Genomic DNA, 57,671 nt, shown 5'->3' with positions numbered 1-57,671 from the left:
TTTTTGATTTATCAAGATTTTTAAGAACAAAACCCTGAAAAACATTCAAATTCCCACCCTGAAATTTAGCTTCAATTTTACTCCCATCCAGATAAACTTCGTCTTCACCTCCTAATTGAGCATAACCGAAATGAACACAAAAAAGAAACAGGATCAGGAAATAGAAGTTCTTCATTGATTAAGGAATATTCAGATATTTATGTGTCTGTAAAGATATGCGCCATTTTGGATTATTCATAACATAATCGATAATTAATGGGGTCATTTCTTCTTTTTTACTCCATTCCGGCTGTAAGAAGAGTATGGCTTTATCATTTGTTCTGGCGGCCTGCTCTTCGGCGAATATAAAATCGTGTTTATTGTGAATGATTACTTTCAGCTCATGAGCAATATCATACGCTTCCTGAACCGGTAATTTTGTTTTCTTAGGCGACAAACAGAACCAGTCCCAATGACCACTTACGGGATAAGCCCCAGAGGTTTCAATATGCACACGCAAATTTTCGGCCTTTAATTTAGCCGTTAAAGGTGCCATGTCCCAAGTTAAGGGTTCACCACCGGTTACTACCACCGTTTCGGCATACTGTTTTGCATTGGCTACTATTACATCCGTGCTTGTTGGCGGATGCAGCTCGGCATTCCAGCTTTCTTTTACGTCGCACCAGTGACAGCCCACATCGCAACCGCCAATTCTAATGAAATAGGCTGCTGTCCCTGTGTGGTAGCCTTCTCCCTGAATGGTATAAAACTCCTCCATTAAAGGCAACATATCGCCTTTTTCCACCGCTATTTGTATTTCTTTCTGTAACATTGTTTTGAAAATAGTCTGCAAAGATAGTCAGTTTCCGTGACTTTTAAGCCTTTAGTCTCCAAAGACGCAAAAAAGCAGCTCCAGTAGCCCCGATAGGAGCGGCATCCTTTTTGGATATTGCGGTTTCCGAAATATCCAAAAAGATACAGCGGACAGCGGGAACAGGATATCCAAAAATGCCCGGACCATTGCTTCACCAATTCGCTAGCGCTCGAATCTCTTTAAAATAAAAACCGACAACTTGCGCTGCCGGTTTTCTAGTTTTCTGTTTATGCCTTTAAAGCCTTCAGGGTTTTCACGGCATACTCGTTAGCCGGATCGACAACCAAAAGCTTTTGAAGATTTTCAACTGCTTTGGTTTTGTCACCTGAGTTGGCGTAATGAGCACCCACAAAAGTTAAGGCCTCTACCAATCCTTTTTTGTTTGCCGGTTTTGCTTTTTCTGCATCGCCTTTTTCATCCAGGATTTTTACATATTTTTCATAGCTCGCCAAAGCCACTAATTTAGATTCCGGCGTATTGATTTGCTCGTTTACTCTCGCTTTGTATAAATGTGCATCCTGAGTCGTTGGTGATACTTCAATTACTCTTGAGAAAGCACCGTCCGCTTTAGTCAGCTGCTCCTTTGGTGATGTTTTATCATTGTAATCAAAGTACAAAGCATATCCCAAATAGAAATTGTCATACAGATAATTTTTTGATTTCGGATTTTTAATCGCTACTTCAAAAAGTTTTGCTGCATTTTTATACAATTTATCTTTAAACATTTTCAAACCGATTGGATTCAGCTCGCTGGCAATTACCGGATCTTTTTCAACCGCTTTGTTTAATTCTGCCACACCTTCTTCGAAAATTTTCTCGTCGTAGGTTCCATCTGCTTTCTTAGCTTCGGCCATTTTTGTTAGACCTAAATATAAGTAATCGCGTGCGATGATTCTTTTCGGTTCTACTTTACTGAAGAACGTTGATAAAGCTTTTGAACTTTCTGCAAAATTTCCGTTCTCATACGCTGCATAGCCTAAATATCTATAGATACGGGCATTTACATTGTTCAGTTTTTTCATTTCGTTGGCTTCTGTTTCCAAGGCTTTATAGTCTTTAGCAAGGATCAGGAAGTCGGCATGACGCATACGGGACTCTACCGAGTAATCGGTTAGGCTCATGTATTTTTCATAATGCTGCAAGGCAATTTTTACGTTCTCGTTAAATTTAGCCTGATCGGTAGATCCCCACAAATAGTACGTTTCCGCTAACTCTCTGTAGGCCGGGCCAAAATTTTTATCGATTGCCAAAATTTCGTTTAATAGTTTAATCGCACCATTAAAGTTTTTTGCACTCTTATTGATTGACGCGTACTTAACTTTCGCAATCAAAAGCGATTTGTCATAATCGTATGCTGTTTCATAAGCACGGAACGCTTCTCCTGCATTGTTATCACCTATGTGCGCATCACCTAAAATCAGATAAGCCTGTGGGTTTTTCTCATCAATCAAAAGGGCTTTGTTAACTGTTTCGATGGCTTTTTTATAGTTTGGATGTTCTGATTTAGCATACGCCTTAGCGATTAGCAACAATTCATCCGTATCTTTCTTCTTGATGCCTGAAGCTGCCTTATCAAAGTTTGCCGCAGCACCTGAAGCATTTTTATTGTCTAATTCCAATTGCCCTAAACCAATATAGTTTAAAACGCCTTTGTCTTTAGCCGCTAATCCTTTTTGAAAAAACATAGCCGCAGAATCCGTTTCTTTTTCAGCAAGGTAAACATCCCCTAAGTAAAAAAAGTTTTTACCATTCTCCGGGTTTGATTTCACCAATCCTTTTAATATTTTTTTCGCTTTGTCATATTGCTCAGCATTAATTGCCTTTTTGGCCTGCTCAAGATCCTGTGCAAATACTGCAGAGGATAATCCCATTAACAATAGACTTAAAACTTTTACATTCTTCATTTTTTAAAATCTTTTATATGGTTACTTTTTTTCGAGTTCGTTACGTATGGCTATTTCTCTTGATGGAAAGCGCTTTGGCACCAATCCGGACTTGAGAATAATCCTTTGTCCTTTATCTCCTGCAATATAGGATGCAAATCCCATGCCTAAACCGGCAGTTCCCTGAAAATTTAACAAAAATAATTTTCGTGTAACCGGGTAACTTCCATCAGCAATATTAGTTTGATTTGGTTTAACAAATCGCTCTTTTTCATTAAGTTTAACATTTTCAACGGATAAAACCGAAAGCTTTTCAATATAAGGCTCAAGGTTCTTACTGGGCTGTAACAACCAGTTCACCCCAATAATCCCAATGGCTCCGTCATTCTCTGCAACATACTTCACCACTTCTTCATTCGTTTTCAAAGAGAAAACGCTTTTAGCGGATAGTTCTGTCACTCCAGCAACTGCTTTTAAAGATCTGACACTGCTCGAATTCGGATTATCAAACACCAGCGATTTTACTTTATCGTTTGGCTGTCCTTTCATTACTGAAATCACGTCATCCATTCGTATAATCGAATCTGCTCTGTTTTTGCCTGCTATGAAAGCAATTGCATCCACTGCAAATTCTGTTCGCCTTGGATTAACCTGACGCTTTACATAAAAGTTAACTTCTGATGAATCCAAATCCCTTGCCATAATGGCAATTCTGGCTTTATTCTCATTAACCAATCTAAGAATTTCAGATTCCGGTTTGCTGATCAACTTTATTTTGGCGCGTTTGTATTCATTTTCAAAGACCAATCCTAGATCTTCCACTATTGGAAAAACAGTTTCATCAACTAAAATGGTTGTGAAACCTGCAACTGATGTTTCTTTTATGTTTTCCGGTTTTTCCTCGCCTTTTTCCTTACACTGTACTAAAAAAAACAAGCCTAAAAACGAAAACACTATAACCGCTATTCTATATCTCATTCTGTTTGACTAGAGTTACTGATTCTTTTCGGCATTCAACAATCGTGAAAAACGAAAAGCCGCATAAATCACTAAAAGCACACCTAAAATTATTCTTCTGGAATATGGAATTTCTACCGGCATGCTCTTCCACACGAACAAAGTTACTGCTAAAAACACATACAATCCTAAAAAGATCAGGCCTAAAACAAACAGAAATCGCTGTTGTGGCGATTTCTGCTTAAAATTATTAAAAAGTTGCATTAGTTTGATACCTGAATTGTAATTGGTAATGTAAACTGTGAACGCACCGGGTTACCGTTTTGAATCGCTGCCTTCCATTTTGGCATACTTTTCAAAACACGGATAGCCTCTTTTCCGGCTGCTGCATATCCACCATCTCTAAGCACTTTTACATCTGTGAAACTTCCGTCTTTTTCAACAACGAAACCTAACATCACACGAATTTGGCTTACTCCTTCATCAACTTCAGGAGCTACAAATGAGCTGGCAAATTTTTTGTAGAAACCTTGCATACCTCCCGGAGGACCTGCTGCCACTTCTACTGCAACATAAACCTTATTGTCTTCTTCTACAACCTGATTTCCTTTATCACCGTCTCCGGCAGGCTGGTCGATAACGATTGCACCCGCATCTTTATCCCCTTTTTTGTTTTCCTGACCCGGATCAGCATCTTTCAAATCTTCCACTGTTGGAGGATCTTCGTCACGCACCTTTTCTTTCTCAACCACTTTTGGTGGTGGAAATTTCACCTGATCATTTACCGATTTCGGAGCTTCAGGTGGTGGTGGTGGTGGTAAATCTTCTTTTGGTGGAGGTGGTAATAATGCTGTCTCAACAATCTTATCCTTAGATTCCTCTTGATTTGCTGCCAATTGCTCACTAATGATATTTTTGACAACCGGACCTCCAATAGCTGCTGCAAACAGGATTGCTCCAATTAACATTGCTCTACTAGTAGTCCTAGGATTCTCAGAACGCAACTGATAAGCACCATAAGCCTTGTTACGACCTTCAAAGATCATATCAATCCACTCTTGGTTAAATATGTTTAATTTTGACATAACTTTAGTTTTTTACTGTTTTAAAAGAAGTTTATTCAGTGTATAGTCCTTCTTTCTTTAACATTGCGTTTTCTTCCGGAGTAATATCCACAATCGCATAAGTCGGAACTTGTGTGATAGCCATCTCGTCTAATACATCCACTAAGTTTCTGTATGTAGACTTTTTACTTGCCTTAATAAGTACAATCAATCCTTTTTTAGGATCCCCGTATTTTGCAACCACGGACTGCACTTTGCTTTGCAACTCTTTACGAACTCCATTTTTACCATAACCTACCTTAGTTGGACCTTCAATTGGATCCCCTGGTAAACCATAGTACCACACCAATTGATCCTTTTCACCTAAAAGCAACGTCAATGTTCGGTCATCCGCAACATCTAGCTCTATCGGTTGAGGCTGATCTTTGGTTTTATCCGGCATTGCCAAGTTCATGGACTGTGGCTTTGACAATGACGTGGTTAACATGAAGAAAGTAATCAAAAGGAATGCCAAATCCACCATCGCGGTCAAATCGACACTCGCATCTTGTTTTTTACTCCTTACATGGCCTTTCTTTTTGCCACCGCCACCGCCGGTATTTAATTCTGCCATTTTACAGTATTTTTTTAATTAGAAATCATCACTTCTTAAACCGGTTACCAAGAAAAACTTGTTCACCTTCTGATCCTGAAGAATATCAATCACTTTTTTAATAGTCGGATATTCCTCTTTAGCATCTCCTTTGATTGCAACTTTCAGCTCAGTACCATGAACGTCTCTGGCAGCATAACGAGCCGCTAAAACCCATTCGCGCAACTGGTTATCCAAAGAATCATATGGAATTCCCGGCTGTTTACCCTCTTTGTTACGCTCATCAGAACTCATCGCAATCAAGGCCTTAAGGTTACCCGCAGGAACACCAAATCCGTCAATCAAAGAAAAACGCTTGATTTCTTCCTCTGAAAACTGCAACTGATATCGATCAGCAATCTTACCAAGAGCATCTCTGCGAAGATCCTGACCGGTCATCCCGAAGAATACTTTACCATCTCCAATTGTAACTGTTGCCAAGTCTGTGTCCGGAAGTTTGGTTTCACGGGTAGACGCAGGCATATCAACAGGAAGTGGCTCCGGTACTTTAGCAGTAGACGTCATTACGAAGAACGACAACAACAAGAACGCTACGTCACACATAGCCGTCATGTCAATCTTCGTACTCTTTTTTGACATTTTTACTTTAGCCATTTTCTTTTGTTTTAAAATTGCTCACTAAACCATACAGGACAAGCCCATGGATTTAGCCACAACATATTAATGAATTAACTTTTTTCAGAAAAATGCATCAATTAAGCTGCACGTCCTTTCATTCTTCTGTAAGCCTGAGTAATAGCAAAACCAGCCTCGTCGATAGAATAAGTTAATTTATCAATTTTAGAAGTAAATACGTTGTACATGATAATAGACAATGTAGATGTACCAATACCTGTAGCCGTATTAATAAGTGCCTCAGAAATACCTGTTGCCAACGCAGCCTGGTCAGGAGCACCTGCAGCAGCTAATCCAGAGAACGCCTTAATCATACCTGATACCGTTCCTAATAATCCCATTAACGTACCAATTGATACCAATGTAGCAATGATTGTCATGTTTTTCTCTAACATCGGCATCTCTAAAGAAGTAGCCTCTTCAATTTCTTTCTGAATAGTTTCTGTAGCTTTTTCACTGTCAAAACCTTCTTTGCGTACTTCCTGATATTTAGTCAAACCAGCTCTAACTACATTAGCCACTGAACCTTCTTGTGTATCACACGCTGCGATAGCCTCTTCAATTTTACCTTGTCCGATTAAAACCTGAACGTCTTTAACGAATTTCTCAACATTACCTTTACCTGCTGCTTTAGAAATAACGAAGAATCTCTCAAAAGAGAAAACTACCGCCATTAAAAATAATCCCATCAACATCGGTACGATAAATCCACCTTTGTAAACCATTCCTAAATAGTTTCCTGGTAGTGGATGCCCTTCTGGATCTCCATTTTCAAAGTTTGATGGATGTCCCATTACGTATTTCCATACAAGAACCCCAATAACTAAACAAATTACAATTGTTAAACTTGCAAAAAAGTTTGAACCTTTAGAGCCAGCTCCATTCTCAACAGTTTCGTTAGATACGTTTGTCATTTTTTTAAAAATTTTAGTTTTTCGATTTTTATTTAACTTAATCCTACACTCGTTTTATTAGGTATAAGAGTCGCAAATTTATGTTTTTAGAATTAATAAAAAAACAAATTATGCTTTTTTTAAAGGCTTCTTTAAAATTATTTAACACCAAAAACACCTTTTGTTTTAATACAAAACCCTAATATTAACATAAGTTTAATTTTATAACGCCGTAATGTTAATTTTATTCTCGACAGGTTTTAGATTTTTTCACAATTAATTAAAAATTCACAATTTCACATAAAACTAATACTACTATATTTGTATATAAAACCATTCCTACAAGAAAAAAACAATCAAAATCATGGGCAATTCGACTTTTTCGGAACATATAAATAAAGGTTATGCCTGTAGCGGTGACCACATTATTTTAGGAGGTGGAATCTTAAACGGAGAAGCCATCCCGGACACTCAAATAAGAATACCTTTAAAAACCTTTAACCGTCATGGGCTGATTGCCGGAGCCACCGGAACCGGTAAAACCAAAACAATACAGGTACTGTCGGAACAATTATCGCAGCAGGGAATCCCTGTTTTAATGATGGATATTAAAGGTGATTTTTCCGGAATCGCTGCCAAAGGTGAAGAAAAAACCTTTATAACGGAGCGTCATGCCAAAATCAATATCCCTTATGAAATAAAGTCGTTTCCTGTTGAACTGATGACCTTATCCGAACAAAATGGCGTTCGTTTACGAGCAACTGTTTCCGAATTTGGCCCTGTTTTATTCTCAAGAATACTAGATTTAAACGACACCCAAGGCGGTGTTGTTGCGGTTATCTTCAAATATTGCGATGATAACAAAATTCCGCTTTTGGATTTAAGGGATTTCAAAAAAGTTTTACAGTATACTACTGACGAAGGTAAAGACGAATTTGAAGCTGCCTATGGCCGTATATCTACCGCTTCCGTTGGTTCAATTTTGCGCAAGATCATTGAATTAGAACAACAAGGCGCCGACTTATTCTTCGGAGAACTATCGTTCGACATTGCCGATTTGATGCGCATTGATGAAAACGGAAACGGCTATGTAAACATCATCCGCCTGACAGATATTCAGGACAAACCAAAATTATTCTCCACTTTTATGTTAAGCCTCCTGGCGGAAGTATATCAGCAGATGCCTGAAATTGGTGATAGCGGAAGGCCGGAATTAGTCATTTTCATTGATGAAGCGCACTTGATTTTTGACCAAGCCAGTAAAACCTTGCTGGACCAGATTGAAACAATTGTAAAACTGATTCGTTCCAAAGGTATCGGCATTTATTTCATTACGCAAAACCCAACCGATATTCCTTCCGGCGTTTTAGCACAATTAGGTTTAAAAATACAACATGCCTTACGAGCTTTTACTGCCAACGACCGAAAAGCCATCAAAATGACGGCAGAAAACTACCCCTTGTCTGACTTTTACAAAACCAAAGACGTAATCACTCAACTGGGAATCGGGGAAGCTTTTGTTACTGCTTTAAACGAAAAAGGTATTCCAACACCGCTGGTTGCCTGCATGATGCGCGCGCCGATGAGCCGCATGGATATTTTATCGGATGCCGAAATCAGTGCCATTAACAGTAATTCCAAATTGGTTAAAAAGTATAATCAGGCAATTGATAACGAAAGTGCTTATGAAATTCTTTCTCAAAAAATAGAAAAAGCCAATCAGGAAGCTGAGAAACAAGAAGAAATAAAAGCCGAAACAAAAAGACAAAAAGAAGAGCCAAGCACGGCAGAAGTAATTGGGAAATCGGTAACGAAAGTGGTGACCAGCGCTTCTTTTATTCGTGGCGTATTTGGTATTCTTTCAAAAATATTTAAAAAATAATGCGTGGATTGCTTACTATAGGCCTACTAATTTTATCCAATGTTTTTATGACATTGGCCTGGTACGGACATTTAAAATTTAAAGAACTGAAATGGTTCGAAAATGCCGGTTTGATTGCGGTTATCCTAATCAGTTGGGGATTGGCTTTGTTCGAATACTGCTTTCAGGTTCCCGCCAACAGAATAGGTTTTCAGGGCAATGGCGGACCGTTTTCACTTATGCAGTTAAAAGTGATTCAGGAAGTGATTACGCTGGTGATTTTTGTAATTTTCTCTATGCTGTTCTTTAAAAACGAAACGTTTCGCTGGAATCATGCGGTAGGTTTTTGCTTTTTGGTACTGGCGGTTTATTTTATCTTTAAGAAATGAAAAAATACTTTATTCAAAATTCGCCTTTTGTGGTTCCTACAACGGATGGCAAACGCATTGAAGAACACCACGGATTGGCAACAACCGCCAACAAAGAAATTTCAATTGCACACATGATCGCACCGCCCGGTTGGAGTGAACCGTTTCAAACTCCCGAATTCGACGAATACACCTATATTATTAAAGGAAAGAAACAGTTTAGTATTGATGGTGACATTGTTGTTTTGGATGCAGGCCAATCCATAAAAATTGAACGAAATATCAGGGTACAATATTCCAATCCTTTCGATGAACCTTGCGAATACATCGCGATTTGCACTCCTGCCTTTAGTATGGATTTAGTACACCGTGAAGACGAATAAAAAAAGAGGCTCAGGCCTCTTTTACTTTTTCAACAACTCTAAAATACGTTGTTCGACTACTTCGGTATCCCAGATTTGTTCAATGCTTTCCATTGACAAAATTTCTTCCATGATTCGATTCTGCTTATCACCTTCCGCCAACGCCTCCGAATAAGGCTGATGACTAAAAGTTACCCGACTGTACAGTGGAATCCATTTATCGGGATGTTTATCGGAAAACCATTTTTCTATCTTTTTTTGCAAATGAAACTTTGCATCGGCAGTTTTAGAACTCATTTCCATGAAATTGCGATACGAAAGCTCCGCAATAGCATCTGCATTAGGTTTGCGCTCTTTCTGATACTCCTTAAAAATCGTAAGCCAATCGTTCCCATATTGCTGCATTAACCCGTTTAAGATGGTAATATCTTCAAAACCGGCATTCATTCCATGACCGTAAAAAGGCACTATGGCATGTGCGGCATCACCTATCAAAGCCACTTTATCTTCATAAGTCCACGGATAGCATTTCATCGTTACCAGATAACTCGTCGGATTTTTAAAGAAATCTTCCACCAAATCCGGAATTACTTCTTTCGTATCCGGGAAATGCTTGGCAAAAAAGGCTACTAAAGTTTCTTTGTCTTTAAGGTTCTCAAAAGAATTCGCTCCTTCATGCGGCATGAAAAGGGTACAGGTAAAACTTCCATCCGGATTGGCTAACCCCATCAGCATAAACTCACCTCTGGGCCAAATATGCAAGGAGTTTTTATCTATCTTATGGGTGCCGTCTTCATTGGCCGGAATATGCAATTCTTTATAACCAACACGTATAAAATCCTGAGAATAATTAAACATACTCTGACGCTGCATTCTGTGACGAACTCTCGAAAAAGCACCATCCGCACCAAAAACAAGATCGTAATCCAGTTCATCCCATTCACCTCTTTCAGCTTCTCCTTCATGCAATGTTGCGGTAGCAAGGGTAACGTCCCAAACTTTTTTATTAAAGAAAAACTCCACACCGGCTGCTTCAGCCAAATCAACCATTTTCCGGTTTAAAACCCCGCGTGACAAAGAAAAAATTGCTTCACCGTCTTTACCATAATACTGATAATTTAATTCTTTATCCACCATATGTATGGCACGCTTGTCCACCGGTATCCCAATTTTTTTTATCTCTTCATCCAAACCTATATCCTCAAGGGTTTTCCAGCCTCGGTCTGACATTACCAGATTTATTGACCTTCCGGAAAAAGCAACATTTCTGATGTCAGGACTTCTGTCGTAAACGTGAACGGTATGACCTGCTTTTTTGAGATAAATTGCCAATAGTGATCCTACTAATCCGGAACCGACTACGGCTATTTTTTGGGGAGTCTGCATTGGGTTTTTCTTGAAATAGAGCGTAAATTTACTCAATATTTAATTACTGAAACTGATAAAAATCAGAAAAGTACTTTTTACATAAAAAGAAAATCCCCCATAAGAGGAGGATTTCATTTTATCGGTTGAATTTTATCTTTTTCCCTACGTTTAGCTTTTGCGACTTGGCCAAAACACCACACATATGAAACAACATTCGGGCTCCTACATTTCCGTCCCAATCATCGTCTCCGGGTGCTACTTCCACCAAATCAAATCCAATAATTTCTTTGTTGGTCTCTGCCAAACGACTTAACAGATAAGCTGCTTGTTCGAAGGAGAACCCACCCGGAACCGGCGTTCCTGTATTCGGACAATACCACGGATACATTCCGTCGATGTCAAAAGAAACACATACTTTTTCCGGTAACGAAGCAATAATCTGGTCGCATTGCGCTTCCCACGTTTTCCCTTCAAACGCTTCCTGTTTCAAATCCATGTCGGTATGTACCAGCACACGGTCTTTTAAAGCCACTTCTGCTTCCTGTTCACAGAAATCACGAATCCCAACCTGCACAATTTTTGAAATTTGAGGAATTTGCAACGCATTGTACATAATCGATGCGTGCGAATAGGTAAAGCCTTCATAAGCGATTCGTAAATCCATATGAGCATCTAAATGCAGAATTCCGAAATTATCATATTTTGTCGCCAACGCCTGATAATAGCCAAGCGGCGTACTGTGATCACCACCTAAAAGCGCTACTTTTTTACCTTGATTCATCCAATAAAGAATGCGCTCTTTCACTTCTTCATTCATGACGGCACAAGCCTTATTGATTTTATCCAAATCAGATTGTAAAGCCGGGAAAGCCGAAACATCTTCACCTGCTTCCAAAGCTTCAATAATCGGCTGCGCCAACCCTTTGAATTTATGTGAATTTTTCGCCCAATGTGCCGGCGCTTCATCCATATAAATCCCTAACTTCCATAGTTCCGGAAATTCCTGATGGTTCAAATCCACTTGAAAGGAGGCATCCATAATCGCTTCAGGGCCTTCTGAAGCACCTGCTCCGTAACTCACCGTTACTTCCCAAGGCACAGGGACTACAATGATTTCACTTTGTTCCGCTGAAAAAGGCAGCCCAAAAACAGTAGCATCCGCCAAACCCGGCTGCGAAGGATCGAACGTATCGATTATTTGTTGTTTTGTCATTTTATATAATCAATTAAAGCGCAAATTTACGCTTTATTTAGGATTCCTTTTTTCAATATCTGACCAAATTCATACATATCCTCAAACGAACAATAAAAAGGCACAGGAGCCAAACGGATTACGTTCGGTTCACGCCAATCAGTTATCACTCCGTTTTTCATCAGGTACTCGAACAAAGCTCTTCCCTGTCCGTGTAAAAATACTGATATCTGACACGCTCTTTCTTCTTGATTGGCCGGCGTAATGATTTCAAATTCGGTTCCATCTATTTCTTTATCGATCTCGTGTAAGATGAATTCCAGATAAGCGGTAATCTGATCACGTTTTTTGATTAATTTGTCCATTCCAACTTCGGCAAACATTTCAACAGAAGCCAGATACGGCGCAAGGGAAATAACCGGTAAATTACTTACCTGCCATCCTTCAGCACCGCGAACCGGGTCGAATTTCGGCTCCATTAAAAAGCGTCTTTCTTTATTGTGTCCCCACCAACCTGCAAATCGTGGCAACTCGGTATTATTATGATGGGCTTCATGCACGAAAATACCGGACACATTTCCAGGACCTGAATTCATATATTTATAACTACACCAGGCTGCGAAATCCACACCCCAATCATGCAAATGCAACTTAATATTACCCGCTGCATGCGCCAAATCGAAACCTACATAAGCGCCATATTTATGCCCTGCATCGGTAATCGCTTTCATGTCAAACACTTGACCGGTGTAATAATTCACGCCACCAATCAAAACTAAAGCCAATTCATCCCCTACTTCATCAATTTTAGCAAGAACGTCTTCTAAACGAATGTTATGTTCGCCCTCACGACGTTTCACCTCAACAATCGCATCTTTTGCATCAAAACCATGAAAATGAACCTGGCTCTGAAACATGTACTGATCACTCGGAAAAGCTTTCTCCTCACAAATGATTTTATATTTTTGAGGCGTCGGCTGGTAAAACGAAACCATTAGTAGATGTAAATTAACCGTCAACGTGTTCATCACCGTCACCTCACTTGGCTTAGCACCAACGATTCCACTTAAAGGACTAGCGAAACGCTCCTGATAATCCCACCACGGCTTATCAGCATAAAAATGGCCTTCCACAGCAAGATTTGCCCAATCGTTCATAATCTCATCTACATAAGCTTTGGTTCGTTTAGGCTGTAATCCGAGTGAATTTCCAGTGAAATAAATCACCTGTTTCCCGTTAACATGAGGAAAAATAAATTCTTCTCTGTATTTTCTCAGCTCATCACCTGCATCTAACTGTCTTGCAAATTCTCTCGTATTTTCGAACGTCATTTTTATAGTTTTTGGTGCCGCAAAAATAAGAAAATTTAAGAATTAACGTTTGTAATTATTATAACGTTATTCCTTACATTTATAACACATTAAACCTTATTCGTTATGAAAACCAACGCAAATGCAATCATCATCGGGTTAGCCGTAGTCTTTTCGGCACTTTTATTTTCCAATGCTTTTAAAAACCGAAACCAAAACAATGACACCATAAGTGTAACCGGATTGGGTAAAAAGGATTTTGTATCCGACTTAATTGTATGGAGCAGTTCGTTTTCCAAAAAAAACATGGTGCTGAAAGACGCCTATGCTGCCTTAGATAACGATCGGGCCATAATAAAAGACTATTTAACCGCAAAAGGCATACCCTCTAATGAAATTGTTTTCTCAGCCGTAAGCATCAACAAAGATTTTGAGACCATTTACGATGAAAACGGCAACCAGCGGCAACAGCTTTTTACCGGTTTCAACCTGACACAAAACGTGCATATCGAAAGTAAGGAAGTCGATAAAATTGAAGGCATTTCACGGGAAGTAACCGAATTAATTAACTCTGGTGTGGAATTGTATTCCAATCCGCCGCAATATTATTATACAAAACTGGCCGAACTAAAATTACAGATGATCGCCGAAGCAACCAAAGATGCCAAAGCCCGGGCTGAAAAAATTGCCGAAAATGCCGGGGCTGATTTAGGCAATCTCAAAAAATCGGAAATGGGTGTTTTTCAGATCATTGCTCAAAATTCCTCAGAAGATTATTCCTGGGGTGGCTCTTTCAATACGGCCTCCAAAAAGAAAGAAGCCAATATCACTATGAAATTAGTATATCAGGTAGATTAAGTATATTTGAAAACCAATTAAGAAAAATAGCTTATGAAATACACCTGTGAAATTGAGATCAACCAACCCATAAATAAAGTCATTGAATTATTTGACAATCCGGAAAACCTACCGCTATGGATGGAAGGTTTGGAAAGTTTCGAACATTTGAGCGGACAACCGGGTCATCCTGGCGCAAAATCAAAACTTAAGTTTAAAATGGGCAAACGTGAAATGGAAATGACCGAAACCATCACTACAAGAAACCTCCCGGACGATTTTAGTGGTTATTATGAAATGGACGGTGTGATCAACCACATCAAAAATTCATTTGTGACAGTTACCGAAAACAAAACACGGTACATTACGGAAAACGAATTTGTTTTCAAAAAAAATCTCGCAATGAAAATTTTTGCTTTTCTGATGCCGGGCATGTTCAAAAAACAAAGCATGAAATACCTGGAAAGTTTTAAGAAGTTTGCAGAAAGCCAAGCATAAAAAAAGCGTCCGTATAAGGGACGCTTTTATTTTATCTGAATGCAAGATTACAAAATCAGCATGGCATCGCCATAGGAATAAAATTTGTAGTTCTCTTTAATAGCTTCATCATATGCTTTACGCATCAAATCATGACCGCAGAATGCCGAAATCATCATTAACAAAGTAGATTTTGGCGTATGAAAATTAGTTACCATACAATCTGCCACACTGAAATCGTAAGGCGGGTAAATAAACTTGTTAGTCCAACCCGTATAAGGATTTAATGTTCTGGAAGAAGAAACCGAACTTTCCATTGCTCGCATTGTAGTCGTTCCAATGGCACAAACGCGTTTTTTATTTGCTTTGGCTTGGTTCACAACATCACAGGCTTCCTGATCAATTGTCATTTCTTCAGAATCCATTTTATGTTTGGACAAATCTTCTACTTCTACAGGGTTAAAAGTACCCAATCCTACGTGTAACGTTACTTCTGCAAAATTCACTCCTTTAATTTCCAAACGCTTCATCAAATGTTTTGAAAAGTGTAATCCTGCTGTTGGTGCCGCTACTGCACCTTCTTCTTTTGCATAAATCGTCTGATAACGTTCTGCATCTTCCGGAGTTACTTCACGATTAATATATTTAGGGATTGGTGTCTCCCCTAATTCCAATAATTTAGAACGGAATTCTTCATAAGAACCGTCGTATAAGAAACGTAATGTTCTTCCTCTTGATGTAGTGTTATCAATTACCTCAGCCACTAACGAATCATCATCACCAAAGTACAATTTATTACCAATACGGATTTTACGTGCCGGATCTACCAAAACATCCCACAAACGCTGTTCCGCATTTAATTCTCTTAGTAAGAAAACTTCAATTCTTGCCCCGGTTTTTTCTTTGTTACCGTACAAACGCGCCGGGAATACTTTGGTATTGTTCAATACCATCACATCGCCTTCGTCGAAATAATCTAAAATATCTTTAAATAATTTGTGTTCGATGGTTTGTGTTTTTCGATTCACAACCATTAAACGCGCTTCGTCTCTGTTTTCTGCAGGAAATTCGGCTAACAATTCAGCCGGAAGGTTAAAATTGAAATTGGATAACTTCATTTTATCTGTTTTAAATTGAGTGCAAATATACTATCGTGAAAGAGGCGTTGTCAAGTGTTTTGGGATTTATTTAGTCAGAATGTAAAAAAATCAGGCGAACAACCGCAGAAAATGGCGTTCTTACTGACTTAGTTAACTTCGATGATTTGAAATCCTATGCTTTTTAAATCACTCCAGAAATTCGGATACGATTTGGAAACGACCTCGGCTTCTTCAATACCTATCGGAACTTTCAGTGCCAACGGCGCAAAAGCCATCGCCATACGATGATCCTGATAGGTTTTAATGGCAATCTTCCCCTTTACTTCAGAGAAAGGCTGCAATGTCAGACTGTCGCTGGTTACCGAAATAACACCTCCCAACTTAACAATCTCGTTCTTCAAAGCTTCCAAACGATCGGTTTCTTTTATTTTCAACGTATGCAATCCGTTCAAATAACAACCGACTCCCAACCCCAGACAAGTAACAGCAATAGTTTGGGCAATATCCGGCGAATCATTTAATTGAAAACTGACCGTTGATAATTCACAATCATGTGTTTTACGCAAAAGGATGGTGTTATTTTGAAATAGCGTTTCTACCCCGAAATTCTTATAGATTTCAGTCAAAATGCGATCCCCTTGCAAACTATTTTCTTTATAACTCAACAATCGAATTTCCGTACCAATTTCGGACAAGGCCACAATCGAATAAAAATAAGATGCCGAAGACCAATCCGATTCTATTACAAATTTTGAATCCTGTATTGCAACTTGCGGGTTTACTTCGATAACTTGTTTTTCAAAAGAAATACTGAAGCCGAGTGCCTCTAAAATGGATAACGTCATTTGAATATAAGGAATGGACGTTATTTTCCCTTCCAATGTTAGCTTCAACCCGTTTTCCAATTTGGGCGCTATTAAAAGTAACGCAGAAATATACTGACTGCTTACATCAGCCGGTAATGTTACTTCATATTGTAACAGTTTTTTCCCTTTTATCCGCAAGGGTGGAAATCCTTCGTTGGTTTCGTAATGGATATCAGCACCGAGTTGGCGCAATGCTTCGACCAGAATTTTAATTGGCCGTTCCTGCATTCGGGAAGAACCGGTTAAAAGTACTTCTACTCCTTCTTGTACGGCAAAATAAGCTGTAAGAAATCGCATGGCGGTTCCGGCGTGGTGAATATCTTTTACAGCATCCGAACTGCTAAGCGCTTTTGTCATAACTTCAGAATCATCTGAATTGGAAGTGTTTTCCAAAATCAGATTCGGATACAAAGCCTGTAACAGCAATAGCCGATTCGTTTCCGATTTGGAACCGGAAATTTGAATATCTGACTTGTTTTTTACAATTGATGGCTTAAGAAGTAAGTCCAAAATTATTTCAATTTTTCATTATTATGGTGACGGTCATGATCACGCTTGGTTTTCAAATCCATTTTTTTATCGAAAGCAGCCTGTAAATCCACTCCGGTTTGGTTGGCTAAACATAGGACTACAAAAACCACATCGGCCAGTTCTTCGCCAAGGTCTTTGTTTTTATCGCTTTCTTTTTCAGATTGTTCACCATAGCGACGCGCTATAATTCGAGCCACTTCACCTACTTCTTCCGTAAGCTGTGCCATATTGGTTAACTCATTGAAATAGCGCACTCCGTGGTTTTTAATCCAGTTGTCTACTTCTTGTTGGGCGTTTTGGATGTTCATTTTCAAGCCTTTTTAAGAACAATTTTTTCTTTCTGTTTTTTTACCATTTCACTAAAAAAAACTTTTAACTCTTCATAATCTTCGGCAGGCAAAATACTCGTATTTACATCCATAACAGATATAATTTGAAGTTGATTCCCTTTAGCAACGATATTAAATTTATAACTCATTAAATTTTCTGAGAACACTACATTTATAGGAGCAGGGACAGATTCAACAGTATATCCTTCTGGAATTGTTAATGTTAGCAACTTCTTATATTGGTTCGGATAGACAAAATCTATAGGATAACTTCTGGTTTCCTCTTTAAAAGGGTTTTCCGTTACCGACAAAAATAACAATGGTGAAAAATACATTTTACCATCAATAACCTCAACCGAATTATTATGTTTAAACGAATAAGATTCCATAAGTATTTTATCAAGTTCCTTTTCATTTTCAACCGTATACTCTTCTACTTCAATGCCACTTCGCTGCTTTTCCAATCTTTCCAAATAAGAATCTTTACTCAATGAATTATTTGCATCCCTAAAGACAAATGATTCATAATCGGTATATACTTCTTTTATTTTACCAGAAACTCCTCCATTTTGATCAATGTTTGCCATTAAATTAATGTGATTTTTCGAAATGGTCTTTGCCATTAAATCTATTTCACTGGATGAGCCATTATTCCTGATTAATCGACCAAACCAATTTAAATTTCTTATTGGCATGATATTCGGCAATGCATATTTATTGGTTGCATCCAAAAGCAATACATTATTATCAATCTCTACAGCTGTAATAATATAGTTATAAGCATTCCTACTTGGAAAAAGATTGATCCCATTAGATCTTGTACTAACCAAAACCGGATTAGCTTCAACGCCTGCATTTCTCAGCATCGCAGTTAACATCAAATTAATTTCAGCAACATTTCCAATTTTATCATCAAATGCCTTTCTCACCCCTTTATCACATAAATAACCGTAAGTACCGTCCCAATTCATTCTGGTCTTTATAAAATCATAAACAGCGTTCACTTTTTCAATTGCAGTTTTTGAATCTTTTACAATTGAATTTATATCATTTTCAAAGTAATTTACTTTACTTAATTCATTTCCGAAACCGTCAGTCTCATAAATTTTTTTCACAACATCTTCCCATGTTTCAGAAAAATACTCAGGGTTTAACTCAGACATTTTTTTCACGGACAACTCATGTTGAAAAATTGTCGAATAATTTCTTATATTATTCACATACATTTCATCACGCAAAGCCGGTATATTATCGAGTTTATATGTCGTCACAGTTTCGGAATAACTAATACTTTTTGTTACTGTTTTAGTATCATAAGCTTCTCTAGGATTAGAACTTACTTTATTGTTATGAACGATTGTTTTATGTTTTTTTTCTATATTTTCTTTTGGTTGTAAAAAACCTTTTCTGTAAATATTATAGACAAAATACTCAGGTATTGACGTCGTATACTCCGAATAATTTACCGGAATAGATTTCTGAAAACTCCACTCTGGAAAAGATGAAATATATGGAGATCGAATTATGTATCTATATTCCACAATAGATCCTTCCCGAACATTTGGCATAGTTATTTTATGTTCTGACCAAAACTTGTTTTTTTTCTCAACAAACTCACCTTCATTTTTCAATTTACTCTTCTGAATTTGACCATCTACAAGATTATAAGTCACTGCTTTTTCAAATGTAACTTCTTCCTTTGGTGAGTTTCCAACATAAAAAGCAACTGTCTTATTAGCCCAATTGTAACCTTCTTTAGAGTATATTTTTATTTTTATATCCACTTCTGTTACTACATCAAACCCTTCCCCTTGCCTGTATTCAAAAAATGTTCTTCCCTTTTCAAAAAGAACTGCTGCCGTAGCTGTAGAATCAGAAGGACAACTCTTTTCTTTAAGTTCTTCGACAGTAACTTTTCCTAATTCGCTTTTCTGGGCGAAACTTGGCATAAAAGAAAAAAATGCCATCACTAAAAAAGATAAATATTTCATTTATATACTGGTTATTATTATTTTAGAATTATCATTTTTGGCTATTTGCTCTCTAAATAACCTGTATTCGTTGTATTCGCTTTCGTTATAAAATCCTTTATAAATAATAAGATTACGCTTATACATTATTTTACCTGATTTTTGAAGTATAATTTCAATCTTATATTCACCAAATTTATTCCTAATTTCTAACATTTCAGGCTTACTTTTAACAGTATACCCCTGTGGCAAAGTAACTTCAATTTCATCATAATCACTAAAACCGCGATCAATCTCAAATGGATTTTTCCTCTGCCTGTACTTATGTGGCACACTATTGTTCTGATTGAATACATTAATCGCAAAAACCATCTCTTTAGACAAAAAATCACAATAACTTGCCGACGAAATTTGAACATTCTCAGCAAAAGTAATATTATCCTTATTGTTTAAATATGAAACTTGGCTTATTTTCAAATCATTAAGATTGCTCCATTGCTCCTTATAAAAAAGATTCCTTTCTTGTACGGCACTTTTCTCAAGACGAAATTTATCTTCATATCTTACACCAGAAGAAACAATAGAGATCTGACCTGTCAGATTACCTTCTTTTGACAATGTGTAACTTCCTTTTATCGTTTGACTATTTTCTTTTTCAGAATATCTTTTAGTTCTTACAATCTCACCACCATTAGGTTTCATTACTAAAGCGTTTCTATCGTCTGTAAAACACCCCTGATACCCAAAAGGATTGTCCTGACTTGTACATTCAAGCCAAATGTAATTTTCATTAACCGGAATGGCCAATATAACATGATTACTTTGCATCGATACAAAATCTTCAATTACATCTTTTTTCTTCTTCCCTCCATAAAGCCTTGTATAATAAGACGGTACTCCTACTACCTCAAGCAAAGCCTTGGTATAATTAGTCAACGCTTTACAATCTCCATACCCCAAACGATCTACGTCTTTAGCCGGCATCGGCCTCCATCCGCCTATCCCTTCTTGAATGCTAACATATCTGGTTTTTCCTTGAATATAATCGTATATGATTTTAGCTTTTTTCACAGGATCTTGTTCTGTCCCAATCAGATTTCGAATCTTTATTTTTACTTCTTCTGACAACTCCAAAGAACCTTTAAGCACCTCATCTCCAAACCATTTACCCATTGTTTTCCAATCCGAAGCGTTACCATCAACACCTTCAAGATGAAAAAAATCAAGCCCTATTATTAGTTTAGGAAATATTGACTCAAAAGGTGTATAATCTTCATACTTTTGAGCTAATAAGTGTTCTGCTTTATATGAAATTTTTGAATCACTTTCAATTAATTTTTGAATCTTATATTTCTCAAAAAAAAGTTCTTTTTTCTTCAATCCCAATGAAGGCAAACAATTAACATTCAAAATACTCTTTTCTACGCTCACAAAAAAACTATCAAAGGGATACCATTGGGGAATAAATGCCGTATTTGAGGTCTCTTTCTCACAATAGTAAATAACCGTAAATGGATACGACACTGGAGTATATTCATAGAAAACTATTCTGTTATCCGAAAAAAGGGTAACATCGTCGGCAGCTGCAACATCTTTAAAGTCTTTTCTTTTAATTTTTTTTATTTCATTTCCACTTGCGTCTAAAACCACCAAACTTATTTCTTTTATCGAAGTTGATTTATCATAATATTCTACAGCATCAATTGCTTTCAAACCTTCCTGATTAATCACACTTACAACTCTTTTGGTTTTGATAATCATTTTACGCTGAGAAAGAACATCAATATTAATATTGTTCAATCGCACCACCGCATTGGCATTCTCTTTAAGACTGTCCGGAATAGAAAAAACCGAAAGGTCAACATTCTGAGCAAATGAAAAAAATACCGGACAATGCAGTAGTAGAAGTAAAAAAAACAACTTTTTCATCAACTAATCTTTTCTTTATGGCTAAAATAAACAATAATTCATATAAAATCCTACAAAAATCATCAAGATTCATTCTTTATTTTTAGTATCGATAATAATCGTTACCGGACCATCGTTAAGCAACGCTACTTTCATATCGGCACCAAACGCTCCGGTTTGTATCTTTTTCCCTAACTCGTATTCCATTTGTTTTACAAAGCTTTCATACAAAGGAATGGCTACATCCGGTTTTGATGCTTTTATATAAGAAGGACGATTTCCTTTTTTGGTAGACGCATGTAACGTGAACTGACTCACTACAATCACCTCTCCGTTAATATCTTTAACGGAAAGATTCATCACCCCGTCTTCATCGCCAAAGATGCGAAGGTTGGCAATTTTTGAAGTCAGCCAACTAATGTCTTCTTGTGATGATGCATCTTCAATCCCGACCAAAACCAGCAACCCTTTTTGAATGTCAGCTACCTTTTTTCCTTCAATAGTAACCGATGCCTCAGAAACTCTTTGTATTACAGCTTTCATTAAAATTAAGATTGTCTTGTTCTGTCACTGGCTTCACGATCATCACCATAAATATCAGAGCGGTAGTGCTCATCGTCGCCTTCTAAAATTTGAAGATAACTTTTATAGCGTGACCAGGCAATTTCGTCTTTCTCCAACGCGGCTTTCACGGCACAATGCGGTTCTTCTTTATGCAGACAGTTGTTAAATTTACATTGGTCTTTCAAGGAAAAAAATTCCGGGAAGTAATCGCCGATTTCCTGTTTTTCCATATCGACAATACCAAAACCTCTGATTCCCGGTGTATCGATGATTTGGGCTCCGAAAGACAAATCGAACATTTCTGCAAAAGTTGTAGTGTGCTGTCCTTGTTGGTGCTGTTCCGAAATTTCCTTGGTTTTCAGATTCAGGGTCGGTTCCAAAGCATTGACCAAAGTAGATTTTCCGACTCCGGAATGCCCGGAAAACATCGAAACTTTACCCTGCATCATCGCTTTCAACTCCTCCAAACCTTTGTTTTGCTGAGCAGAAACACGTAAACATTTATAACCGATTTGCGAATAGATGTACTGCAGGTACAATTGCTCGTCTAAGGTCGCCTCGTCGTAAGTATCAATTTTATTAAAAACCAGCACCGCTTCAATCCCATAGGCTTCGGCAGTTACCAGGAAACGATCGATAAAACTTGTAGTCGTGGGCGGATTGTTAATCGTTACCAGAAGAAAAACAATATCGATATTGGTGGCAATAATATGCGTTTGTTTCGACAGGTTTACCGATTTACGCACGATGTAGTTCTTACGGTCGTGAATATTGTTTATGGTTCCTGTTATTACATCGGCGGTATCTTCCAACTCATAATCAACAATATCGCCTACTGCAATAGGATTGGTGCTTTTAATGCCTTTGATGCGGAATTTCCCTTTGATACGGCATTCCAAAAAAGAACCCTCTTCGGTTTTAACAGTATACCAGCTTCCGGTAGATTTATATACGATTCCTGTCATGTAAAAAGTTAAAAATGAATGTAGTTGTCAACATAACAACTCTTATGAATTTGCTTCAAAAATACAACTTTAATTATCGGTTTTGAACACTTTCTCCTGATGACTGATACTCTCCTGATGGATTGCTTTGAACATTTTAAGAATAAACTCCTCGCTCAATCCTTTTTGTTCTCCTTCCAACACCATTTTTCCTAAAATTTCGTTCCAACGCTGGTTCTGTAATACGGCAACGTTTTTTTCCTTTTTTAACGCTCCTATTTTGTCTGCAATCAGCATGCGTTTTCCTAAAATTTCAAGCAATTTACTGTCGATTTCATCAATCTGCGTACGCAAAATGCCTAATTTTTGATTGTAATCGTCAGCTTCATCGGTAGTTTTACGGATGCGCAAATCGATAAAGATACGTTTCAAAGCATCCGGCGTAACCTGTTGGGCTGCATCGCTCCAAGCCTCATCCGGATGGCAATGGGTTTCAATCATCAGACCGTCGTAATTCAGATCCAAAGCCTGTTGCGAAACTTCTAAAATCATGTCCCTTCTGCCGGAAATATGAGACGGATCGCAAATTAAAGGCAAATCCGGGAACTTATTTTGCAATTCGATAGCCAGCTGCCATTCGGGAATGTTTCGGTATTTTGTTTTTTCGTAAGTGGAAAATCCTCTGTGGATCACGCCTAATTTTTTAATTCCGGCATTGTGTAAACGCTCCAAGCCCCCCAACCATAAAGACAAATCGGGATTTACAGGATTTTTGAGCAGTACGATTTTATCAGTATTCTGCAAAATATCGGCGATTTCCTGTACCGCAAATGGGTTTACCGTAGTTCTCGCACCAATCCACAACACATCAACATCATGCTCCAATGCCAGTTTTACATGTTGGGCATTCGCTACTTCTACGGCTGTTAACATACCGGTTTCCGCTTTGGCTCGTTGCAACCATTTCAACCCGATTTCTCCTACGCCTTCAAATCCGCCTGGACGGGTTCTCGGCTTCCAGATACCGGCTCTAAAAATGGAAACATCGGAATTTTTGAGTTCATGGGCAATTTCCATCACCTGTTCTTCGGTTTCTGCACTGCACGGCCCGGCGATTACCAACGGATGCGTCAGTTTGAAATCGTCCAGCCAGGTTCGTAAGGATTTGCTGTTTTCCATCGCTTTTATTTCCTGCAAAATTATAGTGTTTTTTTCGGTTATCATTTCAAAATCTATTTAAAACTTCTTTTATTTTTTCTTCATTCACACACAAGGAAAAACGGATATACTGTTCTCCGTTACTTCCGAAAACGGTTCCGGGCACCACAAACAAATGATTCTCTATCAATATTTTATCTACAAATTGTTCCGCTGAAGGCTCTGAATCGGGAATCTTCGCCCAAACAAACAATCCCACACTTTGCTTATCATAAGAACAGCTTAGTTTGTCCGCCAGTTCAAAAATGAGTTTCCGCCTCTTCTCATAAATTTTATTTTGTTCCGAAAACCAATTCCCTCCCAACTGCAAAGCCGCTACCGCTCCTTTTTGAATGCCATAAAACATACCACTGTCCATATTGCTTTTCACTTTCAGCACCGCCTCGATTAATTTTTGACTTCCGGAAACCATCCCCACGCGCCAACCCGCCATATTAAAGGTTTTGCTTAGCGAATTCAGCTCGAGTACCGTTTCTTTGGCACCTTCAACCTGAAGAATGGACATGGGATTATCGTTAAGCACAAAACTGTACGGATTGTCGTTTACAAGCAAAATATCATGCTTTAAAGCAAAGGCAACCAGTTTTTCAAAAAGCGGCAAACTTCCTTTGGCGCCCGTCGGCATGTGCGGATAACTCACCCACATCATTCGTACTTTGGACAAATCCCTGCTTTCAAGGGCATCCAAATCGGGCTCCCAATCGTTTTCTTCTTTCAAATCGTAAAAAACAGTTTTAGCTCCGACCAGATTCGAAACAGATTCGTAGGTAGGATAGCCCGGATTCGGCACCAAAACCTCATCGCCTTCATTTAAAAACGCCATGGAAATGTGCATAATTCCCTCTTTGGATCCCATAAGTGGCAGAATTTCGGTTGTCGGATTTAACTCGACATCAAACTGCTCTTTATAAAAATTTGCCATTTCTTCACGGAGTTCCGGCAACCCTTGATAATTTTGATATTCATGCGCTTTTTCATCAAAAAGTGCTTTCTGGATGGCCAAAATCACTTTGTCTGAAGGTGCTAAATCCGGGCTGCCGATGCCCATGTTTACAATCGGTTTTCCTTCCTGAACCAATTGGCGCACTTCTTTAAGTTTTCTTGAAAAATAGTATTCCTGAACACTATTTAATCGGTTTGCGGTCAGTATCATAATCGTCCGTTTTGGTATTCGCCTAAAATTTTAAAATTGCGGGTCATGAGCGTCAAAACCGATTTGGCTTTCTCATAATTTTCGTATGCTGCAAAAGTCGTATCTACAAAAAAAGAATACGACCAGGGTGTTTCAATAACCGGCATGGACTGTATTTTGGTTAAGTTCAGCCCGCAGTCTTTCATTACGTTCAATAACGTAGCCAGAGTTCCTTCTTTGTCCTCCAACTCGAATTTCAAGGAGGCTTTGTTAATGAATTCTTTAGAAACTACCGAATTTGTTTTCTGTAAAATCACAAATCGGGTGGTGTTGCTTTTTATGGTATGAATTTCGGATGCCAACACTTCCAAATCGTACATATGAGCTGCTATCGGACTGGCTACAGCGGCTATGCCTTTTAATTGTTCCTCTCGGATGCGTTGCGCGGTTTCGGCCGTATCAACACTTTCTACCAATTTAATATGAGGATATTGGCTAAAAAAAACGGCACACTGCAAGAGCGCAATCGGATGGGAATGCACTTCCCGGATTTCCATAATCGACTGTCCTTTCAGAGCCATCAAGGTCATGTTTATACCAAGATAATATTCTCCGATAATGTGCAGGTCATGCTTATCAATCAACGCATAATTAGGAATGATTGAGCCGGCAATGGAGTTTTCCAACGCCATAACCGCTTTATCCGAAACCTTGTCGTTCAGACTTTTAACCAAATCCGGAAACGAAAGGCATTCCTCTAATTGGATGGCTTCGTCAAAATAAGCCTTAGCCACCTGATGATGAAAAGAACCTTTTATTCCCTGTATTGCAATTTTCGTTTCCATAGGCACAAAAAAAAATCCCGATGAAACATCGGGATTGTATATTGTTTTTATTGAATGCTGTTTTACTCAAATAACGATACGACAATCCCTTTCCTTGCTCCAGAAGAAATAAAAAGAATTGTTGCTATAAAAAGTGTTATTTGAAATCACTTTTGTTCGATTGTTGAAATACAAAGCTACTAAAAAAACAATACGGCTGTATCTTTTTTTTAAATAAATCTCAAAAATATGCTTTTATCCTTGAATTTATTATCTTTTTTTTACCCTTGAAGGGGTATCTTTTCCATTAACGATACTTTCTGCACTTATTGCGATTGCTTTTATAATTTCAGTCATATTCTTTAAATCCAGCGTTTCAACCTCATCGCTCAACTGATGGTAATTTTCTTCCGAATCCATTTTTGAGGTGGAAATAGTATGGGCCGGAACTCCTAAAGCCGCCAGTGTGGCATTATCAGAACGGTAAAACAGTTTTTGGCTAGGATACGGATCGGGCTGAAAGGTAAAATCGGAATTTTTTAAATTCTTCTGAAGGATCGTTCCGAAATCGGATTTCTCATAACCGGTAATGTAGGCGGAATTTTTACCCCATTTGCTTTCGGTTCCAATCATTTCAATATTAAACATGGCTACCACGTTGTCGGCATTAAGGCTTTGGGAAAAGAATCTTGAACCGAAACCACCTACTTCTTCTGCTGTAAAAGCCACAAAAATCAAGGTCCGCTCATTTTGTTGCAGCATTTTGAAATGCTTCGCCAAAGCTATTACCGCTGTCGTCCCGGAAGCATCGTCATTCGCTCCGTTGTAAATCTTATCATCGCCATAATCTTTCATTCCCAAATGATCATAATGCGCTGAAAAAATCACGTACTCCTCCGGCTTTGTCGTTCCCGGAAGGATGCCTATTACATTGTTGGCTTTTTTTCCTTTGATTTCAAATTCCTGACGATAATTTTTCAGGTCCATATAAAAGGAAAGCCCTATTTTCTGAAATTCCTTCTCAATGAATGCCGAAGCCGAATCGATCCCCGGCGTAAAAACTTCCCTGCCCTGCATTTTATCAGCTGCCAATTCGGTTTCGATACGCACAACTTCCGATTCCATAATTGACGGGTTCTTTTGACTGAAAGCCAGTTGTCCGAATACCAAAAACAACAATCCAATTTTTCTCATTTTTACAGAATTTTACTTACAAATTAAGATTTTTCCGTAAATGTAAAATATATCGTGACTGCCTGAAATTATTTAATCCATTTATTTTGTTACTTTTGCTTCAAATCGTGAATTATGTCTATTGAAGTTCAGAATATTTCCAAAAATTACGGCGAACAAAAAGCGCTGGACAATGTTTCATTTTCAGTAAAAAAAGGGGAAATCGTAGGCTTTCTTGGTCCGAACGGTGCCGGAAAATCAACCTTGATGAAAATCCTGACCACCTATCTTACTGCCGATGAAGGAAATGCTTCCGTAAGCGGACATGATGTTGCGGTTTCACAAAAAGAAGTACAAAAATCGGTTGGATATTTACCGGAACACAATCCGCTTTACTTGGATTTGTATGTTCGGGAGTACCTGGCTTTTAACGCCGATGTTTACAAAGTAGTCAAATCACGCATTGATGAAGTGATTGCGCTAACGGGATTAACACCCGAAAGCCATAAAAAAATAGGCGAACTGTCGAAAGGATACCGTCAGCGTGTAGGATTAGCAACCGCTTTGCTGCACAATCCTGAAGTTTTGATTTTAGACGAACCTACCACCGGATTGGACCCGAATCAGTTGGTGGAAATCCGTGATTTGATTAAAAATATCGGAAAAGACAAAACTGTTTTTCTTTCCACACACATCATGCAGGAAGTGGAAGCGATTTGCGACCGTGTCATCATCATCAATCAGGGAAAAATCGTAACCGATAAAAATCTGGAAAAATTAGTAGCCGAAGTAGAAGAGCAAATCATTGAAGTAGAATTCGACCAAACTATTGCTGAAGAAGTTTTGGCAACTCTCCCGCAAATTTACAGCTACAGAAACATTCAAAACAATATTTGGGAACTGACTTTTAAAACCGACGAAGACATGCGTTCAAAAGTGTTTGACTTCGCTTCCGAAAAAGGGCTGAGAACCTTACAATTATCGTTAAAAAGTAAGAATCTTGAACAGATTTTCAGAGAGAAAACTAAAAAATAACACCTTATTTTATTGATGAATGATATGCCCGGTGTAATGCTGGGTTACATTTATTGTGGCTGGTGAGGTTACCAAAATTACATTACCGACACTGTATATATTGCCTTCAATTTTATTGATAGGCTTCAGAATCATGTCGTTTGAACTACGCTGAAAAATTGAAATTTCATTAGCGTTAAGTTCTGCTCCCTCAAATCGGCCACTTCCACCGTAGAAAGAAACGCTCAGTGAATTAGTCGTCCCTTTTATCCGAAATATATTTGTTGTATTGTTTTCCACCACTAAGTGCTCGGAATTGACTTCCAGCGTAAAAACATTAGAGGCGGTTTTGCCGAACAAACCTTGTTGCAAATTCAGATAAGGAAAATTCAAAACGCCATCAGACGACACATTGTACTGAGATGACGAATAGATTTTTTTTAAATCCGGAACGGTAACTTTAGCCTTTACAGGAATAACTGTTCCTAAACTGCATTCGAGATTGTTTTTTATATAAAGTACATTATCGGAAACACTTGCTTCCATTTCATGAATAACATTTTCTCCGGAGCTAAGTTCTACATGGCTTTCAGTTCCTTGTTTTATGATCAACTCAACACCTTCCCCAATACTTATCTGATCAAAAAAAGGCATCACTTCTTCTTTTGTCACCGTTTTTCCGGCATCTCTGTAACAAGCCGGCATGATCTCCGAACTACAGGAAACAAGTAAGATTACCATTACTGCAATTAAACAAAACTTTCTCATAATTATAAACGAAGCCCTAAACTGAACTCCAAAGCTTCCGCTCTGGAAACATGGGTTTTTAAACTTACTCCCGCCGAAACATTTTTTGTCAAATAGTATTTCGCACCTAATCGCTGGTATATGCTTCCAAATTTATTAGACGGATCATATACATAATACCCAATTTGGGTATCGACAGCCAATTTATCAATAAACAACTCATGCCCCGCAAAAACGCCCACTCTTCGGTAATCGGCATTGGCGTCATAGTTCAATTCATAGTACGCAATGGCTTGATAACGAATAAATTCTTTCAGATACATCATCCAGAAAACATCAGCTCCCAATTGCAAGGCACTTTTGCGATTAATGCGTTTGTCAATATAAGCAGAGGCGACGTAAAACGGATATTGGCCGCTTTCAACCAAATCGCTTTCATTGACACCGCTTCGAAAAACCAAATTATATCGAATTGGTTCTGTAAACTTTTCCTTTTCGTGTTTGATGTAAGCTACCGAATCACTATCCGACAACTCATAATTTACCCCTAAATTAAGCGCAATGGTATTTGTACTTGTATTTGGTGATTTTAGATTAGCATTGGAATGGTGTACAAAGTTTACCCCTGCCTGAACCCCAAAACCTTTCCAGATATTCGGTTTATGATAGTTAATCAGAAAATAAGTGGATGGCATATAACGCGCACCATATGCTAAATTTCTGTAATTTGTTTCCCTGTCATATGGATTTGAATTATATGCGATACCTTGTGCTACACGAAGTTGCAAACGTCGGCTTAAAAAGTAAAAATTAAAATGACCATACAAACCGTACAGATTTCCTAATTCAGGGTTTTTATTATTCTGTGCCTGAAATGACAAGCCATAATCCGGATAATTGTACCAGGCTTCCCATTTTTTACTTCCGAATGTTTTACGGTTGAAGCTAATAATGGCTCCTTCCGGATGTCCTTTGATCAAATGCAGAATATTAGTGTGGTGCGGCAGAATACTTCCGTAGAAATAGCTTACATCAACAGTATATTGTTTCAAGTTTTTCTCTTGAGCCAACATCGAAAAGGAGAAGAAAACGAAAACGTAAGTTAAAAATCGCATTGGGGTTTTGAAAATCAGGCAAATATAACAGAATATTTATTTGTCGCTAAAGAAAAAAACTGAATAGACCCAAAAACCCGTAAAAAAAGCCCGATTCACAACTGCAAATCAGGCTTTTATATATTACTCTCATAACTATTGTGTCAGCTTAGCATATTCTTTTCTCTCAAATTTGTTCGATTTCAAAAGATAAATTCGATGCAAATCATAATACTCTGCATCGATTGAAGCATTGGCGTTTTTCAGAAAATCATTGTTCAAAATTGAACTGGCGCTAATATCATCACGCGTTGCACCGTAATTTCGTATGGCTACTTTAATAAATTTTAAAGCATTTTTTTCATCTCCGGCATTTCGAAAGCAATCCGATATTTCGAAACAAAGAATTTGAGCTGTTTCTAAGTCATCTTCCTTATCCTTAAGTGCCTTCAAAAGATATTTAACTGCATTTTGATAGTCTGCCTCCTTTTTGAATTTCAGAGCCGTTTCGTAGTTTTGAACATATTCATTAGCAAACAGGTTTGCCGAAGTAAGTACAAATATCACAACAAATAGTAGTAGTTTTTTCATAATAGTAGCTTTTGGGGTTGAACAACTATTGATTCCTCATAAAGATAATTATTTTTTAAACATATCAACACATTTTAACAAAAAAATTAAACAATACCTTAATAAAATTTATTTTTATTGCAAATAAAAACCTGAAAGCAAAAGACTTCCAGGTTTCAGTTGTGGTTAGGCTAAGTAAATACGGTGGATTATTAAAATACTTGAGAAGCGATTTGTCTAATATTCTCCGATTTCCCCATCGAATAATAATGTAAGACCGGAATGCCTGCTTGCTGCAACTCTTTACTTTGCTGGATGCACCATTCGATGCCGATTTGCGAAACCACTTCGTTATCTTTGGCTTTCACAACTTCCATGATCAAATCATCCGGCAAATCCACTTTGAAACGATGCGGAATCAGGTTCAGCTGCTTTTTGGTGGAAATCGGTTTCAGTCCCGGTATGATGGGTACAGTGATTCCGGCCGCACGACATTTATCCACAAATTCAAAGAATTTTTTATTGTCGAAAAACATTTGTGTGATGATGTAATCTGCGCCGTTTTTAATTTTCTGCTTTAAGAAATAAATATCACTGTCCAAGCTTGGCGCTTCCATATGTTTTTCCGGATAACCCGCTACACCAATGCAAAAATTGGTTTTGTTGGTATTTTGTAAATCGGCATCCAAATAAACACCGTTGTTCAGATTGTTGATTTGCGTTACCAGTTCCGAAGCATACGAATGGCCCTCTTTTTCCGGTTTAAAATAAATTTCGCTTTTCACGGCATCCCCTCGTAAGGCCACCACATTGTCAATCCCCAGGAAATCCATATCGATCAGGAAATTCTCGGTATCTTCTTTGGTAAAACCGCCACATAATATATGCGGAATGGCATCCACCTGATATTTATTCTGAATCGCCGAACAAATCCCAACCGTTCCCGGACGCTTTTTTACGATTTTTTTCTCCAGCAAACCGCTTGGTAATTCTTTAAATTCATACTCTTCCCGATGGTAAGTTACGTCGATAAAAGGCGGCTTGAATTCCATAAGCGGCTCGATGTTGTCAAAAATACACTTGATATTCTGCCCCTTTAACGGCGGTAGAATTTCAAAAGAGAATAAAGATTTCCCGTTGGCTTTTTCTATATGTTGCGTTACTTTCATTCCTAATTATAAGTTATAAATTATGAGTTATGAGTTACTTTCCAAATGCTAATCAGCAATATTCGGATTCAACCATTTCTCTGCATATTCGTAGGTACAATTTCTGCGCTGGGCATAATCGCGCACCTGATCTTCTTTTATTTTTCCAAGGCCGAAATACTTACTTTCCGGATGGCCAAAATAATAGCCCGATACCGAAGAAGCCGGCCACATCGCCATACTTTCCGTTAGTGTCACGCCTATTTTTTCTTCCACATTCAACAAACTCCAGATCGTTGGTTTTTCCAAATGATCGGGGCAAGCCGGATAACCCGGAGCCGGACGTATTCCTTTATATTCTTCTTTAATCAGTTCTTCATTGGATAAATGTTCTTCCGAAGCATAGCCCCAAATTTCCTTACGAATCTTCTCGTGTAAATATTCGGCAAAAGCCTCCGCAAAACGATCGCCCAATGCTTTCACCATGATGGAACTGTAATCGTCGTTATTATCTTCAAATTCTTTCGCCTTTTCATCCACACCAAATCCCGTCGTTACACAGAATGCACCCATGTAATCGGTTTTCTGGCTTTCTTTTGGCGCTATGAAATCGGCTAAGGCAATGTTTGGTGCGCCAACCGTTTTTTGCGATTGCTGACGAAGCGTTAAGAAGGTTTCCAACACGTTTCCGTTTTCATCGTACAATTCGACATCGTCGTCTTTCACCTGATTCGCCGGAAAGATGCCGTATATTCCTTTAGCTTCCAACCAGTTTTCGTCTAACAATTGCTGTAACATTTTTTGAGCATCAGCAAACAAAATCGTTGCTTGTTCTCCCACCACATTATCATTAAGAATTGCTGGATATTTCCCAAACAATTGCCACGACCCAAAAAACGGCGTCCAATCGATGTACGGCACCAATTCCTGCAACGGCACTTCAATGGTTTTTACTCCAATGAAATTTGGTTTTTTAGCTTCGAAATTCTCCCAATCCAATTGCAATTTATTCGCTCTGGCTTTTTCAATGGTATGATAACTTTTATCGCGCTGACGGTTTAAAAACGTTTCACGAAACGCCTCATATTCCGCACGGATGGTACTGGCGTATAGTTTTCGGTCCTTATTTAACAGATTCCCGGCTACCGTTACGGCACGCGAGGCATCGTTAACATGCACCACGGTTTGACGGTATTCCGGGGCGATTTTCACAGCCGTATGTGCACGCGAGGTTGTCGCCCCACCAATCATGATCGGAATTTGGATATCGCGTTTGTCCATTTCTTTGGCCAAATACACCATTTCATCCAAAGACGGCGTAATCAAACCGCTCAAACCGATAATATCTACATTTTCTTTAACAGCCGTTTCGATGATTTTTTCCGGCGGCACCATAACTCCTAGATCGATGATTTCGAAATTGTTGCATGCTAACACCACGGATACAATATTTTTACCGATGTCGTGTACGTCACCTTTCACAGTCGCCATCAATACTTTTCCGGCAGATGATGTTGCGCCGTCTTTTTCCGCTTCTATATAAGGTAACAGATAGGCCACGGCTTTTTTCATCACACGGGCAGATTTCACTACTTGCGGCAGGAACATTTTTCCGCTTCCGAACAAGTCACCAACTACATTCATTCCGGCCATCAGATTGATTTCGATGACTTCGATAGGTCGTGCAGCGGCTTGCCTTGCTTCTTCAACATCGGTTTCGATAAACTCATCGATTCCTTTTACCAAAGCGTGTGTAATTCTGTCCTGTAGCGAACCGCTTCGCCATTCCTGAACTGCTTTTTCATGCGACTTCACATCACCTTTATAACTTTCGGCTAATTCCAAAAGGCGCTCGGTGGCATCGTCGCGTCGGTCTAATAAAACGTCTTCTACATATTCTAATAAAGTAGGATCGATTTCATCGTACACTTCCAACATTTCCGGGTTCACGATGCCCATGGTCATCCCGTGCTTGATAGCATGATACAAAAATGCCGAATGCATCGCTTCCCGCACTTTGTCATTTCCTCGGAACGAGAACGAAACGTTACTCACCCCACCGGAAATATTAGCATACGGAAGGTTTTCACGAATCCATTTAGTAGCTAAAAAAAAGTCCAAAGCATTGCGGCGGTGTTCTTCCATACCGGTAGCTACCGGGAAAATATTCGGGTCAAAGATGATGTCTTCCGCAGGGAAGTTTATTTCGTTGACCAAGATATCGTAAGATCGCTTACAGATTTCGATACGGCGTTCATAAGTATCGGCTTGACCGACCTCATCGAAAGCCATCACGATTACTGCCGCTCCGTAGCGTTTAACCAATTTCGCATGATGCAAAAAGGCTTCTTTCCCTTCTTTTAAACTGATGGAATTCACCACACATTTCCCCTGAGCGACTTTTAAGCCTGCTTCGATGATTTCCCATTTGGAGCTATCAACCATCACAGGAACTCTTGAAATATCAGGTTCGGAAGCAATCAGGTTCAGGAATTTGGTCATCGCGAACACGCCGTCCAACATACCTTCGTCCATGTTGATGTCGATGATCTGCGCACCGCCTTCTACTTGAGCACGGGCAATATCCAGCGCTTCCTCGTATTTTTCTTCCTTGATTAAACGCAGGAACTTTCGTGAACCGGTTACATTAGTACGTTCCCCAACATTCACGAAATTGGTTTCGGGCGTAACGATTAACGGTTCTAATCCCGAAAGTTTTAAATATTTATGACAAGCTCCTTCACTCATTATGCTTCCTCCAGTACTCTTGGTTTGTAATTCGCGGCTACCTCAGCAATTAACTGAATGTGCTCCGGTGTGGTTCCGCAGCAACCGCCTATGATATTGATTAAATTATCGTCTAAGTATTCTTTGATCAGCACCTGCATTTCTTCTGCCGTTTGATCGTATTGTCCGAAAGCATTAGGCAACCCTGCATTCGGGTGTGCTGAAATATTGAACGACGTATTGTGCGCCAATCGTTTTAAATACGGTTTTAACTGATCCGCTCCTAAAGCGCAATTGAAGCCAACGCTTAACAACGGAATATGCGAAATCGAAATCAAAAATGCTTCTACGGTTTGTCCCGATAAGGTTCTGCCTGATGCATCCGTAATCGTTCCCGAAACCATGATTGGAATGTCGATGTTGCGTTCTTCTTTTACTTCTTCGATGGCAAAAAGGGCGGCTTTGGCGTTTAACGTATCAAAAATGGTTTCCACCAACAGAATATCGCTCCCCCCATCGATTAAGGCTTCCACTTGTTCTTTGTAGGCGATGCGCAATTCGTCGAAAGTGACCGCACGGAATCCCGGGTCGTTCACATCGGGACTCATGCTGGCCGTTCGGTTGGTTGGGCCGATAGAACCTGCGACAAAGCGCGGCTTATCAGTAAATTCGTCAGCTACTTCACGGGCGATTTTTGCGGATTGATAGTTTAACTCGTAGACCAGATCTTCCATGTGGTAATCCGCCATTCCGATCGTGGTTCCTGAAAACGTATTGGTTTCCACGATGTCGGCTCCAGCAGCAAAATAAGCACGGTGCACTTCTTTCACCGCTTCGGGCTGTGTTAAGGAAAGTAAATCATTATTTCCTTTTAACGGATGCTGAAAATCTTTGAAACGCTCCCCTCGAAAATCTTCTTCTTCGAATTTATAGCGTTGCAGCATGGTTCCCATCGCTCCGTCAAGAACAAGGATACGCTCCTTTATGGCTTCGTTTATTTTTGACATTTTTTTTAAGCTTTTAGCTAACAACTCACAGTCGTTAGCGTTTCCAAAAATTCCATTTGTTTGTTCTCTAGCCCCGATAGCAGCGTTTCCAATTTTCAATTGGAAGTAGCGGATAGCGGGAAAATGGATCGCAAAAAGCCCAAGCCTTTTGCTCCAAATTTTAAACTATGTTGTTATCGTGAAATCAGAGAGACACCTAAAAAAGTATCCTGTTATCTGTCCCGCCGGAGCGAGGTAGAATGTAGCACCTTCTACAAGAGTAGGGTTGCTAAGGCTTCGTCGGGTCTAGTCCCTCTGCCTTTCGTGATAACGTCAGCTTGTGTAAGAACGGTGCAAAGCTAATAATTAATTTTGAATTCGGAAATATTTTCTATTTATAGATTTAAAATCAAATTATTTTAGATTTATATTCTATAATTTACCCAATAAACAGTTTATTGTTCTAACGCTTGTTGCAAATCATTGATTACATCCTGAACGGTTTCCAAACCTACCGAAACGCGCACCAGACCATCCGTAATACTTACCGCCAAACGTTCTTCTTCCGTTAATTTGCTGTGCGTGGTCGAGGCTGGATGCGTGACAATGGTTCGGGTATCGCCAAGGTTTGCCGACAACGAACACCATTGAATTTTATCCAGAAACCTGCGCCCTGCTTCAATGCCGCCTTTGATTTCAAAGGCTACGATGTTTCCGCCCAATTTCATTTGCTTTTTGGCGATTTCGTATTGCGGATGCGATTTCAAAAACGGGTATTTTACTCGGTTCACGTTTGGGTGGTTTTCCAGAAACTCGGCGACTTTCACCGCATTTTCACAATGTCTTTCCACACGAACCGGTAACGTTTCCAAGCTTTTGGACAACACCCACGCATTGAACGGCGACAAAGCCGGACCGGTATTTCTCGAAAACAGGTAAATCTCACGAATCAAGTCAGCTCTCCCTACGGTAATGCCTCCTAAAACACGTCCTTGCCCATCGATTAATTTGGTGGCGGAATGCACGACCAAATCGGCACCGTATTGAATTGGGTTTTGCAGAAACGGTGTCGCGAAACAATTGTCGATAATCAAAATCAGGTTGTACTTCTTGGCAATCTGCCCTAACAATTCCAAATCGATAATGTCTACCGCAGGATTCGTGGGTGATTCGGCAAAAAGGATTTTCGTATTCGGCTGAATGTAGCTTTCGATGGTTTCCGGTTTGTTGATGTCGAAATAACTGGTCGAGATATTCCATTTCGGAAAATATTTTGTAAACAAAGTGTGAGTCGAACCAAACACACTGCCTACGGAAACGATATGATCTCCTGATTCCAATAATGCCGCAAATGTTGAATAGATTGCTGCCATTCCGGTGGCAAAGGCGTAACCGTCTTCCGCACCTTCCATTTTACAGATTTTCTCCACAAATTCACTGGTGTTCGGATTGGTGAAGCGGCTGTAAATGTTACGTTCTTTTTCTTCGGTGAACGAAGCGCGCATGTCTTCGGCATCTTCAAAAACGAAACTGGAGGTTAAATACAACGGCACGGAATGTTCTAAAAACTGGGTGCGCTCGGTTTGGGTTCTAATAGCTTGGGTTTCCAAGCCGAATTCTGAATTACTCATTGTTTTGTTGTTTGTTAGGGTTGATTATTTACTTTTTTCTGCCAGACGAAGAATGTCGCCAAATACGCCACGCGCGGTTACAGCGGCTCCGGCTCCGGCTCCTTGAATCACAATCGGATGTTCGCCGTAGGATTCGGTATAGATTTCAAAAATGGAATCGGAACCTTTTAATTGCCCTAACGAACTTTCCTGCGGCACGGACACCAGACTCACTTCTAGATTTGCTCCGTTTTCCACGGATAAATCACCGGACAAATCACCTACGTATCGCAAGACATGGTTTTCGGTTTGGTTGTTTTTGGTCGTTTGATAAATCGGATTTAATGCTTCCAATCGCGCAAGGAAATCACCTACACTGCCTTCACGTAAGTTTTCAGGGATTAGGTTCTGGATTTTTATTTCGGAGAATTCGTTGCTCAAGTCTAACTCGCGGGCAAGGATTAACAATTTTCGGCCGACATCGTTTCCGTTCAAATCTTCACGTGGATCGGGCTCGGTAAAACCTTTCTCGATGGCCTCTTTTAGCACGTCGCTGAAGGCTTTATCGGTAGCGGAAAAGGTATTGAACAAATAACTTAATGTCCCTGAAAAGACTCCTCGGATTCGGGTAATGTTTTCTCCAGAATGGTGCAGCAATCGAATCGTGTCAATTAATGGTAATCCGGCACCCACATTGGTTTCGTACAAATAATTTTTCTGATAAAAATTCAAATTTTCACGCAGGTTTTTGTAGAAACTGTATTCTTTGGTGTTGGCAATTTTATTCGCGGAAACCAAGTCGAAACCGTTTTTGATCAGTTCCACATAATTCGAAACAAAATCTTTACTGGCGGTCGTATCAATAGCGATCAGGTTTCCTAAATGCTGGTCTTTAACAGCAGCCAAAATATTCTCTAAGGATGATTTTTGAGTGGAATTTTCAAGCTCCGATTCCCATTGGCCGGAAACCCCTTTTGCATTGAAGACAAACTGACGCGAATTGGCAATTGCCACGATATTCAGCTCGATGCCTTTGCGCTGGATAATATTTTCACGGCTTTCTAACAACTGATTGATCAGGGTTTTTCCAACCGTTCCGTGTCCGAAGATTACCAAATTGATTTTTTTGGTAATCCCAAAAATCTCACTGTGGATAACGTTCAGTGCTTTTTTTAGCTGAGCGCGTTCCACAACCAAACTCACGTTTTTTCCGGTAACAGTATTGTTGAACAAAATCGGTACAATCTGATTACGAATTAAAGCATCATACGGTTTGTTGAAGGTGGCCAATTCCTGTCCGATGATGGAAATGACCGATACATTTTCCGTTAAATACACGCTGCTTACGTCTTTGGTGTAAAAATCCAGTTCAAATTCAGCTTCGATGGCTGCTTTGGCTTTTTGAGCATCTACGGCATTTACAATAAAACCGATGCCTCTTTCGGAAGAACCCTGTGAAATGATACTTACACTGATATTATTCTGCGCCAATACTCTGAAGATTCTTGCGTCGATTCCCGGTTTACCCAACAAACCACGGCCTTCTAAATTTACTAAGGTCACATTTTCCAAAACAGAAAGTGATTTAATACCTTTTCTTGAATTTTCGGAATTGATTAAAGTACCGTTATGCGTATGATTAAAAGTGTTCAAAATCCGAAGCGGGATTTTCTTTTCAATAAGCGGAATGATGGTTTTCGCGTGGAGTATGGTAGCGCCGAAAGTGGCTATTTCGTTAGCTTCTTCAAAAGAAAGCTGATCGATTTTTTTGGCATCCGGCACTAAATCCGGGTTGGCCGTAAAGATACCGTCTACGTGGGTGAAGCTTTGTAGTTCTTCGGCATCTAAATAATTGGCTAAAAGAGAAGCGGTGAAGTTACTGCCGTTGCGTCCTAAGGTGGTGGTTTCCCCATCGGTACTGGAAGCGATGAATCCGGTTACGATGTTTACGGTCGTTCCGTTGTTGGTGGCAAAATGGTTCTGAACGTTCTTTCGGGAAATCACATCGACCGGTTGCGCATTCCCGAACTTGGCATCGGTTTTAATCAGTTGGCGGGTATCGGAAAAATTAGCGTTGATTCCTTTTTCCTTCAAGGCTTGGGTAACCACTTTCCCGGAAATCACCTCGCCTTGGGCTAGCACATTGTCTTTGATCTTTTTGCTGTAATCCCCTAAAAGCGCCACGCCTTCAAAAAGTTTCTCTAACAAAGTGAATTCTGAAGTTAGATCGGCTGCGGAATTACTCTTTTGATAGTTCTTGAATTGTTCCAGCTGAATCTGATAGACTTCGTTTTTCTTGGCTTTTTCAAGAATTTCTTCCAGTTCGTCAGTGGCATTTCCGATGGCGGAGACCACTACTGCAAACTTTTCCTGTTGTTTGACCTTGTCTAAAATAATGTTGATGGCTTTGTCGAACCCGCCGTTGTAGGCTAAGGATTTCCCTCCGAATTTTAAAATTTTCATAGTTGTATTGTTTTTAGTTTAGTTTTATTTTTTTTGCTGTAAAGGTGTTTTTCAGTATAGCATTGAGCTGTTCGAACTCGATTAGAAAAGCGTCGTGCCCGTGTAACGATTGGATTTCATGATAGAAAACACTTTGATTTACACGCTTCATGATTTCATAAGTTTCGCGGTTTTCATCAGCCGTGAAGAAATAATCGGAATCAACGGCTATCAAATGAATATTGGTTGTGGTTTGTTTGGCAAAGTTGAGAAACTGACCACAATTCGTACTTTCGCCTATGGTTTTCAAAAGATGGTTCATCAGTTTGTACGCTTCCAAGGCAAAGCGATTTTCCAGCTTTTGACCGTGGTGTAACAGCCAACTTTCAATCTGATACAATTCCTTATTTTCCTGCTTGCTTCGGTTGAATTTCGCTTTCAAGGATTGCGGCGTTCGGTACAATAACATCGCATGCAATCGGGCAGCATGTACCGGATTTTCAGAATTATTCAAAATTTCATCCTGAACCAACACATTGGCAATCAACCAATTCGAAGCTTTCCAGTCTGAGGCTACCGGAATCAGGTTTTCAATATCATTGGGTTTCAGAAACGCCATTTCCCAGGCAATACCACCGCCTAAACTTCCGCCAATCACGGCAAACAGCTCATGAACTCCTAAAAACTGTAAACCCTCCCAAAAAAGCAGGGCTATGTCTTTGGCGGTAAACTCTTTGTAATTTTCAATCAGGTTTTCTGCAATTCCGTCAAAACCGTTACCCGGAACATTAAAGGCGATTACCGTATAAAAATCAGTATCGATGGTTTTTTCGGTTCCGATTAAAGCGTTCCACCAGCCGTTTTCCCCAATTACCTGTGAATTTCCGGTCAAGGCATGGTTCACCAAAACCACCGGGGCTATCCCGATTGGCTGACCAAACGTTTGATAATACAACGGTAACCAGCGTTTGTATACACCGTTTTGCAGAGTAAAATCAAAAATATCTATCTTTTGTAGTGTGCTCATTTTACTTTTTTTTAGAAAACAACCTGATTATCAAATTGTTTTACTTTATTTTTTTATGGTTTTGATCTAAAAAAATCCTTTTGGAAAGGCTACCAAAAGGATTTTTACAGTTTGAACTATAACCGGAGATTAACTCCTTCGCTTTTGGCTACAACAATAAGGGGGCATTGGGCACATATGCATGTGCATCATTCTTTCTCCGTCCATCATTTTCATTGTTGTAATTTTCATCGTGTTTATATTTCAGTTGTAAAGTATATTCCCAGTAGGATACGTTATTCAATAAAAAAACCTCTGTGGTAGGCAGAGGTTTTTGACAGTATTCGTTCGAATTAAGCAAAAAACATCCGCTGCGGAAATCCGCACATCATACCCATCATAAATTGCTTAATTGTATTCATTGTTATTTTAATTTCGTTGCAAATTTAGATTTTTATTCTGTTTAAAAAAATAAATTGGATATTTTTTCTAAAAAATTACTAAAAAATCTATTTTATTAGAATATTTTTCTTTTTTAAAACCGCCCCCGAACTTTATTGGCAGACGTACCGGAGGCGGTTTAACAAACAAAACAACTTATCGTCAGGCAGCGTCATGCTGCTTGTATTCTTTTAAAATGGTTAGTAATACCGGCGTCGAATTGATCAGGTTATCTCGAAGCGGACATCTTTCCTTCACTTCGTCAATCCATTGTTTTAACAAGGCTAACGGTGCATCGGAAGTAGGTTTTACAATTACTTCGATTTTTCTGAAACCGGCTCTGGAACGCGTTGGAAGACCTTCTGCCTTCTTAGTTTCCAATTCCCCAACAATTTCAACCTGAACGGATTGTAGTTCGATACCCAATTCTTCGGCAACGATCAAACCAACGGCGTTGATACTTCCTGCAAATCCGGCGAGTAGATAATCCGTAGGGCTTGGCACTTTTGAGGAACCTACCGAAATGGCATTGTTGATGGTTAAACTTGAACCGTTCGCATTCACAGAAAATTGGTTATTACTGTTTGAAATTCCGGTTACTGTAACTGATTTATTGCTCATAATTACTGTTTTTAAGGGTTAAATAAAAAGGAATTCGTTTTCTTCGGAGTTGATTTCCAAAAGCAACAATTCCGCTGCAGGGATTTCATTTTCGCCGCTTAATTCCAGAAGGTTTTCGTTTAATTTTCTTTCCGCATTTTCGATGAGCGAAACGATGGTTTGTATTTTTCTGATTTTATTTTTTAATGCTGTCATGATTTTTATTTTTTATTTGATTGAAATTGATTTGAAACGCCCACTAATATTTTTTTTCCGACTTTATAAGGCGTTCTTGACGACCTTAGGCAAATAATATCTTTTCGGAAAAAATAAAAAAGTCCTTTCGGATTCGTTACCAAAAGGACTTTTACAGCTTGAACTATAACTTGAGATTAACTCTTCCGCTTTCGGCAACAATAATGGGACATGTGGTGCATATAATTACACTTCACACGTTTGATAAACTTAATATTACTAATTGATGTATTCATTTTATTCTTTTATTTCTCTTATAGAATTTTCAAAAAAAAAGCCCCTGCGGTGTGCAGAGGCTCTAATTGTATATTTTAAATTTGACTTTTCAATTTAAACAATAGCACACTCTGCGGACGATTTCCACTTAAAATTGCACATATATCGTTTAATTGAATTCATTTTTTCTTTCTGTTTTGATGTTGCAAAATTGAGCACTAATTTTTAATCTACCAAACAAAAAAACAAATTTTAACATTTCTAATTGCTAAATATATATTTAAATACTATGTATTTACTTTTTCATTGCGAATTCTTAAAATTCAAAAAAAAGTTAAGATTGGTTTGGAATTTAAATTTCTTTCATACATTTGCACCTGAAAATCAAGAGGAAAAATTTGAACTGATTGCAACCTCAATAAAAAATGCTAAAGCAGTAACACTACTCCTTTAGGCAATCCCTGCAATTATTTTTCCTCGCTTAAATTTTAAAACAATTTAATTATGGCTTATTTATTTACGTCAGAATCAGTGAGTGAAGGACATCCGGACAAAGTGGCGGATCAGATTTCAGATGCATTAATCGACAACTTTTTGGCTTTCGACGCCGACTCTAAAGTAGCATGTGAAACTTTGGTAACAACAGGGCAGGTGATTCTTGCCGGTGAGGTAAAATCCAAAACGTATTTAGATGTTCAGCAAATTGCTCGTGATGTAATCAAAAAAATCGGTTACACTAAAAGCGAATATATGTTCGAGGCCAACTCTTGCGGGGTTTTATCGGCTATTCACGAACAATCTCAGGATATCAACCAAGGGGTAGACCGTGCCAGCAAAGAAGAGCAAGGTGCCGGCGACCAGGGAATGATGTTCGGTTACGCCACCAACGAAACGGCGGATTTCATGCCTTTAGCTTTGGATTTATCGCACAAATTGTTACAGGAATTAGCAGAATTAAGAAGAGAAAGTGCTGCGATTACCTATTTACGCCCAGATGCTAAATCGCAGGTAACACTAGAGTATGATAACAACAACAAACCAACGCGCATTGATGCGATTGTAATCTCTACGCAGCACGATGATTTCGCTGACGAACCAACTATGTTGGCAAAAATCAAGAAAGACATTATCGAGATTTTGATTCCGAGAATCATTGCGAAATACCCACAGTATGCACATTTATTCAACGATAAAATTCAGTACCACATCAACCCAACCGGAAAATTCGTAATCGGTGGCCCTCACGGGGATACTGGATTAACCGGAAGAAAAATTATCGTGGATACTTACGGTGGGAAAGGCGCTCACGGTGGTGGTGCTTTCTCCGGAAAAGACCCTTCAAAAGTAGACCGTTCTGCGGCGTATGCAACACGTCACATTGCTAAAAACTTAGTAGCGGCAGGTATTGCAGAAGAAATCTTAGTACAGGTTTCCTATGCGATTGGTGTAGCAAAACCAATGGGTATTTACATCAATACGTACGGTACTTCTAAAGTAAGTTTAACGGATGGCGAAATCGCTAAAAAAGTAGAAGGCATTTTCGATATGCGTCCTTACTTCATCGAACAACGTTTGAAATTAAGAAACCCTATCTACAGCGAAACAGCTGCTTACGGACACATGGGGCGTAAACCGGAAACCGTAACCAAAACTTTCAAATCGCCAAGCGGTGAAGAAAAAACAGTTACTGTAGAATTGTTTACTTGGGAAAAACTAGATTATGTTGATCAAGTGAAAGCGGCTTTCGGGTTGTAGTCCTTTTTCAATTTTCCGATAAAATAAAAAACCATCCAAATTGGATGGTTTTTTTATTTTTAAATTCTATATAACTCAAATAAAAACATTGCTATAGACACGAGTATAAAACCGAATGCGATATAATACTTTTTAAGTGACTGACCTTCATTTCTGTCACGGATGAATTTCCGAACAAACAATACCGACATTAAAATCAATAAAGGAATGAGTATCATTAGCTTTAACTCGTCAGCCTTAATCACTAGGGAAAACAATGGCATTGAAAACAGCAAGCCTAATCCTAATGTTTTTAGTATCTTTTCTTCTGTGTCTATTGAAATCATACTGCTAAAAATTGATCTAAATTTCAGAATTACAAGGCATACTTTAAGCTCAAAATCAAATATCTCGGCTGTACGATATAACTTGAAAAACTACTGATTCCACCCAACTGACTAAAACTGCTGTTATTCAATGAACCGGTATTCAGTAAGTTGGTTCCGGATACTTTCCATTCCCATTTGCTGTCTTTTTTCTGGTACATTAACGCTGCCGTTAAGAAATCATATTCGTTGTTAATCGTTTTTGCTTTGTTTCGGTTGTGGTAGAACGTATATTCCGAGGTAAACGAAAAGGTATCCCAGAAATAATATTCCAACGTAACGGATGGCGCATCCACATAATAAGTATCACTCGAAAAATCATTAATGGTAAAATTATACGCCAATTCGATGTTTGGAATTTTTTTGTAATTCGTAGAGAATTTCACATTGTAACTTTGGGTAAATGATTCTGTATTCTGAATCTCTGTCGGATTATTATCCGGATCGGAATCGCTATCCTCATACACACGTAAGTTATTGAACTTACTCCAGTTCAAGCTTGCTCCCACCGAACCTTTGTAATAACGCATAAAAGAACGCCCGTAATTTCCGCTTCCGGAAAACGTTTCATCGGCAAACGCAGAATCCATATTCACCGAAGTTGATTCCTGATTGATCCCCGTCAACAAAGCCTTGCTCTTAATCCCGTCCGTCTGTTTGGTATAGGTAAGATTCCCTACAATGTTCTCCTGATTAAACATGTTAAACCTGAAATAACGCAACGAATGTACTTGAGACAGCGAGTTTTCCAACATTCGGTTTCCGCTGAACAAGCTGTTGTAATTCGAGAAAACATAGCCTTCCGCCAATTTATTGATATCGGTAAAATTGTTAACCATCGTAAAATTATACGATAAGGTTTCCGTTTTTTTCAACTGCCACAAAGCGTAAAAATCAGGTAAAAAGCGGTTGAAAGCGTTTTTATTGGAAGTCCCTAACTGCTCATCATTCGTTTGGTAATTGTGTACGGTAAAACCGGGATTGAAGGTAAATTTCCCTTTAATAAACTTATAATGCAATCCTAAAAATGCATCGTTGAAAGCGTAATTCACCTCATTGTTGTTTTGCGATGCATTCAGATCGTTTTGCGTTCCGTTATCCAGCATCTGGAAAATATGGGAATTGAAATTCTGATACGAATACGTGTTTCCTAACGTCAAATTGATGTTGCTTTTTGGCGTTACCATATAATAGTAATCAAATTTTCCGTCCACCTTATTGGTTTTTACAAAACGATTTTGACTTACATCATTTCGGGTCTGCCCTATTTGATATTCCAAGCCCAAATTAAAAGGCTGGATTTTTAAATTCGCATTATAAAAAGGATCTTCGTCCTGATACAAATGCTGCATCTCGAAACCAAAAACATGTTTCTCGTTCAAGGTGTAATAATAATTCAGATTCTGATTGAACGAAAACGGATTTTGCTTCTTTTTCGAATAAACATCATTGAAAGCCGTTACCGTTGTGGAGCCATTTGTCACTTCCGAATTCGATAACAAAGCAGTCAACTCATCTTGCTTCGAAAATTTTGCCAAAGCATCGTAATCGAAATGCACTTTTTCAGAAGGAACGTAACTGGAACTTAATTTAAAAAGTCCCAAACGGCTTTCCTGTGTCGTGGTGCTGGTTTCATCATTAGTGGTCACTACTCCGTTTCGATCAACGCGTGTAGATTTGGAATTCGTCTGCAAATCGGTCTGACTCCCCATCATGATTCCAAAACCACTGATACTCCACGCTTTAGACGGGTTGTAACTAAAATTAGCCGCACCAAACTTGGTATCAATTTCCTTCGCTTGATTGTTTCGCAATCCCATGATTCCCAAATCGTTGGACACCACGTTAAAACTCGTTCCCGCGCGTCGCATCATGTTTTTGAAGCCTCCGGTGAATTTGAAATAATCCTGCATGGTTAGCGGTAATTCTCCAATATTGTTAAAATTTCCGATGGCGTTCAAGCTGTATTTTGGATTGTAGTAAAACAGTTTCGGATTCGCTAAATAACGATCTTCTTTATGACCAACACCAATTCCGGCGGTCATGTCCCCAAACCAGAAATTTTTCTTTCCTTCTTTTAGTTTGATGTTCAGCGCTACGCTTTCTTCATTGTTTTCCAATCCCTTAAGATTGGTTACTTCGTTATAGTTACGCAACACCTGGATTTTATCCAAAGCATCGGCTGGGATATTTTTGGTAGCTAATTTGGTATCGCCATCGAAGAAATCTTTCCCTTCCACCATTACTTTCTGGACGGTTTTCCCTTCTACCTGAATTTCACCATCTTTGTTTACTTCAACGCCCGGCAGCTTTTTCAGGACATCTTCCAGTTTGCGCTCCGTACCATTTCGAAAAGAATCTGAATTGTAAATAATGGTGTCCCCGCTGATAGAAACCGGCATTTCTTTTACAATTTCGATTTCATTCAACATGGTTCCTTCTTTCAGGACAATATTTTTGACAATTGGTTCCGTTCCCGTTTTAATAGTAGTTGCATAAGGCTGAAATCCGACATAACTTACTTTAACATCATAGGTAGTATTTGGATTCAGTAAAATCTGAAAACGGCCTTTATCATTGGTAATGGAATAACCGTCCATCGCTTTTGTCGCCTGATTTACTGCCATAATGTTAGCCATTTCAAGCGCTAAGCCGGCAGTATCCTTAATGGTTCCTTCAAATTTTACGTTTTGGGAAAAGGAAATTGTTGTGACGAAAAACAACACAACAAGACATAATTTTTTCATGGGGATTCTTTCTCTGATTGATTACTTTAAATTAACGCCCCATTCTCATATGCATACCCCCTCTGCCACCTTGCGACTGGAATTGCTCACGCATTTCTTCCATTTTCTTGGTTACGATTTCATCGTATTCCTTTTGCTTCACTTGTTTTCCGTTTTTAGGAGCTTTGATTTCAACTTTATCTTTGGTGTTCATCACTAATTTGGAACACATGATTATCGTTTTTCCGTCGTTTACTTCCAAAATAAGTCCAGGCAAACCCCAATATCCTTCAGGTCCCTGATTGATTGGCACTTCCGGCGTATACCAAGCGATGATAGTGATTTCTTTCGGCATTTCATAATCGTCCATAAAATTGGTAGACTGTTTCTTTTCCTCGCCTTCTTTTTTCTTCTTCTCGCGGTAATTTCGCATATCGGAAGCATCTACAGGTTTAACTGCCGTTGCTTTAAAACAATTGTAATCACCAATTTTTTTGGTCTCGCTTTCCAGTTTCCAATTTAGTTTCGACAAAGAATCTACCACTAAAAACTCTTTCCCCATGAATTCTTTATCAACAGTATAACTTTTCTCTTTTACGTTTTTATAATAGGTTCCGCCGCCGCCCATCATGGAGCCCATCATACGGAAACCTCCGCCACCTTGTCCTGGCGTTTCCAGCTTTTCTTCTTCTTTATAAATAGAAGATGTCTTGTCGAAATTCAGGATAAACGTTTTCTCAAACATTTTCTTCATTCGCTCTTCAATCATTTTACGCATTTCAGGTGTAATATCTTTGTTTCCGTCCATACGCGATTTAAAATCGGCAGTACTGGTTTTAGATTCGTATACTGCCATACCCTGAAAATCCTGGGCAAACGATAGTAAAGAAGTAGCAACAAGCGCTATAAAAGTTAAAACTGTTTTTTTCATATTGAGTATCAGATTTTTCTAAGTATAATAAGACGATTAAAACTAATTTTTGTTACAAAATAATGATTAGACTTACAATTTTATAAAAGGTTTATTTGTAATTTGGCTTTTATGCGAAATTTTGTCATTTATCTTATCCTTTTCTTATTTTTTTCAAACCATAGTCATAGCCAAATCAATGGTTTAAAGTTAATTGGCAACGAAAAACTAAATTCCGGATTTTTTATCGGGCGTGATACCTACGGCGCTGTTTATTCCATCCAGAATAATGAATTTCGAAAACAAGACACGCAGCAGCAGGCAAATTATAAAAACATCACCCTTGGAAATCTTCACGAAGTCGATTTACAAAACCCACTTCAAATTGTTTTATTCTACAAAGAAATGAATTCCGTAGTGCTTTTAGACCGTCAACTGAATGAAACCTATCGTTTCAATTTCTCGGAAACCAATCCGGAACTGCTACCGCAACAGGTTCGTTTGGCGTCTCAAAACCGTCTTTGGATTTTTGATTTGACTTCGCAGAAATTAGGTTTGTACGATTATCAGAAGAAAGTATTCCGTCCTATTACAGTGGCTTTTGAGCACCCGATTGTTTATGCCCAATCCGATTACAATTATTTTTACTGGATGGACAACAAGTACGATTTATTTGTTTCCAACCTATTTGGAAAAATCAACTATCTGGGGAAAGTGCCGGAGCACGATGCACTTCAAATTGTTTCTTCCAAGGAAATTCTGTTAAAAAAGGGAAACGTTCTAAGTCTTTTTAATCTTGAAAAAGAAACTTCGCAAATCATTCCTGTTAAAGAAAAAAGCTTTAAAAATTTTTATTACAGCGAACAAAATTTATCTATTTTTACCGACAACGAAATCAGAACATACAAAATAACATTACCGTAATGCACATAGCGATCGCAGGAAATATTGGAGCAGGAAAAACGACACTTACCCGACTTTTGGCAAAACATTTCAAATGGGAACCACATTTTGAAGATGTGGTAGACAATCCTTATTTGGATGATTTTTACCATTCCATGGATCGCTGGTCGTTCAATTTGCAGATTTACTTTTTGAATAGCCGTTTCCGTCAGGTGCTACAGATTCGCGAAAGCGGTAAGAAAATCATTCAGGATCGAACAATTTATGAAGATGCCCATATTTTCGCCCCTAACTTGCACGCGATGGGCTTAATGAGCAACCGCGATTTCGAAAATTATGCTTCGTTGTTTGAATTAATGGAAAATTTGGTTGGCGCACCGGATTTGCTGATCTATTTAAGAAGTTCCATCCCGAATTTGGTAGGACAAATTCACAAGCGTGGCCGCGAATATGAGAACACCATTTCCATCGATTATTTAAGCCGATTGAACGAACGCTACGAGGCCTGGATTCAAACCTACAACAAAGGAAAACTATTGATTATCGACGTAGACAATATCGATTTCGTAAACAAACCGGAAGATTTAGGAAACGTAATCAACCGTATTGATGCCGAAATAAACGGATTATTTTAAAAACCTCAACTCCCGATTTACGTCGGGATTTTTTGTAACTTTATATAGCCCTCAGCAACTACTGACGCTCATTTTTGTTCAATTTTATAAAAACAAAAGCCATGAGTAATCATTGCATAGAAAAAACAGGAACCAGCATCTTTTTAACATTGCTTATATTGCTTCAAAGCTGTACGGTATACCAGAGAACGCCTATTAGTATAGACGAAGCCGTGGCTTATAATCGAAGTGTTAAAGTAATTACTGTAACCGATCGGAAATTAAAATTCAAACGCATTGAAAAAACCGATTCCGTCTATTATGGCCTTCAAAAAAGTGGCGGCAAAATTCAGAAAATAGCCTTGAATCCTAACAACATTAAAGCCATAAAAAAACCTGACAGAGTAACTTCGACATTAATAACTACAACGTCAATCACTGCTTCTGTACTTTTTTTAACGTACCTGCTTTTACAAGATTCCTTCAGATGGGATACCGATTCAGAATCCAGTTATTCATATTGACTCAATAAAGACTTTTTACCGTAACCCCTTTAACATTACCTTCAAAACGAATTTCTTTCTTTTCTCCCGGTAATAAATCGAAATAATTATCGCTGAATTTTACATTTGCAGCTTTCAGAAAAACATATTTGGCCAACACATCAGTAGTAACTTCAACCGTATTGTCATCGATTTGACTTACCACTATTTTTGGTGTTTTCAATTGTAATTCTTTCGGTTTGGTAAAATAATGCAACGCTCTTTTTGCTTCAGCATCATCGGAAATTAACGTAACAGCAAATACAATCTGCTTCGGATCAAAAGTTTCAAACTCTTTTTTATCAAACGCATGAACCATTTTACTTGAGTTGTCATCAATCTGAACACCATCCATTTTCTCCCAAAGCACATTCCCGTTAAAATCGAGAAGCTGAAGAACCAATTGTCCCGCTTTTGGACTTAACGCATCGTTTATCACATACACTTTTAACTGATTGTTTTCATCAGCTACAGAAACCAAGACATTCTCAAAACTTCGCTTCGCCTGATAATGAAATGCTTTCCAATTTCCGTAATAATCCAACGAACTCCAAGACGTAACTGGCCAGCAATCGTTGAATTGCCAATACAGCGTTCCCATACAATAGGGTTTGGCACGGCGATGGGCTTCAATGGCGGTTTTCATGCCTTCCGCCTGTAACAATTGCGACACATAAACATAATCCTCAAACTCGGTCGGTATTTTATAGTCCCGTTCCATATAGGCTTGTATGGTTTGATAACCAGTTGGATGTTTTTGATGGTTTTTTACGGCTTCCGAATTCAAATGTAAATCACTTTTATCAGCAAAAGTTTCAAAAGTTTCCCGATTGGGCATGCCCTGAAAACCGTACTCGCTCATAAAACGTCCGACTTTCTTTTCATAAACTTCGAAGGGTTCCATGCCCCACCAAACGCCCCAGTAATGTGAATCCCCCTGCAACATACTTTCTTTTCGGCCCCAGCCAATCGAAGGCGAAGACGGCCAATAAATATTCTTTTCTTTCGAAAGCAAACTGTCTAAGGTTTTAGGAATGACTTCATGAAACAACTTTTTGTAATCGTTCCAGATTTTGGTTGAATCGGTTGCGGAATATTTGTATTGTTTTTGCCAGCCCCAGTTGTGCCAGCCTTCGTCGTTTTCGTTATTACCGCACCAAAGCGCTAAACTTGCATGGTTTTGCAGACGGTTGACATTATCAATCACTTCCTGTTTTACATTTTGCAAAAACACTTCATCACCCGGATACATCGCACAGGCGAACATAAAATCCTGCCACACCAATATTCCTTTTTTATCGCATTCCTCGTAAAACGCATCATCGGCATACACACCGCCGCCCCAAACACGAAGCATGTTCATATTAGCATCCACGGCATTTTGAACCATATTTTGATACACCGAATCCTTGGCCCTAGGCAAAAAACTGTCCGGCGGAATGACGTTAGCGCCTTTCATAAATACCGGCACACCATTCAGTTTGAAGTAAAAACTTTTACCAACCTGATCTTTTTCCTGTAGTAACTCCAGTGTTCGCAAACCGATATTCAGGTTTTTGGCTACAATAACTTTATCATTTTTTGAAACGGAAATCTGAAACGGATACAAATGTGCGTCTCCCAAACCATTACACCACCAACGTTTTGGGTTTTGAATTTCGTAATTTATTTTAACCTGATTGCTGCCTTTTTTAAGTCGAATTGTTTCCAGCTTCTCATTTACTTTCAACTGATAACTTCCGGATTTCAGACAATGAATCTCTGCTGCAAAAACCAGTTCAGCTTTAACATCCGTTACACTTTTCTGTTCGTATTTGATAGTATTTAATTGAACCGCATTTGAAAAATGAAGCTGTACTTTCTTCCAGATTCCGGCCGTTACAAAACGAGGCCCCCAATCCCAGCCATAGTGGTATTGTGCTTTTCTAGTAAATATTTTTTCATCGCCCGGCAGAGTATACGGTAATTTAACAGCATCTTGTTTTCCTTTTTTAACTGCCGATTCAAAAACGACTTTTAGCTGATTATTCCCTTTTTGGAGTTGCTTTTTTATTTCAACTTTCCAGGTTCGGAACATGTTATCGGCTTTCAGAATTGATTTTCCGTTCAGAAAAACTTCTGCGTACGTATCCAGACCGTCAAATTGCAATTCGATGGTTTCGCTTTTTAAATCTTCTGCCGTAATCGAAAAAGTGGTTTCATATTCCCAGGCTTCATTTTCTATCCATTGCAATTGCTTTTCATTACTGCCAAAAAATGGATTCTCAATGATTTTATGCTGCAACAAATCAGTATGAACAGTTCCCGGAACACTGGCGGACAGCCATTTCATGTCGCCTTTTTTCCTGAAACTCCATTTCTCTTTTCCCAAATCACGTTGATAGTTTTGTCCAACAGTAATGGCGAAAACACAAAAAACAAATACAAACGACAGGACTTTTTTCATGAATCCAAATTTAATTTTAAGGCTTTTACTTCATCAAGATTTGCGGTTTCACTTCCATCAGTAATCGCGGAAGAATGATAGAATCCTGCATTAGTCTGTTGCTGAATTAAATTGATATTCGTCGAACGCAAACCGCCGCCCGGCATGATGGAAATTCGGTTATTCGCTTTTTCCACCAATTGCTTTAAAACCGAAATTCCTTCGACCACATTGGGCATCGTCCCGGAAGTAAGGATGGTTGAAAAACCGCATTGAATCACGCTTTCCAAAGACGAAAAAACATCCTGAACTTCATCAAAAGCGCGATGAAAAGTACACGGAAGCGGCTTGGCTAATTCCACCAATTCCGTATTCTGTTGAACATTAACGGTATTATCTTCGTTCAAAATTCCGAACACGAAACCGTTTGTACCCATGGTTTTGAAATGCTGGATCTCAATCTTCATCTGCTGAAATTCGGAATCAGTATAACAAAAATTGCCACCACGCGGACGAATCATTACATACAAATCAACAATGATTTCCTGACGCAAATTTTTAGTAGCTTCGACATCTGGCGTTGTCCCGCCATCTTTAATATTGGCGCAAAATTCAATGCGATTCGCACCGCCTTCTTGAGCAATTAAAGCCGATTCTGCATTAAAACAAGCGATTTCTAATTTTCTCATGACTTTAAATAATAATCGGCATCAATTAATGTATTTCCGGTTTCGTCGTATTTGGCATAATTAAACCCACCCTGAACACAATAAGAACCGTGTTCTCCATTTTTGTTCAGCGCAATGAATCCAACCTGTATATCTTTTAAGTTTTTGTTGCGATTTTTGGTAAGTTTTACGATGCGCATCACCGCTTCCTCACAGGCTTTTTGAGGTGATTTCCCTTGTCGCATCAGTTCCACCACTAAATGACAGCCTGCAATTCGGATGACTTCTTCGCCGTGACCGGTTGCTGTTGCCGCTCCAACTTCATTATCCACATACAATCCGGCTCCTATAATCGGTGAATCCCCGACGCGTCCATGCATTTTATAGGCCATACCGCTGGTGGTGCAAGCTCCGGATAAATTCCCATGCTCGTCCAAAGCAATCATGCCAATGGTATCGTGGTTTTCGATGTTGACAATCGGTTTGTAGTTGCTGTTTTTCAACCATTCTTTCCACTCCTTTTCGGATTCTTCGACCAGAAGATTTTCTTTTTTATAACCTTGTGACAATGCGAATTGTAATGCTCCGTCACCCACTAACATCACATGCGGTGTTTTTTCCATGACCGCTCTGGCTACCGAAATTGGATGTTTGATGTGTTCCAGACATGCTACCGAACCGATGTTTGAAAATTCGTCCATGATGCAGGCATCCAGCGTTACGCGTCCGTCACGATCGGGTCTTCCACCGTAACCTACACTTCGTTCTTTGGGATCAGCTTCGGGAATACGAACGCCCGCTTCCACTGCGTCAAGAGCGCGGCCTTTTTTCTTCAACACTTCCCAGGCAGCAGCGTTGGCCTGAATTCCAAAATTCCAAGTCGACAATACGATTGGTTTTTTTACTTTTCCTGAAATCGGAATGAGTTCTTCGGTTTCTTCAGATTTTCCTTTGAAAGCATTCAACGCAACGGCTACGGAAGCGATTGCGGTGGTTTTTATAAAATTTCTTCGGTTTGCCATTATTCTATACTTATTTCGTCTACAAATAACCAACTGTTGGAACCTGCACCCTGTTTTCCTTCGGCGATGATTCCGTTGTTTTCTGCGATGACTTTTATAAATTGAACATTTTGTTTGTCAAATTCCACTACAATTTTTCCTTTATCTTCATAAATTTCTTTGGAAGAAACAATCGTAATTGAATAGTAGTTTTCACCATCTTTTGAAACTAAAATCCCGACACTTTTAGGATAGTAAATCCAACTCCCTTCTGATGAAAGGGTATTGATACTGATTTTTGAAATTGCTTCTGTTTTCCCTAAATCAATGGTAGCATTCATATCTTTTCCCCAGAACCCTAACCAATCCCTTCCAAATTTAGACGGATTTCCTTTCATACCATCCACCAAAGTAAAAGGGCCACCGATTCCGTAATTTTCATGCGGCTGATGTATTAATTCAATCTTTTTCCCGGTTGATTTAGTGATAAAAAAAGGTTGTTCTATCGTCGCGCTTTTTGCTTTTTCATTTTCAAAATAAGCTGCTTTTATAGTTTGGTTTTTAACGACTAGAATTGGTTTCTCATAAGCAACAGAACTTGCCTTTGGTTCCGAACCATCGGTTGTATATTTGATTCCGGTTGGATTTGCTGATTTTAATTCGAAGGCTACTCCGTTTTCTGCTGGCTGCACTTTAGAAGTTACTTCAAAGATGGCTTTACTGTAATTGATTCCTTTTTTATCATAAATTTCAAAATGTTGAATCAATCGCTTTTCAAATTCTTTGTAATTATCTGGATTGGATGTTCCCCAAACCACTTCGGAAAGCGCAGCCATTCTTGGCATAATCATGTATTCTACATGTTTTGGTGTGTTGATGTATTCTGTCCAAAGATTGGCTTGAGCACCTAAAATATACTTGGATTCTTCTGTTGAAAGTTCCTTTGGAATCGGATTGAACGAATACACTTTTTCCACATTGGTATAACCGCCAAAAGCTATTGGCTCGTTTTTAGGTTCGCCTTGATAATGATCAAAATAGCAATGGGAACCGGGTGACATGACTACAAAATGTTTTTGTTTGGCTGCTGCAATCCCGCCTTCGGTGCCACGCCAACTCATAACAGCTGCATTGGGTGCTAATCCGCCTTCCAAGATTTCGTCCCAACCGATGATTTTTCGGCCTTTCCTGTTGACAAATTTTTCGATTCTTTGGATGAAATAACTTTGCAATTCGTGTTCGTCTTTTAAGTTTTCGTCTTTGATTCTTTTTTGGCAATGCGAACAACTTTTCCAACGCACTTTCGGAGATTCATCGCCACCAATGTGAATGTATTCGGAAGGAAACAGTGTCATCACTTCGGATAAAACATCTTCTAAAAATGCAAACGTTTCGTCTTTTGGACAAAAAACATCCTCTAAAACACCCCACGTTTTCCCCACTTCAAAGGGACCGCCCGTACAAGAAAATTCAGGATAGGAAGCTAAAGCAGCCAAAGCGTGCCCCGGCATTTCAATTTCGGGAACAATGGTGATGTGGCGTTCTTTGGCGTACGCTACGATTTCTTTGATTTCTTCTTGCGTGTAAAATCCACCGTAGCGAATATCATCGAACGTTTGATCAGTATAATGTCCAACCATGGAACCGTTTCGCCAGGCACCCACTTCGGTTAGTTTGGGATATTTTTTGATTTCGATACGCCAACCTTGATCGTCGGTTAAATGCCAGTGAAAGGTGTTCATTTTGTATAGCGCAAGATAATCGATGTATTTTTTGATGAATTCTTTTGGAAAGAAATGACGGCAAACGTCTAAATGCATGCCGCGCCATTGGAATTTGGGCTGGTCTGAAATTCTTAAGCCTGAAACTTTAATATTTTCTGAATACTGATATGGAATACTTTGTAAGAGAGTCTGGATTCCGTAAAACAACCCTTGATTGTCAAAGGAAGAAATCTGTATTTTATTTTTATCGACAATTAATTCGTATTGGCCTCTGCTAAAATTAATTGTGTCAGGCGCTTTTAGCCCTAACTGAATCGCGTTTTTGGATTTGACTTTTGAGGTGATCTTCAAATCTAAACCCGTTTGACTTTTGATACTTTCTTTAAGAAATAAAACTTCAAAAGATGACATATCACCCGTTTGAATTACCGTTTTTGAATTCAATACAAAAGGATCCGAACGATACTCCGTTTTTTGTGGTTTAGGAATTAAAGGCAACGGATTTTGAGCCAAAACAAGATTGGTCATTACCAATAGAAACAGTGTAAAAATTTTGGGCATTGTTGTTTGTGTTGTTTCGCTAAAAGTACTAAAATAAAAAAGCCCCACAAACTGTGAGGCTTTTTATTATCACGGAATACATTCTATTTATCCCTGAATTCATCAATTTTTGCTTGTACTTCAGCTTCGGTACCTTCGAAAACTTTTTCTTCTACTGTAGCTTTTCCATTTACTTCAGAAGTGATTTTCACGGTAGCTTTTACTTTGCCGTTCACCTCTTCTTTCTGAATGGAAATCTGTTTGGACACTTCTTTTTGCATCATCCCGTCAGCAGCGCAACACGCCATTTTGCAATCTACTTTTTTCATGAATTTTCCGTTTTCGTCGAAATGCGCCATACACATCGCTTTTTCTTCTTCGGAACAACCCATCTCGTCACACATTTTAGCGCACTCGTCTTTGGTCATGGTTGCCATTTTATTCATGTCGCATTTCATATGGTGTCCGGCATGTATTTCAGATTGTGAACAACAAGCAGCTTTATCAGCTCCAGCTCCATGTCCGCTTCCTAAAATCGGAGCAATGACCAATCCCACCAAACACGTTAACTTAATTAAAATATTCATCGATGGTCCTGAGGTATCTTTAAACGGATCCCCAACCGTATCCCCGGTTACTGCCGCTTTGTGTGCATCGGAACCTTTGAAAGTCATCTCTCCGTTAATCATTACTCCAGCCTCAAACGATTTTTTAGCGTTGTCCCAAGCTCCTCCGGCATTGTTTTGGAAAATTGCCCAAAGCACACCGGAAACACAGACTCCAGCCATATAACCACCAAGCGCTTCCGGCCCCATGATCGCGCCAACAATAATTGGAGTGATGATGGTAATCGCACCCGGCAACATCATCTCGCGTAAGGCTGCCTGCGTGGAAATATCCACACATTTTCCGTATTCCGGTTTTCCGGTTCCTTCCAAGATACCCGGTATTTCACGGAACTGACGACGTACCTCGTTTACCATGTCCATCGCTGCTTTTCCTACAGATTGCATTGCTAAAGCAGAGAAGATTACCGGAATCATTCCTCCGATAAATAACGCAGCCAATACATCGGCTTTAAAAATATTGATTCCGTCGATTCCTGTAAAGGTCACATACGCTGCAAATAAAGCTAGGGCTGTTAACGCCGCTGAAGCAATCGCAAATCCTTTACCAACTGCTGCTGTGGTGTTTCCAACCGAGTCTAAGACATCGGTTCTTTGACGTACCTCTTTTGGCAATTCGCTCATTTCGGCTACACCTCCCGCGTTATCCGCGATAGGTCCGAAAGCGTCTATTGCTAACTGCATTGCTGTAGTCGCCATCATTGCTGAAGCGGCAATCGCTACGCCATAGAAACCTGCCAATTCATACGAACCCCAAATCGCTGC

51 protein-coding genes and 1 riboswitch (2 of these 52 only partly in view) are annotated in these 57,671 nt (G+C 39.0%); of the genes, 10 read left to right on the top strand and 41 right to left on the bottom strand.

Features of this window, described 5'->3' with window-relative positions; translation table 11 throughout:
* From ABGT15_RS11780 to ABGT15_RS11740, 9 genes are all read right to left on the bottom strand, one after another.
* On the bottom strand, positions 1–175 hold the 5' end (the start) of the coding sequence (locus ABGT15_RS11780) for an energy transducer TonB (RefSeq protein ID WP_367231623.1). It extends 590 nt beyond the left edge of the window; only the first 175 of its 765 coding nucleotides appear in the window; the start codon lies at positions 173–175; the stop codon falls past the left edge of the window.
* Between the two features lie 3 nt (positions 176–178).
* Entirely contained in the window at positions 179–811 is a 633-nt protein-coding gene (locus ABGT15_RS11775) for a 7-carboxy-7-deazaguanine synthase QueE (protein WP_367231622.1), read from the bottom strand.
* Between the two features lie 269 nt (positions 812–1,080).
* A complete protein-coding gene (locus tag ABGT15_RS11770; RefSeq protein ID WP_367231621.1) occupies positions 1,081–2,757 on the bottom strand; it encodes a tetratricopeptide repeat protein in 1,677 nt (558 codons plus the stop codon).
* A 21-nt stretch (positions 2,758–2,778) separates the two neighbouring features.
* Entirely contained in the window at positions 2,779–3,714 is a 936-nt protein-coding gene (locus tag ABGT15_RS11765) for a PstS family phosphate ABC transporter substrate-binding protein (RefSeq protein ID WP_367231620.1), read from the bottom strand.
* Between the two features lie 15 nt (positions 3,715–3,729).
* Entirely contained in the window at positions 3,730–3,957 is a 228-nt protein-coding gene (locus ABGT15_RS11760; protein ID WP_367231619.1) for a hypothetical protein, read from the bottom strand.
* Entirely contained in the window at positions 3,957–4,778 is an 822-nt protein-coding gene (locus tag ABGT15_RS11755) for an energy transducer TonB (RefSeq protein ID WP_367231618.1), read from the bottom strand. The genes ABGT15_RS11760 and ABGT15_RS11755 overlap by 1 nt, the downstream gene beginning before the upstream one ends.
* Positions 4,779–4,809: 31 nt before the next feature.
* Positions 4,810–5,370, bottom strand: a complete 561-nt coding sequence (locus tag ABGT15_RS11750) for an ExbD/TolR family protein (RefSeq protein WP_367231617.1) — start codon at positions 5,368–5,370, stop codon at positions 4,810–4,812.
* 18 nt (positions 5,371–5,388) lie between these two features.
* On the bottom strand, positions 5,389–6,003 hold the full coding sequence (locus tag ABGT15_RS11745) for an ExbD/TolR family protein (protein WP_367231616.1): 615 nt from the start codon (positions 6,001–6,003) through the stop codon (positions 5,389–5,391).
* 101 nt (positions 6,004–6,104) lie between these two features.
* Entirely contained in the window at positions 6,105–6,938 is an 834-nt protein-coding gene (locus ABGT15_RS11740) for a MotA/TolQ/ExbB proton channel family protein (RefSeq protein ID WP_367231615.1), read from the bottom strand.
* Positions 6,939–7,281: 343 nt separating this feature from the next.
* On the opposite strand from ABGT15_RS11740, the gene ABGT15_RS11735 reads away from it, so the two are divergent.
* From ABGT15_RS11735 to ABGT15_RS11725, 3 genes are read left to right on the top strand one after another with little or no spacing between them, the layout of a single operon-like run.
* Positions 7,282–8,799, top strand: a complete 1,518-nt coding sequence (locus ABGT15_RS11735) for a helicase HerA-like domain-containing protein (RefSeq protein ID WP_367231614.1) — start codon at positions 7,282–7,284, stop codon at positions 8,797–8,799.
* On the top strand, positions 8,799–9,167 hold the full coding sequence (locus ABGT15_RS11730) for a DMT family protein (RefSeq protein ID WP_367231613.1): 369 nt from the start codon (positions 8,799–8,801) through the stop codon (positions 9,165–9,167). Before ABGT15_RS11735 ends, ABGT15_RS11730 begins: the two co-directional genes overlap by 1 nt.
* Entirely contained in the window at positions 9,164–9,529 is a 366-nt protein-coding gene (locus ABGT15_RS11725) for a cupin domain-containing protein (protein WP_367231612.1), read from the top strand. Before ABGT15_RS11730 ends, ABGT15_RS11725 begins: the two co-directional genes overlap by 4 nt.
* A gap of 21 nt (positions 9,530–9,550) precedes the next feature.
* Here ABGT15_RS11725 and ABGT15_RS11720 read toward each other — a convergent pair whose 3' ends face one another.
* The 3 genes from ABGT15_RS11720 to kynU all read right to left on the bottom strand — a co-directional run bounded on the left by ABGT15_RS11720 (position 9,551) and on the right by kynU (position 13,399).
* Positions 9,551–10,894 carry an FAD-dependent oxidoreductase gene (locus tag ABGT15_RS11720; RefSeq protein ID WP_367231611.1) on the bottom strand — a complete coding sequence of 448 codons (1,344 nt, stop codon included), beginning with the start codon at positions 10,892–10,894 and terminating at the stop codon, positions 9,551–9,553.
* A gap of 118 nt (positions 10,895–11,012) precedes the next feature.
* A complete protein-coding gene (locus ABGT15_RS11715; RefSeq protein ID WP_367231610.1) occupies positions 11,013–12,089 on the bottom strand; it encodes an agmatinase family protein in 1,077 nt (358 codons plus the stop codon).
* 26 nt (positions 12,090–12,115) lie between these two features.
* On the bottom strand, positions 12,116–13,399 hold the full coding sequence (gene kynU, locus ABGT15_RS11710; protein ID WP_367231609.1) for a kynureninase: 1,284 nt from the start codon (positions 13,397–13,399) through the stop codon (positions 12,116–12,118).
* Between the two features lie 105 nt (positions 13,400–13,504).
* Here kynU and ABGT15_RS11705 point away from each other — a divergent pair, with 105 nt between their 5' ends.
* Positions 13,505–14,236: an SIMPL domain-containing protein gene (locus ABGT15_RS11705; protein ID WP_367231608.1), complete on the top strand. Its 732-nt coding sequence runs from the start codon at positions 13,505–13,507 to the stop codon at positions 14,234–14,236.
* A gap of 33 nt (positions 14,237–14,269) precedes the next feature.
* Complete coding sequence (locus ABGT15_RS11700) at positions 14,270–14,713, top strand: SRPBCC family protein (protein WP_367231607.1); 444 nt, start codon at positions 14,270–14,272, stop codon at positions 14,711–14,713.
* 47 nt (positions 14,714–14,760) lie between these two features.
* Here the strand turns inward: ABGT15_RS11700 and queA are convergent, their stop codons facing one another.
* From queA to ABGT15_RS11645, 11 genes are all read right to left on the bottom strand, one after another.
* Complete coding sequence (gene queA, locus ABGT15_RS11695) at positions 14,761–15,810, bottom strand: tRNA preQ1(34) S-adenosylmethionine ribosyltransferase-isomerase QueA (protein ID WP_367231606.1); 1,050 nt, start codon at positions 15,808–15,810, stop codon at positions 14,761–14,763.
* Positions 15,811–15,938: 128 nt separating this feature from the next.
* A complete protein-coding gene (locus ABGT15_RS11690) occupies positions 15,939–17,168 on the bottom strand; it encodes a 3-phosphoshikimate 1-carboxyvinyltransferase (RefSeq protein WP_367231605.1) in 1,230 nt (409 codons plus the stop codon).
* A gap of 2 nt (positions 17,169–17,170) precedes the next feature.
* The gene (locus tag ABGT15_RS11685) at positions 17,171–17,497 is read right to left on the bottom strand and encodes a nucleotide pyrophosphohydrolase (protein ID WP_367231604.1); all 327 of its coding nucleotides are present in this window, start codon (positions 17,495–17,497) and stop codon (positions 17,171–17,173) included.
* Between the two features lie 2 nt (positions 17,498–17,499).
* Positions 17,500–19,509, bottom strand: a complete 2,010-nt coding sequence (locus tag ABGT15_RS11680) for a DUF3857 domain-containing protein (RefSeq protein WP_367231603.1) — start codon at positions 19,507–19,509, stop codon at positions 17,500–17,502.
* Positions 19,510–21,417 carry a DUF3857 domain-containing protein gene (locus ABGT15_RS11675; protein ID WP_367231602.1) on the bottom strand — a complete coding sequence of 636 codons (1,908 nt, stop codon included), beginning with the start codon at positions 21,415–21,417 and terminating at the stop codon, positions 19,510–19,512. It abuts the gene before it with no gap.
* Between the two features lie 69 nt (positions 21,418–21,486).
* The gene (gene dtd, locus ABGT15_RS11670) at positions 21,487–21,939 is read right to left on the bottom strand and encodes a D-aminoacyl-tRNA deacylase (RefSeq protein WP_367231601.1); all 453 of its coding nucleotides are present in this window, start codon (positions 21,937–21,939) and stop codon (positions 21,487–21,489) included.
* A 5-nt stretch (positions 21,940–21,944) separates the two neighbouring features.
* Positions 21,945–22,925, bottom strand: coding sequence for a ribosome small subunit-dependent GTPase A (gene rsgA, locus ABGT15_RS11665; RefSeq protein WP_367231600.1), 981 nt, complete (start codon positions 22,923–22,925; stop codon positions 21,945–21,947).
* Between the two features lie 69 nt (positions 22,926–22,994).
* The gene (locus tag ABGT15_RS11660; protein ID WP_367231643.1) at positions 22,995–24,083 is read right to left on the bottom strand and encodes a chorismate mutase; all 1,089 of its coding nucleotides are present in this window, start codon (positions 24,081–24,083) and stop codon (positions 22,995–22,997) included.
* Between the two features lie 46 nt (positions 24,084–24,129).
* A complete protein-coding gene (locus ABGT15_RS11655; RefSeq protein ID WP_367231599.1) occupies positions 24,130–25,275 on the bottom strand; it encodes a pyridoxal phosphate-dependent aminotransferase in 1,146 nt (381 codons plus the stop codon).
* Positions 25,272–26,099 carry a prephenate dehydratase gene (locus ABGT15_RS11650; protein WP_367231598.1) on the bottom strand — a complete coding sequence of 276 codons (828 nt, stop codon included), beginning with the start codon at positions 26,097–26,099 and terminating at the stop codon, positions 25,272–25,274. Before ABGT15_RS11650 ends, ABGT15_RS11655 begins: the two co-directional genes overlap by 4 nt.
* Before the next feature lie 249 nt (positions 26,100–26,348).
* Positions 26,349–27,272, bottom strand: coding sequence for a M28 family metallopeptidase (locus tag ABGT15_RS11645; RefSeq protein WP_367231597.1), 924 nt, complete (start codon positions 27,270–27,272; stop codon positions 26,349–26,351).
* A 114-nt stretch (positions 27,273–27,386) separates the two neighbouring features.
* Here ABGT15_RS11645 and gldA point away from each other — a divergent pair, with 114 nt between their 5' ends.
* The gene (gene gldA / locus ABGT15_RS11640) at positions 27,387–28,286 is read left to right on the top strand and encodes a gliding motility-associated ABC transporter ATP-binding subunit GldA (protein ID WP_367231596.1); all 900 of its coding nucleotides are present in this window, start codon (positions 27,387–27,389) and stop codon (positions 28,284–28,286) included.
* Between the two features lie 9 nt (positions 28,287–28,295).
* Here gldA and ABGT15_RS11635 read toward each other — a convergent pair whose 3' ends face one another.
* The 11 genes from ABGT15_RS11635 to ABGT15_RS11585 all read right to left on the bottom strand — a co-directional run bounded on the left by ABGT15_RS11635 (position 28,296) and on the right by ABGT15_RS11585 (position 41,852).
* Positions 28,296–29,033 carry a head GIN domain-containing protein gene (locus ABGT15_RS11635; RefSeq protein ID WP_367231595.1) on the bottom strand — a complete coding sequence of 246 codons (738 nt, stop codon included), beginning with the start codon at positions 29,031–29,033 and terminating at the stop codon, positions 28,296–28,298.
* A gap of 2 nt (positions 29,034–29,035) precedes the next feature.
* A complete protein-coding gene (locus ABGT15_RS11630) occupies positions 29,036–30,127 on the bottom strand; it encodes an acyloxyacyl hydrolase (protein WP_367231594.1) in 1,092 nt (363 codons plus the stop codon).
* Positions 30,128–30,262: 135 nt separating this feature from the next.
* A complete protein-coding gene (locus tag ABGT15_RS11625) occupies positions 30,263–30,697 on the bottom strand; it encodes a hypothetical protein (RefSeq protein ID WP_367231593.1) in 435 nt (144 codons plus the stop codon).
* A gap of 191 nt (positions 30,698–30,888) precedes the next feature.
* Positions 30,889–31,845 carry a methylenetetrahydrofolate reductase [NAD(P)H] gene (metF, locus tag ABGT15_RS11620; RefSeq protein ID WP_367231592.1) on the bottom strand — a complete coding sequence of 319 codons (957 nt, stop codon included), beginning with the start codon at positions 31,843–31,845 and terminating at the stop codon, positions 30,889–30,891.
* A gap of 48 nt (positions 31,846–31,893) precedes the next feature.
* Positions 31,894–34,572, bottom strand: coding sequence for a methionine synthase (gene metH, locus ABGT15_RS11615; protein ID WP_367231591.1), 2,679 nt, complete (start codon positions 34,570–34,572; stop codon positions 31,894–31,896).
* Entirely contained in the window at positions 34,572–35,558 is a 987-nt protein-coding gene (locus ABGT15_RS11610; RefSeq protein ID WP_367231590.1) for a homocysteine S-methyltransferase family protein, read from the bottom strand. The genes metH and ABGT15_RS11610 overlap by 1 nt, the downstream gene beginning before the upstream one ends.
* Before the next feature lie 209 nt (positions 35,559–35,767).
* Positions 35,768–35,871, bottom strand: a riboswitch (SAM riboswitch).
* 121 nt (positions 35,872–35,992) lie between these two features.
* Entirely contained in the window at positions 35,993–37,168 is a 1,176-nt protein-coding gene (locus ABGT15_RS11605; protein ID WP_367231589.1) for a trans-sulfuration enzyme family protein, read from the bottom strand.
* Between the two features lie 24 nt (positions 37,169–37,192).
* Positions 37,193–39,610 carry a bifunctional aspartate kinase/homoserine dehydrogenase I gene (gene thrA / locus ABGT15_RS11600; protein ID WP_367231588.1) on the bottom strand — a complete coding sequence of 806 codons (2,418 nt, stop codon included), beginning with the start codon at positions 39,608–39,610 and terminating at the stop codon, positions 37,193–37,195.
* A gap of 13 nt (positions 39,611–39,623) precedes the next feature.
* Positions 39,624–40,616 carry an alpha/beta fold hydrolase gene (locus ABGT15_RS11595; RefSeq protein ID WP_367231587.1) on the bottom strand — a complete coding sequence of 331 codons (993 nt, stop codon included), beginning with the start codon at positions 40,614–40,616 and terminating at the stop codon, positions 39,624–39,626.
* 582 nt (positions 40,617–41,198) lie between these two features.
* Entirely contained in the window at positions 41,199–41,657 is a 459-nt protein-coding gene (locus ABGT15_RS11590; protein ID WP_367231586.1) for an OsmC family protein, read from the bottom strand.
* An 18-nt stretch (positions 41,658–41,675) separates the two neighbouring features.
* On the bottom strand, positions 41,676–41,852 hold the full coding sequence (locus ABGT15_RS11585; protein ID WP_367231585.1) for a hypothetical protein: 177 nt from the start codon (positions 41,850–41,852) through the stop codon (positions 41,676–41,678).
* A 759-nt stretch (positions 41,853–42,611) separates the two neighbouring features.
* On the opposite strand from ABGT15_RS11585, the gene metK reads away from it, so the two are divergent.
* The gene (gene metK / locus ABGT15_RS11580) at positions 42,612–43,862 is read left to right on the top strand and encodes a methionine adenosyltransferase (RefSeq protein WP_367231584.1); all 1,251 of its coding nucleotides are present in this window, start codon (positions 42,612–42,614) and stop codon (positions 43,860–43,862) included.
* A gap of 355 nt (positions 43,863–44,217) precedes the next feature.
* Here metK and ABGT15_RS11575 read toward each other — a convergent pair whose 3' ends face one another.
* Together ABGT15_RS11575 and ABGT15_RS11570 are read right to left on the bottom strand one after the other, a co-directional pair.
* Positions 44,218–46,974 (bottom strand): carboxypeptidase regulatory-like domain-containing protein, encoded by a 2,757-nt coding sequence (locus tag ABGT15_RS11575; RefSeq protein WP_367231583.1) that lies wholly within the window; start codon positions 46,972–46,974, stop codon positions 44,218–44,220.
* 31 nt (positions 46,975–47,005) lie between these two features.
* Positions 47,006–47,884: a GLPGLI family protein gene (locus tag ABGT15_RS11570; protein ID WP_367231582.1), complete on the bottom strand. Its 879-nt coding sequence runs from the start codon at positions 47,882–47,884 to the stop codon at positions 47,006–47,008.
* Positions 47,885–47,995: 111 nt separating this feature from the next.
* Between ABGT15_RS11570 and ABGT15_RS11565 the strand changes: the two genes are divergently transcribed.
* The 3 genes from ABGT15_RS11565 (at position 47,996) to ABGT15_RS11555 (ending at position 49,904) form a co-directional block, all read left to right on the top strand.
* A complete protein-coding gene (locus ABGT15_RS11565; protein ID WP_367231581.1) occupies positions 47,996–48,787 on the top strand; it encodes a hypothetical protein in 792 nt (263 codons plus the stop codon).
* Positions 48,787–49,401, top strand: a complete 615-nt coding sequence (locus ABGT15_RS11560; protein ID WP_367231580.1) for a deoxynucleoside kinase — start codon at positions 48,787–48,789, stop codon at positions 49,399–49,401. The genes ABGT15_RS11565 and ABGT15_RS11560 overlap by 1 nt, the downstream gene beginning before the upstream one ends.
* Positions 49,402–49,502: 101 nt before the next feature.
* The gene (locus tag ABGT15_RS11555; protein WP_367231579.1) at positions 49,503–49,904 is read left to right on the top strand and encodes a hypothetical protein; all 402 of its coding nucleotides are present in this window, start codon (positions 49,503–49,505) and stop codon (positions 49,902–49,904) included.
* Position 49,905: 1 nt separating this feature from the next.
* Here ABGT15_RS11555 and ABGT15_RS11550 read toward each other — a convergent pair whose 3' ends face one another.
* The 5 genes from ABGT15_RS11550 to ABGT15_RS11530 form a co-directional block, all read right to left on the bottom strand.
* Positions 49,906–52,368 carry a beta-mannosidase gene (locus ABGT15_RS11550; protein ID WP_367231578.1) on the bottom strand — a complete coding sequence of 821 codons (2,463 nt, stop codon included), beginning with the start codon at positions 52,366–52,368 and terminating at the stop codon, positions 49,906–49,908.
* Positions 52,365–53,036 (bottom strand): copper homeostasis protein CutC, encoded by a 672-nt coding sequence (locus ABGT15_RS11545; protein ID WP_367231577.1) that lies wholly within the window; start codon positions 53,034–53,036, stop codon positions 52,365–52,367. The genes ABGT15_RS11550 and ABGT15_RS11545 overlap by 4 nt, the downstream gene beginning before the upstream one ends.
* Positions 53,033–54,037, bottom strand: a complete 1,005-nt coding sequence (locus tag ABGT15_RS11540; protein WP_367231576.1) for an isoaspartyl peptidase/L-asparaginase family protein — start codon at positions 54,035–54,037, stop codon at positions 53,033–53,035. Before ABGT15_RS11540 ends, ABGT15_RS11545 begins: the two co-directional genes overlap by 4 nt.
* On the bottom strand, positions 54,037–56,301 hold the full coding sequence (locus ABGT15_RS11535; RefSeq protein ID WP_367231575.1) for a glycoside hydrolase family 20 protein: 2,265 nt from the start codon (positions 56,299–56,301) through the stop codon (positions 54,037–54,039). The genes ABGT15_RS11540 and ABGT15_RS11535 overlap by 1 nt, the downstream gene beginning before the upstream one ends.
* Before the next feature lie 83 nt (positions 56,302–56,384).
* On the bottom strand, positions 56,385–57,671 hold the 3' portion of the coding sequence (locus tag ABGT15_RS11530) for a sodium-translocating pyrophosphatase (protein ID WP_367231574.1). It continues 1,284 nt past the right edge of the window; 1,287 of the gene's 2,571 nt are visible here — the last part of the coding sequence; its start codon lies off the right edge, out of view; its stop codon occupies positions 56,385–56,387.

Origin of the sequence: Flavobacterium enshiense (assembly GCF_040750275.1) — a bacterium.
GTDB lineage: Bacteria > Bacteroidota > Bacteroidia > Flavobacteriales > Flavobacteriaceae > Flavobacterium > Flavobacterium enshiense_B.
The sequence above is the reverse complement of the archived record's forward strand: the minus strand, read 5'-3'. Positions and strand labels throughout refer to the sequence as shown.

Excerpts from the sequence above, each read along its gene's own strand:
- ABGT15_RS11775 (WP_367231622.1), bottom strand. The coding sequence starts at position 811 with ATGTTACAGAAAGAAATACAAATAGCGGTGGAAAAAGGCGATATGTTG.
- ABGT15_RS11770 (WP_367231621.1), bottom strand. The coding sequence starts at position 2,757 with ATGAAGAATGTAAAAGTTTTAAGTCTATTGTTAATGGGATTATCCTCT.
- ABGT15_RS11765 (WP_367231620.1), bottom strand. The coding sequence starts at position 3,714 with ATGAGATATAGAATAGCGGTTATAGTGTTTTCGTTTTTAGGCTTGTTT.
- ABGT15_RS11760 (WP_367231619.1), bottom strand. The coding sequence starts at position 3,957 with ATGCAACTTTTTAATAATTTTAAGCAGAAATCGCCACAACAGCGATTT.
- ABGT15_RS11755 (WP_367231618.1), bottom strand. The coding sequence starts at position 4,778 with ATGTCAAAATTAAACATATTTAACCAAGAGTGGATTGATATGATCTTT.
- ABGT15_RS11750 (WP_367231617.1), bottom strand. The coding sequence starts at position 5,370 with ATGGCAGAATTAAATACCGGCGGTGGCGGTGGCAAAAAGAAAGGCCAT.
- ABGT15_RS11745 (WP_367231616.1), bottom strand. The coding sequence starts at position 6,003 with ATGGCTAAAGTAAAAATGTCAAAAAAGAGTACGAAGATTGACATGACG.
- ABGT15_RS11740 (WP_367231615.1), bottom strand. The coding sequence starts at position 6,938 with ATGACAAACGTATCTAACGAAACTGTTGAGAATGGAGCTGGCTCTAAA.
- ABGT15_RS11735 (WP_367231614.1), top strand. The coding sequence starts at position 7,282 with ATGGGCAATTCGACTTTTTCGGAACATATAAATAAAGGTTATGCCTGT.
- ABGT15_RS11730 (WP_367231613.1), top strand. The coding sequence starts at position 8,799 with ATGCGTGGATTGCTTACTATAGGCCTACTAATTTTATCCAATGTTTTT.
- ABGT15_RS11725 (WP_367231612.1), top strand. The coding sequence starts at position 9,164 with ATGAAAAAATACTTTATTCAAAATTCGCCTTTTGTGGTTCCTACAACG.
- ABGT15_RS11720 (WP_367231611.1), bottom strand. The coding sequence starts at position 10,894 with ATGCAGACTCCCCAAAAAATAGCCGTAGTCGGTTCCGGATTAGTAGGA.
- ABGT15_RS11715 (WP_367231610.1), bottom strand. The coding sequence starts at position 12,089 with ATGACAAAACAACAAATAATCGATACGTTCGATCCTTCGCAGCCGGGT.
- kynU (WP_367231609.1), bottom strand. The coding sequence starts at position 13,399 with ATGACGTTCGAAAATACGAGAGAATTTGCAAGACAGTTAGATGCAGGT.
- ABGT15_RS11705 (WP_367231608.1), top strand. The coding sequence starts at position 13,505 with ATGAAAACCAACGCAAATGCAATCATCATCGGGTTAGCCGTAGTCTTT.
- ABGT15_RS11700 (WP_367231607.1), top strand. The coding sequence starts at position 14,270 with ATGAAATACACCTGTGAAATTGAGATCAACCAACCCATAAATAAAGTC.
- queA (WP_367231606.1), bottom strand. The coding sequence starts at position 15,810 with ATGAAGTTATCCAATTTCAATTTTAACCTTCCGGCTGAATTGTTAGCC.
- ABGT15_RS11685 (WP_367231604.1), bottom strand. The coding sequence starts at position 17,497 with ATGAACATCCAAAACGCCCAACAAGAAGTAGACAACTGGATTAAAAAC.
- ABGT15_RS11680 (WP_367231603.1), bottom strand. The coding sequence starts at position 19,509 with ATGAAATATTTATCTTTTTTAGTGATGGCATTTTTTTCTTTTATGCCA.
- ABGT15_RS11675 (WP_367231602.1), bottom strand. The coding sequence starts at position 21,417 with ATGAAAAAGTTGTTTTTTTTACTTCTACTACTGCATTGTCCGGTATTT.
- dtd (WP_367231601.1), bottom strand. The coding sequence starts at position 21,939 with ATGAAAGCTGTAATACAAAGAGTTTCTGAGGCATCGGTTACTATTGAA.
- rsgA (WP_367231600.1), bottom strand. The coding sequence starts at position 22,925 with ATGACAGGAATCGTATATAAATCTACCGGAAGCTGGTATACTGTTAAA.
- ABGT15_RS11660 (WP_367231643.1), bottom strand. The coding sequence starts at position 24,083 with ATGGAAAACAGCAAATCCTTACGAACCTGGCTGGACGATTTCAAACTG.
- ABGT15_RS11655 (WP_367231599.1), bottom strand. The coding sequence starts at position 25,275 with ATGATACTGACCGCAAACCGATTAAATAGTGTTCAGGAATACTATTTT.
- ABGT15_RS11650 (WP_367231598.1), bottom strand. The coding sequence starts at position 26,099 with ATGGAAACGAAAATTGCAATACAGGGAATAAAAGGTTCTTTTCATCAT.
- ABGT15_RS11645 (WP_367231597.1), bottom strand. The coding sequence starts at position 27,272 with ATGAGAAAAATTGGATTGTTGTTTTTGGTATTCGGACAACTGGCTTTC.
- gldA (WP_367231596.1), top strand. The coding sequence starts at position 27,387 with ATGTCTATTGAAGTTCAGAATATTTCCAAAAATTACGGCGAACAAAAA.
- ABGT15_RS11635 (WP_367231595.1), bottom strand. The coding sequence starts at position 29,033 with ATGAGAAAGTTTTGTTTAATTGCAGTAATGGTAATCTTACTTGTTTCC.
- ABGT15_RS11630 (WP_367231594.1), bottom strand. The coding sequence starts at position 30,127 with ATGCGATTTTTAACTTACGTTTTCGTTTTCTTCTCCTTTTCGATGTTG.
- ABGT15_RS11625 (WP_367231593.1), bottom strand. The coding sequence starts at position 30,697 with ATGAAAAAACTACTACTATTTGTTGTGATATTTGTACTTACTTCGGCA.
- metF (WP_367231592.1), bottom strand. The coding sequence starts at position 31,845 with ATGAAAGTAACGCAACATATAGAAAAAGCCAACGGGAAATCTTTATTC.
- metH (WP_367231591.1), bottom strand. The coding sequence starts at position 34,572 with ATGAGTGAAGGAGCTTGTCATAAATATTTAAAACTTTCGGGATTAGAA.
- ABGT15_RS11610 (WP_367231590.1), bottom strand. The coding sequence starts at position 35,558 with ATGTCAAAAATAAACGAAGCCATAAAGGAGCGTATCCTTGTTCTTGAC.
- ABGT15_RS11605 (WP_367231589.1), bottom strand. The coding sequence starts at position 37,168 with ATGAGTAATTCAGAATTCGGCTTGGAAACCCAAGCTATTAGAACCCAA.
- thrA (WP_367231588.1), bottom strand. The coding sequence starts at position 39,610 with ATGAAAATTTTAAAATTCGGAGGGAAATCCTTAGCCTACAACGGCGGG.
- ABGT15_RS11595 (WP_367231587.1), bottom strand. The coding sequence starts at position 40,616 with ATGAGCACACTACAAAAGATAGATATTTTTGATTTTACTCTGCAAAAC.
- ABGT15_RS11590 (WP_367231586.1), bottom strand. The coding sequence starts at position 41,657 with ATGAGCAATAAATCAGTTACAGTAACCGGAATTTCAAACAGTAATAAC.
- ABGT15_RS11585 (WP_367231585.1), bottom strand. The coding sequence starts at position 41,852 with ATGACAGCATTAAAAAATAAAATCAGAAAAATACAAACCATCGTTTCG.
- metK (WP_367231584.1), top strand. The coding sequence starts at position 42,612 with ATGGCTTATTTATTTACGTCAGAATCAGTGAGTGAAGGACATCCGGAC.
- ABGT15_RS11575 (WP_367231583.1), bottom strand. The coding sequence starts at position 46,974 with ATGAAAAAATTATGTCTTGTTGTGTTGTTTTTCGTCACAACAATTTCC.
- ABGT15_RS11570 (WP_367231582.1), bottom strand. The coding sequence starts at position 47,884 with ATGAAAAAAACAGTTTTAACTTTTATAGCGCTTGTTGCTACTTCTTTA.
- ABGT15_RS11565 (WP_367231581.1), top strand. The coding sequence starts at position 47,996 with ATGCGAAATTTTGTCATTTATCTTATCCTTTTCTTATTTTTTTCAAAC.
- ABGT15_RS11560 (WP_367231580.1), top strand. The coding sequence starts at position 48,787 with ATGCACATAGCGATCGCAGGAAATATTGGAGCAGGAAAAACGACACTT.
- ABGT15_RS11555 (WP_367231579.1), top strand. The coding sequence starts at position 49,503 with ATGAGTAATCATTGCATAGAAAAAACAGGAACCAGCATCTTTTTAACA.
- ABGT15_RS11550 (WP_367231578.1), bottom strand. The coding sequence starts at position 52,368 with ATGAAAAAAGTCCTGTCGTTTGTATTTGTTTTTTGTGTTTTCGCCATT.
- ABGT15_RS11545 (WP_367231577.1), bottom strand. The coding sequence starts at position 53,036 with ATGAGAAAATTAGAAATCGCTTGTTTTAATGCAGAATCGGCTTTAATT.
- ABGT15_RS11540 (WP_367231576.1), bottom strand. The coding sequence starts at position 54,037 with ATGGCAAACCGAAGAAATTTTATAAAAACCACCGCAATCGCTTCCGTA.
- ABGT15_RS11535 (WP_367231575.1), bottom strand. The coding sequence starts at position 56,301 with ATGCCCAAAATTTTTACACTGTTTCTATTGGTAATGACCAATCTTGTT.